Raw genomic sequence first — 57,671 nt, 5'->3', positions numbered from 1 at the left:
TATAATGCGCATGTTCCTTTCCTGCCTCGTCTGATCTCTCAATTTGCACGCTGGGTGACAGGAGGGATTGAGATTCATCCAGGGGCACAGATTGGCAAACGCTTCTTCATCGACCATGGCGCTGGCATCGTGATTGGAGAGACAGCCATTATTGGCAATAATGTGATGCTCTACCACCAGGTCACGCTGGGCGCAACTGGCTGGTGGCGACGACATCCTGGACGACTTCAGAAACGCCATCCCACTATTGAAGATAACGTCACCATTGGAGTGGGAGCAGCGATCTTAGGACCCATTACCGTAGGACAGGGAAGCACCATTGGAGCCATGACGCTCCTGCTCGAATCGGTCCCCCCCAATTCTGTCGTCGCTTCCAAACCGGCTGAACTGCTGGTTAAAGGAGGCAAGGCGCTGCAAGAACATCAAGAACTCTCACAAGGCTGGAATGGGACAGATGCCTGGGAGATGGATTATCAGATCTAGTCCCTTCCTTCAGCCCTGTGAGATCAAAAATATATGTATACGCCCATGTTAAGCATACGTGAGGATCGTGTCGATAAATAGATCCCAAAAACGATCAACCTTTAGCGTATGGCCCACATATGCATTCGCTGGCTGTTGAAGCTTTCCATAGACATCACAGACGGTTCGTCCACTACTCCATTCTCCACTGGTCTCAATACAGACAGACATCAGCTGTGTTGCAATCAACATGGGATCAATCACAGCAGCGACGGCACAAGGATCATGCACTGGTGGTGCTACAAAGCCAAATGCCGTTCGATACGATTCCGCAAAGAAGGTGAGAAGGTCGGCTGCAAAGGTTGCGACCATCCGCTGAGATGAGCGTAAACGCTCAAAAATAGCCTCGGTTGCAAGAGCCTGGTGGGTGACCTCTAATGGAACCATCGTAATGGGACGCCCACAACCAAAGACAATAGCGGCTGCCTCAGGATCAGCCCAGATATTAAACTCTGCGCTGGGCGTGACATTTCCCAGGCCAATGGCTCCCCCCATTAAAGAAACGCCCCGAATTTTGGGAAGAATCGCTGGCTCTCGGCGCATGGCGTAGGCAATATTTGTCAGTGGAGCTGTCGCCACCAGGATAATATCTCCATCTGATTGGAGGAGCAGCTCAATCATCAGATCCACTGCATGCTGAGAAGCCAGCGAGACGGTCGGCTCTGGGAGCACAGGGCCATCCAGGCCGCTCTCTCCATGAATATCTGGGGCAAAGCGCGCTGGCCGCAATAACGGTCGCTCCATCCCCATTGCAACAGGTACCGTCCGAATATTCGCTAGCGAGCAGACCTTAAGCGCATTCTGTGATGTCTTTAGCACAGATTGATTCCCGGCTACAGTGGTAATAGCCAGCAACTCAAGGGTAGGATGGTGGGCTGCCAGAAGGATCGCCAGTGCATCGTCATGCCCAGGATCACAATCGAGGATGATTTTCTGTTTCATATGACTTGTCCTCACATAACCCTCTTGCTTCCTCAGCAAAAAGGCCTTCCTTACTAACAATGAGACAAGCAGTGCTGTATTATAGTAGCATACAGCCAGGAACATTTCAAATACGCAGCCAACCGCCAATTCTCGTAAAACTCACTCATTCATTGATAGAGAAGTCCTCACCCCTCGACGCTTTGCATCTGCCTTGTTATAATGGCCCAGGGAAAGACAATGCTTTTGTCTATTACTATTTGGGAGTAAACTTCATTGCCACCATATCTATCTGGAAATCTGATTATTGGGCAGTCTGGTGGAGCCACTGCCGTTATTAATGCGAGCCTGGTTGGAGCTGTACAGGCAGCGTTAACGGATAAGCATATCACTGGGATCTATGGCATGCGCCACGGCATCGAAGGTCTGCTTAAGGAAGATCTACTTGACTTACGTCAACAGCCCTCTTCGCTCTGGCCACAACTGCTCGAGACTCCTTCAGCGGCTTTAGGCTCCTGTCGCTACAAACTCAAAGATCACGACCTCGAACGGACGATTGATATATTGCGTCGCTATAATGTGCGCTTTATGCTCTACATTGGCGGCAACGATTCAGCCGATACTGCTCACCGTCTGGCACAGGCGGCTCAACAGCAGCACTACGAGCTCTCCATTCTCAGTGTCCCTAAAACCATTGATAATGATCTCCCGCTCACCGATCACTGTCCCGGTTATGGGAGTGCAGCCCGCTTCATTGCTCAAGCTACGATCGATTCAACTCTCAATACAACATCCATCCCCTGGCACTATCCTGTCAAGGTCATCGAAACGATGGGGCGCGACGCCGGTTGGTTAACTGCTGCGGCAGCGTTGGGGAAGCGGAGTGAGCTCGACCCCCCTCATCTCTTACTCCTCCCGGAGCAACCGTTCCAACAGGAGCGCTTTCTGACCGAGATTGAAGCTATCTATCGTCGTATTGGCTATGTTATTATTGTGGCGGCAGAGACGATCCGCGATGAAAAAGGGGTGGCCCTGGGCGCTGTGGGACAGACGGGAGTAGATGCCTTCCAACATCCGCTCTTAAGCGGTGCCGCACAATATCTGGTCGATCTGGTAAAGCGCGAACTGGGGCTGCGAGCTCGCTTTGATAAGCCTGGCGATCTTCAGCGCATGGCCTCCGCCAATATCTCTCTTACGGATCGCGACGAAGCTTACCGCGTTGGTTATAATGGAGTACAGGCTCTGCTCGAAGGAGCCAACGATAAGATGGTCACGTTACTACGCCAGCCTGACGACGTGTATCACTGCACCACAGGTCTGGCCGATCTCACTGCTGTGGCCAATGTGCAACGCTTGCTTCCAGATACGTATCTGAATGCAGAGAAGACAATGGTCACTCAGGCTTTCTATGACTATGCGCTGCCGCTGATTGGGTCTCCCCTACAGCAACCAGCACGCCTGGAGATGACAAGGATCCGATAATGACAAAGCTAACACGAGCAATTGTGGTCGTACTTGATGGTGTAGGGGCCGGCGAGAATCCTGATGCCGCACTCTATGGCGATGAGGGCGCAAGCTCTCTTGAACACTGTGCACAAGCAATTCATGGACTGGCGCTCCCCAATCTTGGCGCAATCGGTCTGGGCAATATCACCCCTATTTCTGGCACGCCCCCCCGCTCGGACGCGATTGGAGCATATGGTCGCATGGCCTCTGCCGCTGCCGGGAAAGATAGCACAACAGGACACTGGGAGATGAGCGGGGTCGTCCTTCAGCGAGCTCTTCCCACTTATCCTCATGGCTTTCCAGCAGAGGTAGTCTCAGCATTTGAACACGCCATCGGGCGGGGCACGATCGGAAATAAAGTTGCTTCAGGGACAGAGATTATTAAAGAGCTCGGCGAAGAGCATGTGCGCACAGGCAGGCCCATTCTCTATACCTCCGCCGATAGCGTCTTCCAGATCGCTGCCCATCAGGAGATCATTCCTCTCCCAGAGTTGTATCATATATGTGAGATCGCTCGTGGCATGCTTACAGGGGAACATGCTGTTGGCCGTGTGATTGCACGTCCCTTTATTGGTGAGCCAGGCAATTTCAAACGTACAGAACATCGACGCGACTTCTCGCTGGCTCCAACCGGAGTAACCCTGCTTGATCTTTTACAAAAGGCTGGCAAAGATGTCATTGCAATCGGGAAGATTGAGGATCTCTTTGCGGGCCGCAGCATTACCCAGCGCGATCATACCGAGACCAATCAAGATGGCATGGCTGCGACCCTCCGCTATCTGGAGCAAGACTTTCATGGACTGCTCTTCGTCAATCTCGTTGAATTTGATATGTTATGGGGACATCGACGCGATAGTGAAGGCTATGCTCAGGCGCTCCGCGACGTTGATGCCTGGTTACCACAGGTGCAACGACTTCTGAGACCTGGAGATGCGCTCTTCTTTACAGCGGATCATGGGGTAGACCCTACCTATCGTGGTACCGACCATACACGCGAAATGGTACCATTATTGGCATATGGACCTCAGGTGCAACCTGGTGTTGATCTCGGCATACGCTCAACCTTTGCTGATTTAGGTCAGACACTGGCCCAGGCATTCGATGTAGGCTCGCTTGCCGCTGGGCACAGTTTTGCGCAGGCAATAGGACTTTTATGACAGAATTACAGCGAAATGATAAGACTAATCAGGCACAAAATCCCCTTCTCCAGGGGCGACGTGTCACGTTGCGCCGCCCAACGTTCAATGATGCCTCACTGGTCTTTCATTGGGAACGTGATGATGAGGTGTGGCGTTATGATCCACACCGTCCCTACTCGCAGACTATGGTCGAATTTATGCCCACGTTTGAACGCAACTATGTCAATGGCAATGGGCGACAATTCTGGTTCATTATCGAGGATGAACAGCATACCCCTATCGGCACGATTACCTACTTCAATGTGGACCTCCGCCTTGGTCAGGTTGAGGTCGGCCTTGGACTAGGTGATAAGACCCGTTGGGGCCAGGGCTATGGTCCAGAAGCTATCGCGACCCTGGTGCACTATCTGTTTAGCTTCACCGAATTCAGCCGGGTCTATGCGGAGACGGCTCTGGCTAATCATCCTTCCCGACGAGCCTTCCATAAAGCTGGCTTTCAAGAAGTAGGACAGATCTATGATCCCCGCAGTTCCGGTGAGCCCTGGGTGCTCCTGGAGATATGGCGTGCCTCCTTGCGGCAGGGCTGATATTCGACGATCAGGATAGGTGCAAATCTTACACTTACTGCTCACAACATCGTTACTATGGTCAAATAAGAAAGGAGATGTGAGGCTTCTTCTCAGCTTGCTCATATGCAACTGACAGGAATACTCACACTATGGATGATGAATACATCACATGTGACCGTCAATCCCTCTATCTTCAGTGCCTATGATGTCCGTGGCGTCTATGGCGATACTCTCACTGAAGAGGTAGCTTATCGCATTGGTCGTGCAGCTGCTCAGTATTTACAGGTGTCTGAGATTGCTGTTGGCCGCGATATGCGCGTTTCTTCTCCCCAAATTTCCCAGGCTTTTATCGAGGGGATCACTGATCAAGGCGTGGATGTGGTCGATCTGGGCCTCACGACAACCGATGGCCTCTATTTTGCCGTTGGCAAGTTCCGCTATTCTGCCGGTACGATGATCACAGCCTCCCACAATCCTGGCAAATATAATGGGATCAAGTTCTGTCGCGCTGAGGCCTTCCCCATTAGCAAAGATACCGGTCTGGCCGATATCCGCGATCTGGCCGTCAGCGGCAATTTTGCAGAGCCCACAAAAAAAGGGACGGTGACGACGCGCGATATTACGGAAGACTATGTGAAACATGCACTCTCGTTTATCGATGTCACAAAACTTAAGCCCCTAAAAGTGGTGGTGGATGCAGGCAATGGGATGGCCGGAAAGGTGATGCCCGAGGTTTTCAAACATCTCCCCTGCGAGCTGGTTCCACTTTACTTTGAGCTCGATGGACGCTTCCCTAATCATCCAGCCAGCCCGATTGAGCCCGAGAATATGGTTGATGTCCAGAAGAAGGTTCGTGAGACCGGAGCCGATGTCGGGGCTGCCTTCGATGGCGATGCCGATCGTATGTTTCCTGTTGATGAGCATGGGGACCTGGTCGATGGCTCTCAAGTCACTGAGATGGTCGCCAATAGCCTGCTCCATAAACATCCTGGCTCTACTATTCTCTATAATCTGATCGTTTCAAAGAGTGTGCCTGCTCTCATTGAAGAGCTTGGTGGGACGGCAGTACGCACACGTGTCGGTCACTCGTTTATTAAGGCCGATATGCGCCGCGTCAATGGCATCTTTGGCGGTGAGCATTCCGGTCACTTCTACTATCGCGACAACTGGTTCGCCGACTCCGGCCTGATCTCTCTACTGATTATGCTGGAATTAATCTCGATCGAGGATAAGCCTCTCTCTGAGATCATTAAACCGTTGGATCGGGGCGTGCGCAGTGGCGAGATCAATAGCACTGTCAGCAATGCACAGAGCAAACTGAAGGAGTTGGAAGAGAAGTTTGGCCCAGCCGCTCAATCCGTCGATAAGCTGGACGGTCTGACGCTCGACTTCGGCAACTGGTGGTTCAATGTTCGTCCATCAAATACTGAGCCCCTCCTACGCCTGAACGTCGAGGCGAACGACAAAGCGACGATGGAAGCCAGACGCGATGAGGTCCTGGCCTTCATTCGCAGCTAGGTTACGTGCACAAATACTCATAAAAAAATCGCCTCTCCTCGTTTTAACAAACCTGGAGGGGCGATTCTCTGTTCTTACTATCTATCTCTCACTATGACATCCTTTGGGGATCAGAACAGGATTCTAATCTCATTTCTTCTCATTATTGCTGCTCTTAATGCTGTTCTCATCTTCGCTCGTGCAAAATCCTCTCTGATCTAGTCTAGTGATCTACAGGGTCCATCACATCTAATGAGAGAATAAACTTTTATGCGGCTCATTCCGTATAGAGAATAGATTCACATTCTAATGTCAGTATGTACGAAGAGAGAGAGTTTTTTTATGATTATACACAGCCAGAAGCTACGCTGGCTCTTCTGGTTGCGTTGGAAGATCTTTCAACGTAGTATTCAAGGAGCAGGGAATAAAGGCGGTAGAATTGCCCTGCTGATTATACAATTAATTATAACCCTTGTATTTAGTATTCTCATTGCAGTTGGTGTCTTTATTACCCTCCGTTTCGCCCCTCAACAATTAAGTATGGAGCTTCTCTCGCTTGGTTTTACAGGGGTAACAGTATCCTGGATCTTGTTTCCTCTGATTGGATTTCAAACAAATGAGGGTCTGAACCTCTCCAAGCTCAATCAATTTCCGCTGACACGGCTCGAGCTCATGGCTGGAATGGTCATCTCAACGTTTCTGGATTTTTCGACACTCTGGCTCTTCTTTGCTCTGGTTGCGGTTGTGGCCGGACTGACAACGTCGATTCCACTCTTCCTGCTGACGTTTGCGGTGGTTGTTATCTTCTATGCTCAGGTCATTGGCCTGAGCCAGTTGATCCTCTCGCTCTTGATGAGCCTCTTGCTGACCCGTCGCTTCCGTGATCTTGGGGTGATTCTGATCGCACTGCTCTCTATGTCTGGCTACCTCTGCCGCTTTGCCTTCACTGGGAGCGCTGGCATCAACTTTATTACGAAGATACAAAACAATTCATTCTCACCTTATCTTCAATGGTTTCCTCCCGGCATGGCTGCCAAAGCCCTCCAGCAGGCTGTCGCGGGCCAGTGGCTCTCTAGTATTGCCTGGCTCCTGGGACTGCTGGCAACGACGATTGGCATCTTCTCTCTCTGGATAATAGCCGTCGAACGTGCTCTCGCAACGCCTGAAAACAATGCCTCGACGAAAAATGTTGGACAATCTACCAGAGCCATGCCTCAAAACATCAAACAGACCAGGAGACGTTCCTTCCTGCCACCACAGACATTAGCCCTGGCCCTTAAGGATCTTAAATATTTCCGCCGAGATCCTCAGTTGACAACGATTGTCGTTCGAGTCTTCTTTTTTGTGATTGTTCTGATGAGCTACAGCATTTTTAATCAAGGGCTGGGTTACTGGCGAATGATCTATCTACTCTTAATCATCTTTTTCTCGCTTCTCTTCTTCTCGAATAATATTCTGGGGGTTGAACGCCAATCGCTGACGACCCTCTTGCTTTTTCCGATTAAACCGCGACAGCTCTTGTGGGCAAAGAATCTGGTCACTCTGGGTCTTGGGATCCTTGAAATGGCTATCTGCATCCCTGTTGTGGCCTGGCTTACAAACAACATGGATCTGATCTGGCCCATTGGTCTGGCAGGGCTGACAGGCTTGATCGTTCTGCTTGGCTGTGGCAATGTACTTTCCCTGCTCTTCCCCAGTCGCATGGCATTGGCACAAAAGGGCTACCGCAATACACCAGCAACTGGATCGCAGAGTGGCTGTGCAAAATCATTACGAGCGTTGGGAGCATTCGGCCTGGAGATACTGATCTTACTCCCTGTCCTGGCCGCCTTTCTTTTGCCTCTGCTCTTTCAGATGCGCTGGCTCTGGTTGTTCACTCTGCCCCTCGCTCTCCTCTATGCCCTGCTTATCTATCTGGCCGGAACCTCCTGGGCAAGCACATTACTGGTGAACAGAATACCAGAGCTACTGGAGATTATTAGCAAAGAATAACTTTTGAGATGAGATAGCTTGCACCTGCATGGGTAAACCAGGTACAGCCACATTATCTGGTGAATGAGCACGAAGAGGTTCTTCATTTTGTGCTCAAATGAAGATGTCTTTACCATTTAATCTGGTTGTACCGATAAACTACTCTCACTACATTTTTATCATTGAATCAAGGGAGGTATAGACCTCATCTATGCCTGCTGAACCTCATCACTCCCTCATACTAACCTCGCACGTTTCCTTACGCAAGCAAAAAAAATCAGGATCGTAAACGGATCCTGGTGAATAAGTTCCTCCAAACAAGTCAGGCGCGCTGAATCATATCGTCACAGCGACCATTTTCGAAAAAATAACAAGATGATCAGCCAGAAAAAACAATGGAACAACAGATTCTTTGGGTAGGCGAGAACAACATTCACCGGAATGTCCTTTTCGGGCCTTATCTATTCGTCGTATAGGAGAAAGAACACATAACAGAGTACTCTGTGCGGAGCTGTTCCGGGCAGGAGAGACCCTGTGGGAATAGCAATGCAGGAGAGAGATGAAAGGATCGATCATATGAAATATTTCTTGCTATTCTGCGCCCCTCCAGAGGAGTTGGCCGCCTGGCTGGCGATGTCGGAAGAGGAGCGCAACCAGGTACGAGCAAAGTCGGGACAGTGGATGGCCGAGCACCAGGCGTATCTGCGTCACGACAATGGACTCCATCCACCGCATACAGTTACCAGCGTGCACGCTGGCGCGGGCGGTCAGTTGCTGGTTACCGATGGCCCATTTCTCGAGGGAACTGAGGTAATTGGCGGTTATGCTGAAATTGAGGTAGCCGATCTGGATGAGGCGTTACAGCTGGCCAAAAAGTGGACCAGCAGCGTACCCATTTACCACGTGGTAGAGATCTGGCCGCTACTGGGAGCCTGAGCGCCGATGGTTGATACCCCACAAGATCCTCAGGCTCCCGAGCAGGAGATTCAGGCTGCGCTCGGCACAGTCTTTCGCGAAGAGGCCGGTATGCTGGTTGGAGCGCTGGTACGTTTACTTGGTAACTTCGAGGTTGCCGAAGAGATCGTCCAGGATGCCCTCCTGGTCGCACTTGAGCGCTGGCCAGTCGAAGGCATTCCTGCTCGTCCCGGTGCCTGGTTGCTAACGGTGGCGCGACGGCGCGCCATCGACCAGCTTCGTCGCGATGCACGTTATCGCAATCAGCTTGCGCTCCTAGAACGCCCGGTAATCTCCGAGCCAGACGATCGGATACGGCTAATGTTCACCTGTTGCCATCCGGCGCTGTCCCGCGAGACCCAGGTAATTCTGACTCTGCGGGCCGTCTGCGGCTTCACGACGGCCCAGATCGCTCATACCTTCCTGGCCTCGGAGTCGGCGGTGGCACGCCGACTGGTACGGGCGCGGCAGAAGATCGTGCAGGCAAGCATTCCCTATCGTGTGCCCCGCGAGGAGGAGCTCGACGAGCGCCTGGGCGAAGTCCTGACCGTCCTCTATCTGATGTTCAATGAGGGCTATCTTGCCAGCACCAGCGGCGTTTCTACGCAACGCGATGTGGCCGAGGACGCGGCCTGGCTGGCGGCCTTTGTCACGCGCCTCTATCCCAGAGAACCGGAGGCACTGGGCCTGCTAGCTCTGATGCGCCTCCATCTGGCCCGAGCAGACGCCCGCTTCGATTCCGGGGGGAATCTGATCCTGCTGGCCAACCAGGACCGGGCGCGCTGGAATCATCAGATGATTGGTGAGGCCGGGCGCCTGATCGAGCAGGCAGCAGCGCTTGGTCGTCCTGGCCCCTACCAGGTACAGGCCGCGCTGGCTGCCTGTCACGCAGAGGCGACATCGTGGCAGGAGACAGACTGGCAGCAGATCCTGGCCCTCTATGATCTCTTGCTCACTATGGCCCCCTCGCCGGTGGTGCGCCTGAACCGGGCGGTCGCCCTACGCTATGTCGCAGGGCCAGTGGCGGCGCTGAACGAGGTCGAGGCTCTGACCCGCGATCTTGAGGGATATCATCGCTTTCACGCCATTCGCGGCGCGTTTCTGCTGGAACTTGGTCGCAGTGAGCATGCCCGAGCAGCCGAACTGCGAGCCATCACTCTGACGAACAATCAGGCAGAGCAGATCCTCCTGCGCCAGCGCCTGGCCACCCACAACTCTTCTGAGGATCAATTGACCTGAGGTAAGCTCCCCGGCAGCGGGCATGAAACTCATATGTAGCAAAGAACATAGGTATTTTATGTATTTGATTATTTGATTAGAGGAACATAGTATGAAAACGCAGACCCTTAAAGTCCCTGGAGCAACCATTTACTATGAGACACGTGGTTCTGGCCCTGTTCTGCTCATGATCGCGGGCGGAGGCACCGATGCGGGCGTCTTCGAGGCCATTGCGCCGATCCTGGCCGAGGACTACACCGTCGTCACCTACGATCCACGTGGCAATTCGCGCAGTCCGCTCGACAATACACCAGAGGACCAGAGTATCGCTATTCATAGCGACGACGCAAGCCGACTCTTGGAGGCCGTTACTCCTGAGCCAGCCATCGTCTTTGGCACCAGTTCGGGCGCAATCGTCGGTCTCGACCTGATCGCCCGCCATCCCGAGCGGGTCGCAAAGCTGATCGCCCACGAACCGCCATTGCTGGAGATATTGCCTGACTCAGCCACCTGGCACGCAGTTAACGAGCACGTCTACGAGATCTACCAGCGCGAGGGAGCTGGCGCGGCGATGAACGCGTGGGCAGTGGGCGTTGGCCTCGAGGGCACCATGCAGCCGCCAGCGGTTCCACTCCCTCCGGAGGTTGCAGCTACCATGGCGCGTATGGCTGGAAATATGGACCTTTTCTTTGGCCACGAACTCCTGCCCTTCACCCATTACAGGCCCAACCTGACACTTCTCTCCGCACACAAAGAGCGGATCGTTCTGGCGGGCGGTCTGGAGACTCGCGATCATCTGGCCGGCAAGTTTGCCTATCGTCCCGCCGCTCTGCTGGCCGAACACCTGGATACACAGGTGGTGGAATTCCCAGGTGACCATGGCGGCTATGGAGCCCACGCCGTCACCTTCGCCGCGAAGCTCCACGAGATCCTGAAATAAGCCCAACGGTCGCATCCGTTCGCTAATGGATGCGACCGTCGTCTAAACACGCCCGTAGCTGTACTTCACTGGCTTCTCGAAAGGACAGATAAATTGTCTATAGTTTTGTAATTATGAATGAATGATTTTACATACAAAATAAGGCTGAATTTATGCGCCTTAATGGCACCTCATTCGTATTTCTTTTATCAGGATTTCTTAGGGCCTCTGCTAGTAGAGGAGAACCATCCTGCTCGTTTGTACAGTGATCATTAGCAAGAATGCGAAAGAGGAATATTATGGCCGATTCAACGCATCTCGACCTCCTCAAAACATGCTGCACTGAGGCAGCAGGCAAAGATCAGTGGAACACCTGGAGAGCACAACAACCTGATATCAATCCTGATCTGGTGCATGCCGATCTCCATGGCATGGATCTGAGTGGGCTTGATCTCCGCAGAGCCAATCTGTGCGAAGCCAATCTTCACTCAGCAGAGTTGCGTACGACACTCCTCTCTGACGCTATCTTTCAGGATGCCAATCTCAGTTATGCCAATCTCAGCCGCACTGATCTGAGTAAGATTGATCTTACCAGAGCTGATCTCACAGGGGCACTCCTGAGTGGAGCACGCCTCTACCGCACCAACCTGACGTATGCGCGGCTCATTCAGGCAGATCTCCGAGGCACAAATCTTAGTGGGGCCGATCTGCGCTATGCAAACCTCAGTCAAGCACAGTTACAACATGCTCGTCTCTATGGGGCTGATCTGAGCGGGGCCAATCTACGAGGGGCCAATCTGCAATTTGGACATCTCCATGGGGCTGATCTCAATGGCACCGATCTCACCGATGCGGATACTCTCCATGCCGATCTTACGCACATCCTTGAAAAATTTATCTCACCTAACGACTTCGCTATTTTATTAACACTCAACCAGTCCAACAATAATATCTCTACGTATTTATCGTAGTTTTTTCAGGTGGCCATGGTTCTGTACGTCGTACGCTCGCATCCTATATCTTCACCTGGCATCCAGACCGGGAACAGCTCGCTAACCCGGCAGAGGGAAGCTCCTTTGTAGACCTTGTTTTTGTGCAAGCTTTTTGACTGCTCAGTCTGTCTGGCACGCAAGGATATTGTCGTGTTTATAGAGCGAAACACAAATGCTTTAGTGGCACATGGCAGAAGAGGTTGGCCTCTGCGGTCCAACCTCTTCTGCCATTAAGAAAGGCTTCACTGATACAGTTCTGGCTTGAGCTGGTTGATTTTGACAAGCATTCCATCAGGGTCCTGTACTTGCAGTTGATAGCCAAAACCTTCATCCCCAACCGGACGGACAATATCAACTCCACCTTCGCGCAACCTTTGTTCTAAGGCTTCCAGTGAGGCTGTATAGGCAAAATTCAGCTCCACTTTCCCCTCGTTCTGCTCCGGATTCGCTGGATGCGCAGTAGACTCACTTCTGTTTCGCCAAAACGTAGCAAGGTCCAATCCCCATCACGGCTCCCCTGGACGATGGTTGCCCCCAACGTATGATAAAATTCAACGGATTTACTCATATCCTCAACATGAATCATTGGCTGCAAAGTGGGCTGAACCCCCTGCTCGCCAACTGGCTCCACTTCAGATCTGGCAGTATTCTCTGCCTCAGCTAGATAGCGCATAAATAGTTCCTAAACGCTAGCGAATCCTGACACAGGGCCCGGAAGTCGCTTTCGTTTTCGGGGTGTGAAGGGAATGACTGCCTTCACTGGATGGACTACCGGCTCGTGGCCTCTCCCATCCTCTACACCGTCAGACCCGAAGGCATTCGGTGCTACTTTTCGCACAATATTGCCTGCCCCATTGAGATCCGCATTGATGAGTCGACCCTCTTTCGTTCGATACAAACCGCGTGTGATGCGTTTCCCACTGAACCGCTGCTCAGTGGCCTTGCCTTTTTGGTAGGGAGGCAACGGATCACGATCCACGAAACTCGCTTGACTGGTGTACGACTCTTCTGTGAGGATCACCGTGATCCCAACACGCTGCGCCTTGTAGGTCAGCATCTCGATGAAACGGGCATGCGGGATCTGCACAAACTGTTGATTCGTTCGCGTTCCCAGATGACTGTTTTGCTTCCACCCCTCATTTTTGCCGATCACCAGCGTGCCAATCCCATCAGCGATCAAAAGGTCGATGAGCAAACGAGAGGCATGATGCAGATCATGGTCAATGCGACGCGTGCGGCGAGTGGTCAATGCTTGCATCTGACGGGTGAAGCCAGGGCGGCCACGAGCTTTTTGTAACTGGGCAAGGCGTTTGTTATACCACTGATTGGTTGACTTGATACCGCGCCCGTTAACAAGGATCGGGACACACCCCGGTTTGTTTGAAGTTAGCGCGGCCAGATTGTTCATCCCGACATCAATGCCTGCCACCCAGGCCGGGTCCACTGCCGATAGGTTGGGCTTGGGTTCATAAATCACTTCCACGACATAAAAGCCTGACTTGGGAACGATGCGTACCTGATCGATACTGGAGGGATCTTGTTGAGTTTTTACCTGAATAGCGAGCCCAGAAGGCTGGATGATGCGCCTGCCAAGGGTTCGTTTCGAGCGACTCACCGCCTGCATCGTATAGATCAGAACGTTTCGGCCTGCTGTTTTATCGAGGTATCCTGGGAGCCGAGGGCGAGCCTTGAACTTCTCAGGATGGTTTTTCCACTCGGCAAGAGATGCAAAAAAGGAGATCCAGTTTTTTTCCAACACACGAAGCACCTGTTGCGCCACTTTGGCTGGAAGCGCCTGGTAGGCTTCGTGCGATTGCATCCGCTTGTCCATCTCGACGGAGGTGAGAAACGTCTGGTGCCAAATATAGTGGTGACGGAGAGCGTAGAGCGCCGCATTGTACAGATTTTTTGAGGCAAAACACGCAGCATCAATCGTCGGAAACCGTGCATCCGTTTTCTGTATCACATGCTGCTCAACCAGGTGCATCTTCTTCCACCTTCCCCTGCAATTGTTCGACAATGTGCTCTGTTTTCCGTTTCGCCCTTCGCTGGCCATAGAGCCTGGCACAGAACGAGTAAATGATGGAAGTCAGATCAGCAAGCAGATCTTCCGTCCCATTTTCCGCCTGATTGACCACTTCGAGGGTGCGCCCCTGGATTCGTAAAAGCGATTCAATATAGCGCACGCCAAAGCGGCTGGCCCGGTCTTTATGCTCGACGATAATCACAGTGATGCCAGGATCTTCGAGCAAAGCCAAAAATTTCGGACGTGCGTCATTGATTCCAGACCCGACCTCTTTGACGACTTTGCTAATCTGATAGCCTCTGGCGACACCATAGGCGACCAACCGTTCTGCCTGGCTGTCCAGGTTGGGTTTGTTCTCAGCGGAAGAAACACGAGCATAGATAGCGACGTTTTTCGGATGATCGAAAAAGGTTTCTTGGCCCTCATCGATCATCACCGTATGTTTTCCGACTCGATAGCCTTTGATCTTGCCATCACGAAACCATCTCATGCAGTCTCGTATCGGACGCCTTGTTGCTTTGCATAGTCACTTAACTTCATCGCTCTAGTATGACAGAGTAATCATGGATTGTCAAGGATTCGCTATATTTCTAAGAAACGTTTATCATACCTTTTCAACCAGATCAGAGAGCGAAAGCTGCTCATCAATGGAACGATGCTTCATGCGCTTGACTAGCTCCGGGCTCAAATACACATTAAATTGCTGTTTTGCTTCCCTCATGGCTTAATCCTTCCTTACTAGATGCTAGCATACTAGCATACTAGCATCTAACCAGTTATAGAATCAAGGATTGACAGGAAGGTTCTCGTGGCTGAGTTCGCGCAGAATCAGTACTTCTTTTGCGGGTACCTCCACTCTCCCTTCGTAGAGGGTAGAGCTCACTACATCATACATTGGTTCAGAGAGGGTCACATGTGCCGCATTGGTGGAATGGTTGAGCACAAATGTGTAGCTACCACTACCAGCACCTGTCCTCTGTACAAGCTCTATCCCCTCGGTTGCTGAGATGATTGGATGGGCGAGCTGAAGGTCGTTGCGCAACGAGGTAAGTAAGGATGAGAGCAGAGCCTCCTCTGGTCGCGTCGCCACATAGAAGGCGCGCCCCTTCCCAAACTGGTGCTCCGTTATTGCCGGGTAGCCTGCATAGAAGTCTTCGCCAAAGCTGGCCAGAGCTCTGGCCCCCTCAAGATGCAGAAGATCACACCAGAGTCGAGCAGAGTATCGTCCAGCAGCCAGCGGTGAACCCTCAGGCACAACGATGGTATTAGCCATATCTGGTTCCAGAGGATCATACTCCTCAACCCAGATCCCCAGAGTTTTGCGCAATGGTCCAGGATACCCACCCAACCAGGCAAGGGTCTTCTCATTCACCACACCACTAAAATAGCTCGTCACAAACAGACCGCCATTCGCAACATAGGCTTCGATAGCCGCACCTTGCTCTGCACTCACCATATTCATAAGAGGAGCTACAACCAGCTTATAGGGTGTCAGATCTGTATCGGGAGAGATGATATCAACGGCAATATTCTCTTTCCAGAGCGCACGATAGTATTGCAGAACCTCATCCATATAACGAATCTGATCACTTGGGCCTGGACGAAACTCGACATTCCACCAGTTTGACCAGCTAAATAGGAGAGCCACGCGAGCCAAATTTCGCGCTTCAAGCAGTCCCTTCCCCGGACCAGTACTTAAAGCTCCAAGTTCCGTTCCCAGCTTCGTAATCTCTTGAAAGACACGTGTGTGTTCATGGCCCGCGTGCGCAACAATAGCTCCATGGAACATTTCAGACGATCCACGAGACTGTCTCCATTGAAAATATTGAATGGCATTCGCACCATGCGCAATCGCCTGATAACTGAGCAGGCGCATGACTCCTGGTCGCTTCAAAGGATTCTGCGCCATCCACTGAACCTGGCTGGGAGTCTGCTCCATTAAAATAAATGGCTGGCCCCCTTTGAGGCTCCGCATAACGTCATGCTGAAAGGCGATGTCAGCTGGATGAGTTGTGCGGGCTGGATAGGAATCGTAAGACATAACATCCAGATGGGGAGCCCAGCGTGAGAGATCAAGTCGTCTGAATACGCCAAGAAAATTTGTTGTGATGGGGATCTCTGGCGTTATCTCTCGCAGAATCTCCTGCTCATTGAGATAGCATTCAAGATACATATCAGACACAAATGTCAAAAAGTCCACCATCTGCCCCTGGACCCCTTGATCTGTGTAGGGTCCAGGCATAGTCACCTGCTCCCAGTCTGTATAGGTATGCCCCCAGAATGCCGTCATCCAGTCACGATTCAGTTGTTCGAGCGAGCCATGCCGGGTTTGCAGCCACTGCCGAAAACGAGCCTGACAGCGCTCACAATAGCAGGGATCTTTCCCTTCCGTGGCTGATCCATAGTATTCATTGCTGATATGCCAGTTCAAAAGCGCTGGATGGTTGCCATAGCGTTCGGCCAATTGCCTCACAAGATTCGCAGCCAGCCGACGAAAGACAGGGCTGGTTGGACAATAATTCTGTCGTGAACCATGGCCACGTCGAATCCCTTGAGCATCCACAGGCAAAACTTCGGGATAACGTGCCGCCAGCCAGGCTGGAATCGCCGCTGTTGGGGTTGCCAGACAGACAAAGATCTCATTCTGTGCCAGCAGATCCAGAATGCGGTCCAGCCAGGCAAAGTTAACTATCTCTTCAGCGGGTTGCAAGCCCACCCAGCTAAAGACTCCAATCGTCACCACATTCACATGAGCCAGCTTCATCATACGGATATCTTCCAGCCAGATCTGCTCATCCTGATAGCCCCATTCGGGGGTCCACTGATCAGGATTATAATCAGCTCCGAAGTAAAATGCAGGTAAACGCGAGGGGAATGCCCTGAGATCCCTCTTTGTCTGATCCGAAATCTGCGTCATAACACACCTTTCCCTACGACATTGTTTCAACATACATACTCTCATGCAGAGCACGAGCTAATTGGCGAGACTCCCCAATGTCAGACCATTGCGCCAGTAACGCTGCAACAGGAGGAAACCAATCACCAACGGAACAATAGAGAGCAGCGCACCCGTCAAGATCAGGCTATAGACAAATTGAACGCCACCCGCCCCACCGCTGGTATAGGTTGTATTCCAGGTCTGGAGGCCAACAGTCACAGGGTAAAGTGCAGGATTACTCACCATCACATACTGTAAAAAGAAGTTCGTCCAGACAGCCACAAACTGAAAGAGGAAGATTGTGACAAGAGCAGGCGACAGAATGCGCATAACAATCGTAAAGAAAATGCGGAACTCACCTGCGCCATCGACCCGCGAGGCATCCAATAACGTATCGGGCACCGAGGCTTCTGCATAGATACGAGCCAGATACACGCCAAATGGATTCACGATACTGGGCAGAATAATGGCCCAGATAGTATCGGTCAGGTGTACTCCACTCATCAATAAGTAGAGGGGTAGCACCAGGGCTGGTGCAGGCACCAGAACAGCACCCAGGATCAGTGAGAAGATCAGATTCCGCCCTGGAAACACAAATTTGGTGAGAGCATATCCCGCCATCGACGAAAAAAGTGTGCCCAGGACTGCGCTAACACTGGCATAGAAGAAAGAGTTCCACAGCCAGGTCGTATACAGCCCGCCATTGTAGGTCAACAGATTCTGCACATTGGTAAAAAAGTTAAAATGCGGCGCAAACCAGAGACCAAACGTGCTAAAAAAGTCTGGCGTACTCTTCGTCGCTGAAACAACCAGCCAGTAGCAGGGCAATAAAAAGTAGATCGCGAAGACAAAGAGAACAGCTGGCACCAGAATACTACTGGGCTTGAATGGGGCAGATCGGCGAGCTGACCTGGTAGCGCGGCCCTTATCAATAGATGTCTGCATCTCACTACACTCCTGAATAACGCCGGGTCAGTTTAAGAAACCCGAACGAGAACACAAACGAAACAGCGGTCAGTACAACACACAGAGCAGCCGTGTAGGTGTAGTTGTTATTACTAAATGCTGTAAAGTAGGCATAGTAGTTTGGAGTATAGCTGCTGGTTACATTATTGGAGATCGAGCTGAGAACCAGAGGCTCAGTAAAAAGCTGCAATGTTCCAATAATGGAGAAGATACAGGTCATTACAAGCGCTGGAGCAATCATAGGAATCTTAATATAACGCGCAATACTAAGGCTGGTCGCTCCATCCAACTGAGCCGCCTGATAAAGCTCAGGAGGAATCGCCTGTAAGGCAGCCGTAATGATCAGCATATTATAGCCAGTCCAGGTCCAGGTGGTAATATTCGCCATCGACCAGAGAATCGTTCCAGCACCAAGCAAATTTGGCTCGGGCACTCCCACCAGATGCGCAAGCTGCACAAATGGGCTCAGTTGAGGCGTATAGAGATAGCCCCAGAGCAAGGCAGCAATAACGCCTGGAATAGCATAAGGGATAAAGAACGAGACTCGAAAGAAGCTCTTAAAGCGCGCAGTCTTCGCGTCGAGCAGTAGTGCCAGCAATAAAGCCAGACAAAGCATTATAGGCACCTGCACGACGCCAAACAGAAGCACACGCCCCAGTCCGCCAAAGAAGTTTCCATCGGTTAGCACTTGCTGATAGTTGCTCAGACCTGCAAAAACCATCTTTGGAGCGCTCAATCCCAGACCACTACGCTGCGTCTGATACAGGCTCTGATACAGTGCATATCCAATCGGCACAATAAAAAACAACACGAACATGGTACCAAACGGTAGAAGAAAGAGATATGGAACCGCTTTTGTGCGACGTAAACGACGCCGTTCGGGCAGAGCTCTCTGCTCAACTTTCTTCACGAAAGAGGATGAGCTTGTTGCCATCATAAAAATCCTCTCTTACGCATCGAACTATGCCAACGAGGAGATAAAACCTCACAGGACCGGGACATCATTGGGGGAGGAAGATGGCAGAGAGAGGTCGTTCTATCGCCTCTCTCTGCCCCAGACATCTAATCATTGAATGGATATTAGAATATCTTGAGGAGTGGGGCTGTGCTACTGGCTAACACTAAAGCCCTGCTTTTTCATACTATCGACTGTAGATTTCTGCACGTCATCCAGAGCCGAGCTCAGCGTGCCTTTGCCATTAATCGCATTGGTGAAACTATCGCCCATGCTGGTAAAGACATCGCTCATCGTTGGTCCCCACTGGAACTTTACATCCACGCTGTTTGATGCAGCTTTGAAGACCTCGTTGATGTTCTGTCCACTATAGAACTTGGCCGTGTCACTAGAAGCGGGCGTATCAAGCGCAGAGGAGAGCGCTGGATAGAGTTGTGCACCGTTGACCATATTCGTCACGCTCTGAGCGTCCGTATTCAACCATTGAGCAAACTCAGCGGCCTCTTTTGGATGCTTCGAATCCTTGAAAACGGCTGTGGTCGAACCACCCCAGTTACCTGCAACATTCTGGCCCGCGCTCCATTGTGGCATAGGAGCAACTTTCCATTTACCCGATGTAGAAGCCGCGTTCGAAAGGATGGTATTGGCACCCCAGGTGGCAGAGATCCAGGTTGCATTGCGGCCAGTCTGCAAGTCATTGTACCAGCCCTGTGCAAAATCAGGATCAGTCGTCACAAGATTCTTATCCAATAATCCCTGCCAGTAGTTGGCAACCTTCTTCGAAGCAGGATCATTGATGCCCACTTTCCAGTTCTGACCATCAATGTTAAACATACGGCCACCAGCCTGCCAGACATAACCAATATATTGGCCAGACTCTTTCGGAGGGAAGTCTGTAATGAAGATATTGGGATCAGCTTTGTGTAGCGTCTGAGCAGCCGCTGCATACTCGTCCCAGGTAGTGGGAACAGGAATGTTATATTTCTCAAACAGGTCGGCACGATAGTACATCACCATCGGACCTGTATCCTGTGGAATGGCGTAAATTGCATTGCCCTGGGTCACTTGACCCCAGGTCCAGGGGACAAACTTGTCTTTGACCGAACTTGCACCATATGGTGAGAGATCGACCAGACCACCAGTTGCCTCAAAGGTGGGCAGAAATTGATATTCGACCTGCCCGAGATCAGGAGCATTGCCAGCTTTTAATGCAGTAAACATCTTAGCATAGGTGCCACTGGAACCAGATGGAACCGTTTCCCAGTTTACATGAATATTTGGATGAGTTTTATTGAAGAGATCAATAGAAGTTTGCAAATTGGGGATCCAGGACCAGTAGGTCAGGTTTACAACACCACTACTACTACTACTAGTGTTTGAACTAGTATCATTCCCACAAGCAGCCAGAAGAACCAATAATGTCGAGAGGACAGTGAGAAGGGCTGTGCGCGATAACTTCGGCAAAGATTTAGAAACGTACTGCATACCGCATGTACTCCTTTGGACGGATAGGATACGTTGATGCCCACTCAATTATGCTGGTCGCTCACCGTTTTGCGAGCGCGCACACATGTTGAACAGTCATCATCTTGAACACACAAGAATTTCACGCAATCAACAATGACGCCTGAAAATAAAGCATAGCTCTCATGATTATCACTAGATAATCACTCATGCCATTCAACCGGACCTGGGAGCAGAAATGCTTAACCTGATAAGGTTTAGCATGAAAATTGATAAACACTTTATCATCAATGAATGCATGTTTACCGATAAACCTACCACAAGGATAATGGATTTACCGGTAAATGTCAAGCGTATGGGAGGCTCTTTTTTGCAGGTGACTGTTAGACGTTCGTACTCATTGATGTTGAAGGAGCTGCGGTAGATTGGCGTACAAGAAGTGATGGCTGAACCAGTACCAGAGGAGTGATCTGGTCTGCCCTGGCAATCTGTTGCAGGAGGAGCTCCGTAGCGGCCCTGGCCAGCTCTTGTTTGGGGATTGCGATGGTCGTTAACGCTGGCTGATAGTGCTCGCCAACGACGATGTCATCAAGGCCAATAACTGAGAGATCTTGCGGAATACGTAGCCCAAGATCCCGCGCAGCTCCCATTGCACCAATCGCCATCCAGTCATTTGTGGCAAAGATGGCTGTTGGACGATGCTGCTGAGAGAGCAGCAATCTTCTGGCTGCCTCATAGCCACTTTCCAGCGTGGAATCGCCTTGCTGAATCCATTCAGCGGGAAGCGATATGCCTGCTTCAGCCAGTGTTGAACGGAAACCCTCGAGACGATGGATCTGTAATGGCTCATGGACAATGATTGCAAGCTTACGATGCCCTATCTCCAGTAAATGATGTGCAGCTAGAGCGCCTGCCTGATAAAAATCAATGCTTGCCTGAGGGATACCTTCAGGTGATTCGTTCTCCTGCCAGTCACACAGGACAGTAGGCAATCCCTGGTTAAAATGCACCTGAATATCGGCCACATCCATACTAATTCCCATGACGATAATGCCATCTACCCACCGCCCCTGGAGGCGCTCGAGGTGTTTCCGGCCAAGCTGAGCATCTCCACGGGTATTACAGAGCAGAACTTGATAGTCCTGCTGAGCAACCAGATGTTCAATCTCTTCGGCAATCTCAGGATAAAACGGATTAGCTATGGTTGGCAATATAAAGCCAATGGTATAGGTTTTGCGTTGCGTCAAACTCTGGGCTAGAACATTAGGACGATAACCAACCTCTTGCGCATAGTCCAAAATCCGCTGCCGCATGGCATCGCTAACGTTTCCTCTCCCTTTCAAGGCGTTGGCCACCGTCGTCTGAGAGACACCAATGGCCCTTGCAATATCATAAATGGTTGTCATTTTTGTATTCCTACATAAACCTGAATAGTTGTCCGCATCTTAGTCTGTTTATCGATAAACGTCAAGCTTTACTCTCTCTGGTGTAAGAGTATTTCATAGTATTTTATTATTATAACGGATATGGCGGTAAATAGCTATCTTATAAAATGGGTTATGGGATAGCTATAACCCATTTTGCGCATTAGTGCATAGAAAACACTGGTCCAATCGGTTTAAAAGGTAACGAACGGGCCTCGGGCAACAAAAAGGCATGGTCTCTCTGGATGCGCAAGCTATCGCATTGACCATCCGTAATAATTAAGAGACCAATACATCAATTAAAGAACATTTGTTCATTGACGAAGAGCGTAAAAAAAAACTACAATAGAATGACTTACCGTATTAAGCTTGAGAGATCTTCTTGTTTATCCATTGTCGGTATATTTCTATCAGTAGGACCCGGTAACTGGTGAAGTCAAACTCAATGTGAGTTTGTTTTTCTTGATTTTTTTTGATCTCTTCACCACTTCGTATGGCACTACTACGTATATCAGCAAACAGACCATGTCCCTCTTAAGGCCCTTCATCCCAGGAGCTTTTTCTGCATGTATCATAGTAAGATAAATCCAAAGGTGAGCATTAGCATTGTCTTTGTAATCGCCATGTTTATGAGCATTATGGATTCCACCATTGTTAACACAGCGCTCCCCTCGATTGCACGTGATTTTAACATCACAGGAGCTTCGGTCGATGCCATCGTTGTCTCCTATCTTGTCAGTCTCGCCGTTATTATCCCTGCCTCTGGCTGGTTAGGCGATCGCTTCGGTTCGCGTCGAATCTTTCTCGGGGCCCTTGCGCTCTTTACGCTCGCCTCAGCTCTCTGTGGTCTGGCCAATAATCTGACAGAATTGGTGCTCTTCCGCACATTACAGGGTATTGCTGGTGGAGCACTGACTCCGGTGGGAAATGCGATGCTGATTCGTACATTTCCACCTGCCGAACGTGTTCAGGTCTCGCGCATCCTTAATATCCCTACGGTCATTGCGCCAGCCTCTGGTCCAGTTCTCGGCGGCCTGCTTGTAACCAGCTTTTCCTGGCACTGGGTCTTCTTTGTGAATGTCCCCATTGGGATCGCAGCCTTGATTTTTGGCATTCTCTTCCTCCATGAGAGCCGAGAGAGCTCGAAGAGCCGCTTCGATATCCCCGGCTTCCTGCTGGCTGGCATTGGCCTGGCTCTGACGATGTATGCATTGAGCGAAGGTCCCAACTATGGCTGGAGCAACCCCATGATTTTGGGGAGTTTGATTGGCGGCCTGCTATTGCTGGCCATCTTCATCTTTGTTGAGTTGCGCATAGCTACCCCCATGCTCAATCTGCGCCTGATGCGCAATGGCCTATTCCGCAATAGCAATCTGATTACGGTATTAACGAGCGCGGGTTTTATGGGTGTGCTCTATGCCACCCCTCTCTTCCTGCAAGAGGCGCGTGGAGTCGATGCCCTCACTTCTGGTCTTACAACCTTTCCGGAAGCGCTAGGGGTCATCACCGGCGTCCAGATTGGCTCGCGCCTCTATCCACGCATTGGACCACGCCGTATGATAGCTGCCGGAATTATTAGCGCCTCGATTATGATGGCCGCCCTCGTGGTAATGGGACCAGATACAAATCTATGGATCATGCGCATACTCATGTTCTTGATCGGGATGAGTATGGGCAATATCTTCTTGCCCAATCAGGCCGTTGCCTTTGCTACTATCACTGCAAGCGAGACGGGGCAGGCCTCAGCGATCTATAATACACAACGCCAGGTTGGTTCTGCCATTGGGGTAGCTATTGCGAGTACTGTCATTAGCACGATTGGAGCAATCCATACGACTACCTCTGGTGCTACCGAGCCCAACTACTTTGCCTATCATGCTGGCTTTATCACCTCTGCCATTCTGGTGCTTGCAGCGATTGGCTTTGCACTGGCTATTCGCGATAAAGATGCGGCGGCGACGATGCGCCAGAAGGGCAAAGACGAACCAACGTCCGAGCCGCTCGAACTGGCAGTTACGGAGGTCAGTGCATAGAGGCCATTGCCTTTTTTGGCCCTGTGTGCTCTCTCATACACTCGTGGATGTGCGATTGTTTCCATTGGAGGGAGCACGGGTTGGGCTCCTCAACGAAAGAGACCCCTACTGTCTGTTTTGCCTCTCTTCTTCAATAGGGAAGGGAGGTTTTTCATTGACTGGTTTTAACTATGGGGCATATAATGAGAGGGGTCAGTAGTCAAAAACATTGCCTGCCTGGAGACAGACGCGATAAGAGCCTCGAATCCAGGACGTAGACAGCCACTCATGGTATTTCTTGTCTTGCCTGCGCGAGTCATTTTCCTTTACAATAGTGGATGGATACGAAGCTGTATCCCGTATGTATCACAAGGAGCATGTATTTTGAAGATTCATGAATATCAGGCCAAGGATATTCTGGCACGCTATGGCGTCCCGGTTCAGCCCGGACGTGTAGCCTCGACACCAGAAGAGGCCGAAGCTATTGCCCAGGAACTTGGTGGTCCGGTCGTTATTAAGGCTCAGGTCTATGTGGGTGGGCGCGGAAAGGCCGGCGGCATTCAGTTTGGTGATACTCCCACGCAAGCACGTGAGGCCGCTGCTCGCGTCCTTGGAATGGATATTAAAGGTCTAACGGTCGAGAAGGTTCTGGTCACGTCAAAGATTGATATTAAAGAAGAATATTATCTGGGTATTGTGCTGGATCGTAAGTCTCAGGCCCCTGTAGTGATGGTCTCGACCGCGGGTGGCATCGATATTGAAGAGGTAGCTGAGAAGACGCCCGAGAAGATTATTCAGCAGCCAATCGATATGCGCTGGGGCCTCCGCCCCTTTGAGGCTCTGGATATCGTGAGCCGCGCTGGCTTCCCTTCACATGTGATCCGTCCCGCTGCTGCCATTCTGGCAGGTCTGGCGAAGGCTTTTATTGAGAGCGATGCGAATCTGGCTGAGATCAATCCTCTTGCGTACACAACTGATGGCAAGGTCATGGCCGCTGATGGCAAGATCGTGATTGATGACAATGGTCTCTTCCGCCAGAAAGAGTATGCCACCTGGTCTGAGCCCGAAGAGGCCAATCCGCTAGAGTTTGAGGCCAAACAAGAAGGCCTGACCTATGTGAAGTTGGATGGCGATGTGGGGATTATTGGCAATGGCGCTGGTCTGGTGATGACAACACTGGATATGGTCGCTCGCTCAGGCGGCAAGCCAGCAAACTTCCTGGATATCGGTGGTGGAGCAAAGGCTGAGGTGATGCGCAAATCACTCACTTTTGTCGCTCGCGATCCACAGGTAAAAGGGATTCTAGTCAATATCTTTGGCGGTATTACGCGCGGTGAAGAGGTAGCAAAAGGGGTCATTCTGGCTCAGGCAGAGCTTCCCAAGGGTCTACCAATTGTAGTCCGCCTCTCCGGTACTGGTGCAGAGGAGGGTCGCGCAATTCTGAAGGACGCAGGACTGGACTGGGGTAAGGATATGCGCGATGCCTCGGAGAAGATTGTCGCTGCTATTGCCGCTCGTACGGAGAAGTAAAGGGACTGAAGGATGAGCATTTTATTAGATAACTCGACACGGGTGATCGTGCAGGGCATTACTGGGCGCGAAGGTCAGTACCATACGCGCAATATGCAGGCCGCTGGCACACATATTGTGGGTGGCGTCACTCCTGGTAAGGGTGGACAGACGGCTGAAGGGGTCCCTGTCTTCGATACGGTCTTTCAGGCCAAGGCCGCTACGGATGCCAATGCGACCTGTATTTTTGTGCCACCTCCAGGCGCAGCCGATGCCATCATGGAAGCTGCCAGCGCGGGCATCGAGCTGATTGTGTGTATCACTGAGGGCATTCCCGTGGTCGATATGACGCGTGCTATGCTCGTTGTGAAGGAGAAGGGCGCTCGCCTGATCGGTCCAAACTGCCCCGGGCTCTGCACGCCAGGACATGGCAAGATTGGGATTATCCCATATCAGATGTTTACGCCTGGTTCCGTAGGCTTTATCTCTCGCTCCGGCACGCTGACCTATGAGGTCGTCTCGCTGCTGACCGAGGCAGGCATCGGCCAGTCCACCTGTATTGGGATTGGTGGTGATCCAATCATCGGCTCAACGTTTATCGATTACTTACAGCTCTTTGAGAAAGATCCACAGACTCGAGCCGTCGTCATGTGCGGTGAGATTGGTGGAAGCGACGAAGAAGATGCTGCCGAGTATATCAAGACGATGAGTAAGCCCGTTGTGGCCTTTGTCTCTGGTCGAACGGCTCCCGCTGGCAAACGCATGGGCCATGCAGGTGCGATCATCTCTGGCAATACGGGGACGGCTCAAGGGAAGGTGGCAGCTCTTCAGGCTGCGAATGTTCCCGTCGCCGATACGATCTTTGAGATCCCCGAACTCGTCAAAAAAGTCTTACAGTAGTAGTCAAAGGAGGAGACGGCATACCCGTCCTCTCCCTGTATTCGTTCTCACAGTTATCAATCTAGAGCGGCAGCGACCGCTCTTTTGCAAGGAAAAACCATGACCACGGCCCTTATTTATGATCCCATCTTTCGCAAGCATCTGGTTCCGGCGGGCCATCCAGAGCGACCTCAACGGGCTGAGATGGCCTGGGAGGTCTTGAAGGCTCTGAACTGGCTGGAACGTGATGGCCTGGTGCAGCTCCCCCCACGCGCCGCCACCGTTGCTGAATTAGCAACCGTCCATGAGGAAGAATATATTCAGGAGGTGGCTGATCTTAGCCGCGCTGCGGCTGAGAATATGCAGACAAATGCCCCTGCGATTCTGGCTCTGGGAACTGATACCTATGTCTCACCTCAATCCTATGAAGCTGCGACAATGGCTGCGGGGGCACCACTGGTTGCAGTGGATGCGGTCCTTAAGGGTGAGGTTGACAATGCCTTCTGTCTGGTCCGACCTCCTGGCCATCATGCCGTTCCTGAGGCCGCTATGGGCTTCTGTATCTTTAATAATGTGGCGGTTGCCGCTCGCTATGCGCTGGATCACTATGGTCTGGAACGTGTGCTGATTGTGGATTATGATGTCCACCATGGCAATGGGACGCAAGAGATGTTCTATTCCGATCCACGTGTACTCTATTTCTCCATCCATCAGGCTCCTTTCTATCCAGGGACCGGTCTGGCTGAAGAGCGCGGTGAAGGGGCTGGGCTGGGGACAACGATCAATATTCCGCTCCCGGCTGGCGCAGGATTGGAGACGTATGAGCCCATCTTCCGTCAGGTACTGGCTCCCGCAGCCGATCGCTTTGATCCACAATTAATTCTGGTCTCCGCTGGCTTTGATGCCCACTGGAAAGAGACCGAGGCCCAGACTGGCCTGGCAAATCCCGGGATGCTGCTCTCTACGGTAGATTTCTCGAAGCTCAATCAGATCCTGCTCGATATCGCTCGCAGTATGTGCGATGGCAAGATCATCTTTGTGCAGGAGGGTGGCTACGATCTTGAAGCTACGGCTGCATGTACGGCAACAACGATCAATCAATTATTGGGTGATGATGCAGTGGTCGATAGCTATGGCTCCGCTCAAAAGCCTGAGTACCGCGTCAATAGCGATCTTCTGATTACTGAGCTCCGCCGGATTCATAAGTTGGCTGGCTATCGGATGCGCAACGCGCCCAAACCCGATCGCGCCAGGATCCTGCGCGAGATGAAAGGGCCTGATGCCGAGGGTGATGATCAGACCCATTAGTTCTTTTTCTCCTCGCTATGGCAACTCACAGTAGTGAACGAACCAGAAGGTTTTATCTTCCCCATTTCAGGGCTGAGCAAAACCTCCTGGCTCGTTCGTTTTTACTGCCTCAAATTCTGCCATTCTCCAGATACTATAGTATATAATAAGAAGACCATCGATAACTCAATCTGAGGTAGGAAGATTGTCTGAACAGTCTTGTGTCATTGCCGATGAAGAGAAAAAACATACCATCTATGCCTTCCTGGCAATATAATGAGGGTCTATGGCATATAACAATGAACAGATTCGGATTCTGACAAAAACCGACGAATATGCAATTGAACGTCTTTTAAGAACCTCTGAATATATCTATCAGAGGTTTACAGCTACTGAACTTCCTCTTTTGCTCACACGCTATCCAGCTGTAGGAGCCTTTAGTGGAAGCTCGCTCTATAGCTTTCTCCTCTCACAGACGCTCAATGCACCCTCAGCCTGGCTTGGAGGCTTTGGCATTAGCTGGACCGAGAGCCGATCCTATATAGGGCTACTCACCTCTTTGCTGGAAGCACTTGAGGAACAACTACGGAGACGTGGGGTGCGCTATCTCCATTATTCGGGCAATGATATTGAGCACGATTGGTTACGTACCGTGCTGATCAAACAAAATTTTCTGCCATTTCGCAATCTGTATGCCTACGATAAATATGATATGGCGATCCCTACTGCTGGCAACCTGGCAGTAACGCTCCGACCGGTCAATCTGCGGAGTACGTCTGAACAACCTCTGGGCGACATGCCTGCTCTACTCAGGCTGGAAGAGCTCTGCTTTGAAGACCTCTGGCGCTATGATGCCACGGCCTTTCAGGACATTGCCGCGACCCATCCCTACTTTGTGGTGGTTGAATGGGAAGGAAAGGTCGTAGGCTATCAGTTTAATGCTCTAGACGATGAGTTCGGCTATCTCATCCGCATCGCCGTCGATCCAGCCTTCGAACGGAAAGGTATCGGAGCTCGTCTGATGGCGGAAGCGATCCGTTTCTTTGAGCGATCTCGCGTCTCTCGCATTATGCTCAATACGCAAGAGGATAACTATCATGCTCACCGGCTCTATGAATGGTTTGGCTTTATCCGTCTGCAACCGATGGGCTTTGTGATGCGAAAATATCTCTAGCCTTGCCTTATACCGGGCGGCCAGGATTTACTCCTAGCAGATAGCGCACAGTCAAAGAAGTGGTCTTGTTTTTGACGGCGAGCGGAAATGCCTTGCCAGTCTGAATATAGCGATACACCTGCATGTACGTTGATTCGTTGATCAAAATATTGTTTTCAGTAGCGTGGCTCTGTAAACGGGATGCGATATTGACAACATCACCCAGCGCGGTATAGTTCTGGAGCCGCTCCTGGGCTCCAACGTTACCGACCGTGGCCAGACCAGTGTTGACGCCGATGCCAAAGGAGACACGGCTCTCTTCAGGCAACGATTGCTGATAATTTTGCACGGCTAATCGCATCTTCCAGGCTGCTCTGACCGCATGAAGCGCATGCAACCGTTGCTGCAATGGCGCATTAAAGATCGCCATGAGTGCATCTCCCTGGAACGCCGTCAGTGTCCCCTCCTCTTCCCAGATGGCCTCGCACATCAGTTTCAGATAGCGATTGACCAGATGCATCACCTCTTCAGGCGGCAACATCTCGCTTAAGCGGGTATAGCCACGAATATCAGCAAAGACCACCGAGATCTCTTTGGTCTCGCCACCGAGATTCAGTGCCAGCGGATTCTGGATCAGCTGTTGCACCACATTGGGATGAACATAGCGCTCAAAAATACGTCGGATCTCCTTTGCCCGCGCCTCCGATCGCTTTAACTCGGTATGATCATCAATGACGAGAGCAATTCCAATGTGTTCGCCTTGCAGATCACGCAATGAACTGACATAACAGCTAAGATTGATCAAGCCGTCTCGTCCCACAATCTGACAATCAATCGATTGGGTCACAATCGTTCCATGTTCGTGTTGCAGATGGGCTCGACTCAATAGATCGCTTAACCCTCCATCCGCAATCTCCTTAAAGGCTTCAGTATAATGGATACCCTGTACCTTGATCGGATCCAAACGCAGAATAATACTGGCCGCTGCATTAAATGTAGTGATCAGTCCCTTCGAATCGGTTGTCACTACTCCATTTGCAATGGAACCGAAAATATTATCCATATACTGCTTATCTTCGCTCACCTTCTTGATGGCTTTATTCAGTTCAGCAAAAAGGCGCGCATTATCGATGGCAATCGCGGCCTGGTTACAGAAGGCGAGCAGTAGTTCGAGATGTTTGGGTTGGAAGAGACGTGTATTAAATCGGCTATCGACATAGACTGCCCCAATACAGGCACCGCGCACAATTAGTGGAGCACACATAATGGAATGAATACCATAGGCAATGATACTCTGAATCTCTTTGAGCGCATCATCAGCCTGTGCATCATCCGTCAAGAGAGGAGAACGGGTCTGAATCACTCTTGTCACAATATTTTTGCTGATGCGAGCACGAGCAAACTCGCCCTCAGAGGCTGATTTCTCGTTCGCATCCCTTGCAAAAGTGAGCTCTGGCAGGCCGGTCTGAGGATTGACCAGCATCAAAAAGCCACGCTCAGCTTTCACAAAACTGATGACCTGCTCCATCACCAGACGCAGCACTTCATCAAACTCCAGAGTTGAGTTCAGCGTGCGAGCAATGCCATACAGCGTCTCTAATTCATTCCGCTCTTGCGTCAGGCCCGTTATCGTCAGGGCCATCCGCTCATTCTCTGGTAGACTTGCAGTTACGAACTGATCATTGCTATGAGTAAGGAGATGTTGTGGAGATGAGCCAGGAGTAGAATCAGTCGGAAGAAGTGTACGGAGCCGCTGAAGATTCTGATTTGCTCGTCGCAGTTCCACCTCCACTACCCGACTAAAGTGAAGTGACTCCGCTAGCAATTTGATGCGTGGATCTCCACTCTCATTAACATAGCGGCCTTCAACGGCCACCTCCAGCTTCTGCGCCTGCTCATTAAGCTTATGCAATACCCGTCCGACGGTCTCATTCAGAACGCGGAGATCATCGCCTAATTTCACCCAATCATTTGCGACCACACCAATAACTCCATCTCTTGCACAGTACCTTTGGGGATTGCCAAACACGAAGACAAGCAAACAACGTTCATAGGTATGAACATGCCCACTCATTATAGCATATGAGCTAATCCCACGTGCCTATCTCTATAGCCATAAAATGTTCATACAGCCAACCACACTCTCTCATTACTTTTAAAGTGTGGTTGGGGAGTAGGGCATGAGGACGGAAGCAGTCACAGAACATGATCTCTTATGAATGGGCACGTTGAGCAGCCATTGTCTGCACGATGGCCCAGGTTGTGCCGTTATCGCTGGATTCCAGGTTGCGCCAACGAAAGCTCGTATCCGTTATCTGTGAAAAAATCCAGCGAGTACGGCTGTCTGAAGTAAAACTACCTTCGAGGATGATCTCATCCTCTACCTGCTGTGCGATGAAGGGCCGGACGACGTGGCGTACTGGTCCAATCCATGTTGAACGCCATGCCTTGAGATCTGGATCAAAGAAGCGCAGGGTAGCACCGTATTCGTAAGGATCTATCTGACTGCGTAGCGAACGGCGAGGGGTAATCCACACATCCATAACGGCTCGCCCTTCCAGCACCCAACCAAAGTGCCACTCACCCTTGAATTCCGTCTTTGTACCATCTGGCGCGATATTGGTCACATCAACATCCCAGGCACCAACAAACTGGCCAAAGAGCATAAGGTCTTTGGCCAGGTCTGGATGGGGGCCACTCGCGCGGAGAGCATCTATCATTGAATCGGTGTTCATGGTTAGCTCCTTCTATCTGTAGCATAAGCTTCTAGAAACGCCAGATCATAGGCTTCATGAAACAAAAACTTCTGACAGATTCTATGATAGCAGGGCAATGATCCTAGAAGCAAGCGTATTTTAAGTAATACAACCAGCAGGCTGCCGAGAAACGGCTGATCCACCATTTTTTATTCAAAATAAACCTGGGGAGAGCAACCGTATGTGGTGAAGATCTGATGGTCCGATCTCATTGGCTCTAGCTTCTTTATACTCTTCACAAGATGTGTTAGCGAATACTAACAATAAGCTTCTATGAAGAAGATCTCATTCGATCATTTGAGCAGCATCAATGAATTCGCCAATACTATGCTCTGAAGTCGCGTAGATCTCATCAGGAGTGGTGCGAGTGACTCGTATGGCGTTTCTTATTGGAGTGGCATCGGAGTAACTATCTTGACGATTTTTCCCTTGAATTAATTAAAAAAACTGCCAGAGCGCCAAAAATTGCTATCAAAAATGTAAGGGCGAAGGTTCTGTACGTTGTTGATGTTATATTGATCATAGACAAAACAAGAAGAAAAGCAGTGATTACTACACTGACAGTAACAATCAATATAAAATTGCGCTTGGATATTGGTTTCATAGAACAACACCTTTCTCCTTGTAGTGACGCTAACTTCCTTAAAAATTCAGCATAACACCTGAAATGTCACTTAAGATATTTTCTTATCCTGTTTTACGCTTGCGGACAAACCAGGCAATTCCAAACATGAAAACGCTTGCCCCATCTAAAAAATAGGAAAAACGAGGGATGGGGCCAGTTGCGTCTAAAGGACCATACCCACCATACAGAAATCCTGCTATCCCTAAAATGATAGCGATACAGACGCAGATCACAAAAGGCAAATTTTTCATTGTTGCTCCTTCAACTTACAAGGTATAAAGAGTAAAAATAGGGATTGTCCATCCCTCTCTTGATCATTGTGTCTCTTTTGCAAGATAGACTGCGTACCCAACGATCAAAACATTAACAATAGCTATAAAAATGAGAATTATATCAATTATTAAACTACTCGCAAGAAATAAGTTAAAAACAACAACACGAACAAAAATTGTTACTGTCATGATACTAATGCCCATCGCTATTAGAAATTGTGAGCGTTGATACCATTTTTTTTCTCTTCTTTTTTTATTTTTAACAGCTCTTTGATCAGCACGGAATAAAAATACCGAACAACAAATGAGTAAGAGTGCTACACCTACCAGCACAACATATAGTATTGCGTTAAATATCACAAATTATTCCCTTCCAAGTATTAATTATGCAAAGCCATATAATAAATGTATAATCTAAATAAGTTCAAATTGAGCTGATGAACATTTCTTCCCAATTATTCCCCCTATTGCACCTGCACCCGCTCCAATAGCAACAGTGAGACCTGAAGCTAGAATGATCACTAAAAGAACTACAATGAAAAAGGTGATATTATCCTTCGCATTACCATCAAAGACAAGTATTGTTGATGAAATCCTGGTAGGTATGTGTAAAACATTGAATAACGCTGCAATAAAAAAGGAAACCAAAGAAGCAAAAAATGCTGTCCAGAGACCGGCCATACTCCCACTATGGATCGTTTTTTCATTTCTCGCAATCAACATTCCTACTACAAATGATGCAAGACTAACGATACTCAGATCCATAGAATTGGTCTGCGAAAAAAACACATCAGAAAGAGTTAATACAACTCCTACAAGGCTTCCTACAAGGGCCCCTACAAAAAATGCTTTCGATCGAGGAGCTCGACGATAGGATTTCCTCATAAAACCTCCATGCAATGATGTATTTCAATGGCACATTTATCATTTCTTGTTCATTGACAAAAACCTGTTTTACAAAAGCCAATATAAAATACTCAACGAGTAGTAGTAAACCAATCCCTTTAACAAAGCCTGAATCATGAAAAATAATTGACATCAGATAAAATAAGCTAAACAATACAAGGCCAATCAAGCATACAAACAAAGTGTACAATCTAGTGCCATTGTATTCACCTTTCAGCTCAATTAAAGTAATTCCTGTGATCTGAACTTTATTTTCTTCTCCAAAAAAGATTGTATACATTCATAAAGATGATACTTACTCCAATAGAAAATGAAAATTACCTTTTTATTTTTGCCCATCGATATATCGGCACATGAATAATTCCGATGATCAGGATAGCAATAAACCAGTACCAGGTGCTAAGACCATAATAATCTATACAATAGCCTACTATAATTAAAAAGATTACTGATAAATATACGTAACTTAATTCTATGTACAGGTTAATTGGTAGGTTTGAATTGAGTATTCGAAAAAAACGAGGAATTATCACCATAGAAGGTGCAAAAAATAATACAACGCTAATGAAAATGGGCCAGAATAATTGCTCCATGTTATCACTCCCTGATACGTAGCAAGATAATAATATCTTAAAAAAAAAATCTGCTCTTAAAATCTCCTTAAAAGTAATGAAGCTTGTTTTTTTACCCAAATAAAGATGACTGATGGTATTAAAGCATATAAAAGAGTGTATTCAAAAAAATGAAGTGATGGCCTTAATAAAAGAACGTATATAAATAAAATACAGCCAATTATAAAGCTACAGATTCCAAAGCAATTTGGTAAAGTTCTCACTTTATCTTTTCCCTTTTTATTGAAGAAAATTAAAAGATTAGCATTTGTTTAGACATTTTGATGTCCTCATTTTCCATGATGCCCTCCTCAAGATACGTATCAAAATAGCACAAAAGATTTCAATATTCAACACTAGTGCGTTTTCAGTATCACTGTTGGTAGTGACCTATTTTTAATTAAAAGAGTGATTTATCTTTAAAGACAAATGCAATAAAACCAATCAAGCAAAGAACGCCTAAAACTAAGATGCCCCAACTAGCTATACTATTTGCGATAACTATATCTAAAGCTTTATTTCCGCTAAAGACGAGATTGTGAATACCCTCGAACAGGCAGAAGATCGCCACAACTAATACAAAATATTTAATAAGAATTCGCTGTAGCATATTTGAGAACTCCTTTTACTTCAAATTTTTATATTTTGGTGCTTACAGAGGATTACTCAAAAATAGTGAATACTCCTCATTTCTACCAAAAAGGCATCTTTTTAACAATTTTGCCTGGTCTAAGCATAAGCATCTGCTACTAACCAAACGATAGGTGCACCGGTGACGATTCACCCAAGAATTGGTACAAATTTACTGCTCACTTTAATGGCTAATTTAGTAAGTGCAGCAACAATAGCAGCAACGCTCCCTAAACCCGCAGCTTCAAAGTTGATTGCTTTTAGAGCATCTAGTCCAGTATAAGCTGCAACCTTTGCAATACATACATCGATTGGCGCATCTCCATTGGGATCCACCTCATTTGCCAGGATTATCATCTATATACCCATACGGATTCCCTTTCAGCGTCTCCTACCAGGCTCCCTCCCAACTGGCGTTCGCTGGGTCCATCTCCCCACGATGGGATCGTCGGAGCAATTTGCGGAATCTGGTCAGGCCGGTATTGCTATTATCGTAGCCACTAGCATCCTTCCAGGGCTTGTTGAGCTCGCTCTGTTCCTGCTGGATGGTCACATTGCCGTTATTGTGTCATAGCCATACGTATCGTCTTCTGCCACGCTGTTACTGCCATTCTTTGTGCACGCCTCCAGCAGAAAGTTAAGACTATTGCCGCTAGAGCTATCACTGGTTGTCAAGGTGCCACTATGCGTGATCGGGTCCAGGTACTGCACGCTCTGAAGCAGAGAGGTTGGATTAGGCCAGATCTAATATGTATATTGATATATATACTGATACTTGGTATACGCAGTACTGAAGGTATTGGATGAAGATGAGGTGAAAGATTATTATCCGCATACACATATGGCTTCCCTTTCAGCGTCTCCTGTAAGCTCCCCCTCACTAGCGTTCGCCAGGTCCATCTCCCACAACGGGTAGGATCGTAATAGCGAATGCCAAATTTGGTCAGGCCGCTGCTGCTATCGTAGTAGCTTCCAGGGGTTGTTGAGCCCGCTCTGTCCTTGCTGGCTGACGATGTTGCCGTAGGGATAGTATGGGTCGGCGTTGACTTCCTGGCCAGCCCTGATGATCATACAGGCACTCTATTCTCAGCCTATAACATTTCCTACAACGACCCTCTCATTATTACGAGGAACTCATTGCCTAAAGGAAACGTCTCAAAACGTTCTCATAGACTCATTTAGTCTCAACATCAAGATCATATCATTTTTTTAATTTTCTCCTTTGTGCAATTCTATTCATATAAAAAATCAACGATGCAATGAGAGTGAAAATTATAATCGCTAAAATGATACCAACTACTATTCCAATGGCTCTATCACTACCAATTATGATGTTCATTGCTAAGATCCTCCTATTAATTAACCGCTAATAATATTTTATATTAGACGATCAACATGCATTTGTAAGATAATCAAGTGCGATACTTCCTAATCCACTAAGACCCACTCCCACCAGACCACTAAGTACATTAACTCCTGAACCAGTAAGAGCGATACTCCCAGGTATCAGAAAACCTTCTTGCCGTCTGGCGTTCATTCGTTGTTGAGCAGGCCGCAGCTACAGCACACATATTCGGTCGAGCCTGCCGAGGTCTTCGCGGTGGTGAGACCTAACCCACCATCGCTATTGACCTGAACCCGCTCGCTCTGGGTGGTTCCGCTATAGGTGTAGGTGGTGGAACCATTCTTCGTGGTCTGGTTCAGGGCGTTGTAGCTCAGGGTGATTCCTGCAGTTGTAAACATTAAATGCAAGGAAAGTTATTATCTAATGAGTATCAGGATGAATGTATGCACCAATCGCAAGAAATACCATTCCAATAATACCCAACACGATCGTTAGAACAATACCAGTATTTCGACTCATTGAAACTACGTTATTGAAAGGAAGAAAAAGAACTATCAAGCTTCCTATAAGAAAGAATACCCCAACAATCATTAATGCAATCTGCGTTTTTGTTGTCTTTTTCATACTATTGACCTTTTTTTGAGAGTTCAATAAATTTGACACTCCACCTACCAAAATGCTGATAATTACGATAGCGCTTATATCAAAAGCTATCATCAAAGAAGTCAGGCGAAACACAAACCATCCTAAAAGAGCGAATAGCAATATAGAGAATGCTATAATAGCAATTAAGAAGCTTCTCTCCCTAAACATGAAACTCTCCTATAGATGAACTTTCTTTCCATATGGGTAATAATTACTCACTATACGCTTAAAATTTCACATGCACAATAAATTTCTTCCTATTCGGCTTTTGTGCCAAAGTGAGAAGTCATCATCGTTCAAGCAGCCAGAGCTAGTAGCCTTCAAAAAAGTATTCTCAAAATCGTTGATATCTACTTGTTGCTAGTTGTTAGCAATAGTACCTTGCTATAGTAGCAGAGAGGATACTAATGACAGTTCACTTCATGACCAGTGCTATCAATCATGCACAGGCCAATTATTTTTGGCTCAATGTAAACAATAAAAAACTATAAAAAACAGTTAAAATGAAGCCTAAAATGCCACCTAAAAGCATAGAAACAAAAACAAAGAAGTTTGCTTTTAGTATCAATGCACTCAAAAAACAAGATAGGCTAATTAAAAAGCAACCAATTGCTGCTATAGTATATTTCGACTTGTCTCTTTTATTCACTTCTCTTCCTCACTAGTTAAGGCTATGAAAACAGCTTTGAGTAAAGCAGCAGTTGGTACAGCATACAAAGCTCATTCAACTGCTTGTATTTTACAAGTATTTTTCAGTTAAATTAGTTAATGCAACCTGCCGTCTTTAAGGCGACTATAGTTGCAAAAGTAACAAAAGCTAATTGCACAGCAAGAATGGCCCAACCAATAACAGGCACGAATTTTTCTGCAACGCTTATTCCCACTGCAGCCAGTCCATCTACTAAAGCCTGAGCAGATTTAAAGATTGCTGCCAGTGCCGTACCTATATTTGTGCTACCACTTGATATACCTATTGCTCCCAGAAAAGCAAGACCCCCAATTCCGAAACAGGCAAGACTAGAAGGCGCTTCTCCAGTTAGATCCACCTCATTCACAGGAGTATTCCCCGCATACACATACGGATTCCCCTTCAGCGTCTCCTGCAAACTCCCTCCAACGGGCGTCCGCTGAGTCCAACGTCCCACTGTGGGATCGTAATATCTGATACCGAATTTGGTCAGGCCCGTACTACTATCATAGTAGCCGCCCGCATATTTCCAGGGGTTGTTGAGGCCGCTCTGTTCTTGCTGGCTAACGATGTTGTCGTACGGATCATATGGGTCGGCGTTGACCTCCTGGCCAGCGCTATTGGTCATGCCAACGACGGAGCCCAGGCCATCGAACAAGTAGTACTATTTCTTGCCGTCGGGCGTTCGCTCGTTGTTGAGCAGGCCGCAGCTACAGCGGACATATTCGGTTGTTCCTGCGGCGGTATTGGCTCTCGTGAGGCCCAGGCCGCCATAGACAAAGCTGTTGCTATTGACCGAGACATGCTCACTCTGGTCAATCAAAGTACCTGTCCACGTTTTAAATTGTTCATTTTCTTATTAATCAAACTTAATAAATTTTATAATATTCAAACCTATAGATACTATTAAAAAAATTATTAATGCCAATATATTTAAATCTTTAATATGCAAATACTTACTAGCTATTATCATTAGCAATGCAATAATGCCAAACACAATTATCACAACATTAATACCTCTTTTTGACATAAAAACCTCCCATTATATACTTTTAATAAGCATATATCATCTATGCTTACTTATCAAAAAATCAGCAATAGCAAATATAGTATTCTTCATATACTTCTCTTTCTTATATGATGCAAAAAAGCAAGCATAGTCTGATATTCCGCACTTTAATTTTTTCAGATTCAAGCCACAGGCCAGCTCATATTTGCAGAGATGAAGGGCATCTCTGCATTCTGAAACAGCTTGAGAAGACAACTTAAAATTTCATTGCGGAATATGAGTATAATACTTATACTTACTTCTCACATAAAGCTGATCTCAAAAGTTTCTTAAAAATGTGGAACCGATTTGTTCCAAATATTCTCAATCGCACCTTGCGCGAATCCACCAGGAACAGAACCGCTACCAGTTAGTGACAATGAGGTCGCACTAGCGCTACCAGCACCACTAGCTCCACCAGCACCTGCTAGAGCGACAAGAGGTGTGATTCATCCACCAGCCACACATCCTCCTAAAAAATCGCCAATGGCATCTTTTGCTGATATAAGACCATGAGAACTTGCAGCTTCCCCAGCTACTAGATTTCCTATTCCACCACCAACTCAACCAATAAGTGCAATAGCGAGAAGTGCAGGGATTTTCCCACTCGGATCAACCTCATTAATAAGAATAATCCCTACAAGCAGAACCAAGAACAACAAAATAAGACCTTCCAATCACATTCTCTTGTTCCTATTTGACGTATATAAAACAACTATAGTTGTTATAAAATATATTAATCCTACAGAGGCAATAACTTTAAGTGTAGAATTATTAACAAAAATGAGCAAGTAAACGAATGTCGCTATGATGATGACTATCATAGCTATGCCAATTACTCTAAAAAAGGCGTTTCTTAATCCCATTAGTATATCTCACTTCTCTTATCCGTCTATGCTCTCACCTAAATTTTTATAGGAGAAAGCATAGACAGCTATAAATTTTAATTCTAAAATACTTTTGAAGCAAATCCAAACAAAGCTACTACGGCTGGAGACAAAGTAGCGGTTACAATTGTAGCATCTGACGTTGCAGCACTACTAAAAAGCTGCACCAAAAGCTATACCACCCACACCTCCAGTTAAAGTTGTAGCCAAAGCGCCTAAACCTACAAGAGCAATGGCACTGCCCGCACCCAGTAGTGCATTTCTGCCAACATCTTTTAATGAATGAATATCTCCTGCAAATGCGCCTGTTATTATTCCGGTAAGAGCACCAAACAAGGCAACAATCCCTGGACCTAAAAGCACAGGAATCTTTCCACCAGGATCAACCTCATTGACAGGATTATCATCAGCATACCCATACGGATTCCCCTTCAACGTCTCCTGTAAGCTTCCTCCAACGGGCGTTCGCTGGGTCTATCTCCCGACGGTGGGATCGTAATATCTGATACCGAACTTGGTCAGGCCGGTACTACTATCATAATAGCCACCTGCATACTTTCAGGGGTTGTTTAAGGTAGCTCTACTCCAGTTGATGAAGGATATTATCATAGGAGCATATCGGAAAAGATAGTTCTATTGATGGGAAAACAATTTCTATAATCATTCGTACCAATAATACACATGAAATTTTATCGCATTCTTGTGTGTAAAATCAGAACTTTATTTTCTTCTCCAAAAAAAATTGTATGCATTCATAGAAATGATACTTACTCCAATAGAAAATAAAAAACCTATGAGAACTTCCTTAACACTATAAATGTTATTTTTTAATAAAAATCCATTCATTAGAATGTAAAATGCGAAAGCGACCAAGAATATCAACAGGTAAAGAGATTTTTTTTTCACTTTGTTCCTCTTTCTAAGAGACCAGATCTCTTGAGCTCTCATACTAAAAAATCTCTTTGAGTATGAGATAAACTTCTAGAAACTATGAGATAGTGCTTCTCAAACTGAAGCATTTTACTGTTTTTTTGATCAAAAGAGTGCTTTGTCAAACGAAAAGAGCAGTACTCTATTTAATAAATACGATTACAGGTTTTAAGAGGTAAGAGAAACTTAAGAGTCGCGATTGCTCCTAAGATAATCTTTCTTGCAGACTGTAGCCTTCAGATTTTTTATTAAAAATGAATAATCTGAAGGCTACTTATCTTATCTCAAATGTACTAAAATGTTAATCCAAAGAAAGAAACACTATGACACGCATCTCTTTGCTCTCCTATTGCTTCTACAAGACTGTAAGAAGCGGCAACTATCGAAGCGGCAAACAGTATGCTAATTCCAATTCCTACGAGTGCAATGCCAATTGGAGGAGCTGTAGCGCTTATACCTGCAACTGCTGTTACAACTGATCCAGCAGCAATGCCGAGAGCCCCTTGAAAACCGTAAGCTGCCATGAGTAAAACTGCTGTTGAAAGAACACATTGTCCCGGCGATGCAGAAACTTTCCCACTCGGATCCACCTCATTCACAGGATTATTCCCCGCATACACATACGGATTCGCCTTCAGCGTCTCCTGCAAACTCCCTCCGACCGGCGTCCTCTGAGTCCAACGTCCCACTGTCGGATCGTAGTAGCGAATGCCGAACTTGGTCAGACCAGTGCTGCTATCGTAGTAGCCGCCTGCATACTTCCAGGGATTGTTGAGGCCGCTCTGTTCCTGCTGGCTGACGATGTTGCCGTAGGGATCATATGTATAGGCGTTGACCTCCTGGCCAGCGCTGTTGGTCATGCCGACGACGGAGCCCAGACCATCGAAGAGGTAGTAATACTTCTTGCCGTCTGGCGTTCGTTCGTTGTTGAGCAGGCCGCAGCTACAGCACACATATTCGGTCGAGCCTGCCGAGGTCTTCGCGGTGGTGAGACCTAACCCACCATCGCTATTGACCTGAACCCGCTCGCTCTGGGTGGTTCCGCTATAGGTGTAGATGGTGGAACCATTCTTCGTGGTCTGGTTCAGGACGTTGTAGCTCAGGGTTGAGCCGGTCAGATTGCCGATGCCGTCGTAGCTGTAGGTGGTGCTTCCGCTGCCGTTGGTTCTGGTGATCAGCTCGCTGGCGGCGTTGTAGCTAGAACTCTCGTTGAGGCCAGTGCTCTGGACCTGCTTGCCGGTGATGTTGCCGTTATTGTCATAGCCATATTTGTCGTCTTCTACCACGCTGTTACTGGCGTTCTTTGTGGACGCCTCCAGTAGAAAGTTAAGATCATTGCCACTAGAGCTATCACAGGTTGTCAAGGTGCCACTGTGCGTGATCGGGTCCAGGTACTGCACGCTCTGAAGCAGAAAGGTCGGATTAGGCCAGATCTAATATGCATATTGATATATACTGATAATTGGTATACGCGGTACTGAAGGTGTTGGATGGAGATGAGGTGAAAATCCCGCTCTGGCTTGCGGTCTCCTGACCGGCTGTGTTGAAGGCCATCAGCATACTGGTGCCATTGGGATAGCGGATGCTGGTCTTGTGGTTGGCATAGTCGTAGCCATACGTGGTCTGCGCCCCATCAGGCTCCTGAACGGTCGTGACGCGATTGATCGTGTCATAGCTATAGAGAATTGGTCAAGAAATGAGGCAGGGCCATCTCGTCATCGAGATGGCCCTGAGTGAGAGGAGGAACTGGTTGTGCTAATCATAGAATTCGGGAAATTTTTTGAGCGTGGGCCATTGACATTCATCGTGCCCAAAGACCGTCAACGCGACGCCCTCACGCTTGACCAGCTCAAACATTTTGCGTGCGCTCTCCATTGCGGCGGCTGGATCAAGGTCCAACCCATTTTCGTAGGTTCGTGTTGCGGGGTTGAGATCGCTCTCGATTGCGGCAGCATCGATAGCCAGCAGAACAGGACCGGTCTGTGGCAAACGCACCAATACCGCCTGGTGGCCTGGCATGTGTCCACCGGTCTCGATCAATTCAACGCCGGGAACCAGTGCGGTATCCCCATCGATGAGCCGGTAACGCAGCTCGGGATGATCCCAATGCGGGCGAGTGAGCGCGAGCCGCTCATGCCCATTAACGCGCGCAAATTCATAGTGAGCGCGTTGAACGACTAATTCGGACCAACAGAAATCGTCGTGTCCACCGGAATGATCGGAATCGAAATGGGTACAGACGAGATACTGGATGTCGCGTGGACTGAGTCCGAGCACCGCAAGCTGATCCACTGCGGAGGTCAGTTTGAGAATGCTCCTCCCTTTGGGGCGCTCACGTGAGAGAAATGTCTCGTCTGTGGGGTAACCAGTATCGATCAGAATGTTTTTACCGTCGCTAGTCTGGATCAGGTAGCCAGGAATAGGCGTCCCATCTTCGATGAGAGCGAGTTGCAACAGATAGAGTCGGATGGGGGTCGGTTGAGTGATGTTCATGTATTTAGTGATACTCCTTGCAACGTGTTCTCGGTCATAGAGTTCAGCCAATAGTATGGCAGAGTGTGAAAAGTACTGTCAAGCTGATAGGTATAGTTAATCATTTTCTAAGGGTAATTTCTGCTTTGAGCTCAATGTTCTATACATAAAATAGTACCCCCTCCTCCATAAGTTATGGAGGAGGGGGCATGGTATGTATGCGCTGTAAGAGATACTCAGCTTTCCCTCTATGAAGATGCGAAAGCTCTTTTTCATTTTTTGTTGCAGACTTCTTACCGTTTATAACACGCCCTCAGTCTGAAGATATTCATGGAAGGAGCGGGGCCGGAAACCAAAGTCACGCTCGACACTTTGCAGATCGGTGGTGTTATCAAACGAAAACAGGGTCATCGCAGCTCTGGTCAAAGGTGGTCTCGGAAGGACAGCCTCCATGACTGCTGCACCTATTCCAACCAGCGGAGTGGGAGCATAAACCTTCAACCGATGCTTATGCGTGGCCTGCAATAGCTCGTCAAAGACCTGCGAAAAAGAATAGTATTCAGGTCCGCCAATAGTATAGATCTTGCCGCTGGTCCCCTGTGGATCTTGTAGCGTTTTGAGGATTACAGAGACCACATCATCCACATGAATAGGCTGGAAGAGCACCTTGCCCCCTCCAATCAAAGGAACCACTGGAGCAGTCTTAATCAGATCGACAAGCCCTTTAATAAAAGGTGCCCCTTTCCCAAAGAGAACGGATGGGCGGATAATGGTCCATTGCAACCGACTCTCAATCAGCAGATGCTCCGAAAGATAGCGGCCCTGCATATAGCTGCCAGGCTTGTCTGGCTTTGTTCCTAAACCACTAATCTCAATGATACGATCAACAGTGGCCTCTTCAGCCGCCTTCACAAGATTGGCAGTTCCACCAACATTCGTCTTATTATACAGCTCGCTTGAGGCAACTTTACGATCGGCGGTAATAAAGGCTGCATGAACGACGGTATCAATGCCTTTTAAGGCAGCCGGGAGCGTCTCTGGCTGTGTCGTGTCCCCATGGACCAGCTCAATCTTCTCAACAGGCAAGAATTGGGCAGCACGATGAATATCACGTACCAGACAGCGAGGGCGCTCCCCTTGCTCTACCAGACGAGCCACGAGATGACGCCCAATATACCCCGTGGCACCAGTAATCAGAATCATATAGTAGTTCCCCTTCTTTTCAGGTTGCTATGCGTATGATGCTTGTACGGCACTAAACGGGTCGCTTAATCTTTTCACGCAAGCACCGCACGATACTCGCCGGGCCGATGGCTCTATTGACCAATCGGATCGCTCTCTTCAGTGGCAGTATACATGGGGAGAGAAACAAGGAACCAGTGGACACGAACATCTCTTTCCTGGTGAGCATGCTCATGAAAATATTAATGAAAAAGATCGATGGGGACAAAGATACGGACGCTTACCCCCTCACCTGGCGCAGTCTTAACGGTCAGGCTCCCCCCTGCAATCCCCAGTAAAGCACTATGGGTCAACAGTCCACCGCCGGTTCCACTGGTGGAGCTGGTCGTTGAACCGATGCCAACACCATCATCTGCAACGATAACCTCCACATATGGATTACAGGAGGCATCCAGGGTCAGCTTAAGGCGACGATGCAGATCATTGCCTCGACCGTGACGGGCAGCATTACGCAGTGCTTCCTGCACCGCAGCAAAGATTAACTCGGCAATAGCCGGGGGAACAAGATCGTCAATGGCTCGTGCCGTCTCGTCTTTGACACGCCATTCAACCTCATCAAATGCATGCTGAAAATCCTGCTCGATCATGGCATGAATGGCCAGCATGAGACCATCTCTCTCCAGACGATGCGGCGCACTGGTAGACATGGTTCTCATCATCGCAGCCAACTGTCGATGAACGGCGCTGATCGAGCCAATCGCTTCACTCACGACCTGGTCTGAACGTTGCTGTGAGAGAGCATCCGGCGAAGAACCTGAACGAGCGCTCTCCAGACGTAGGAGCGCGAGGTGAAGTTGAGGCAAAATCTCATCGTGTAAAACTCGGCGCTGCTGCGCTCCTAATAGTTTTACATCCACAATTCGTCGCCGTAAGAGCCCTGCAATGGTCAACATGGCCTCATGATCGCGCAATGTATCGAGAATACGCTGGCCGCACGCCTGCGCCAGGTCCATATCTTCGCCAGTAAAAATACTCCCATCTTGACGCGGTCCCAGATACAGTTTAGCCACCAGGCCAAGCTCATCATAGATTGGTAAGACCCAGCAGATAACGGTGGTCCCCTGAACGCTCATGCGCACGCGATAGGCTTGAATCGCTTTCAATGATGTGGCATGTTGCATCTGAAACGGTGTATAGCTTGCACTGGCAGAGGAACGGCGCACAGGCGTAACAGGGACGGCCTCTTGCGCAAGCTCATCTATGTTGATGGGGGCCAGCAGCTCCCAGCGATAGTTGAAGCTCCTTTTCACTGTCCCGGATAATACGACCAGACGCGCACACTGGGCCTCTAACACCTCCTGACAGAGATGAATAAAGAGTGCCTCCATGCTCTGCTCCGTCCTGGCGAGATCAACATTGAGCCAGTGGCGCACATTTGTGCTGCGCAAAAAAGGGCCAAGAAGGGCAATATAGCGATCATGGGCGGTATAACTGCTCCAGGTAAACAGAGCATAGGTGCCAGTCGCAACGCAGGTGATCAAGAGCATTCCACCCAGTGAGCTACGAGTGAAGACGCGTAGAAGGGCAATAAAGATGGCAATGGTAGTTGCTACAATGACCGTTCCTCGCCATTGCTCAAAAAAACCACTACGACCCAATGGACGCTCAATCAGGATGCCATACCGAACAATTGAATACCCAACCAGCAAGACAATTAAAGCCACAGAACCAACAGCAAAAAGATCCAGCAGCAGGAGATTGAGTGGGATGGTCGTCAGATTCAGTGGAACTGGCCCACTATGCTGAACCTCTAGCCAGTGAAACATTGACCAGACCCCCAGTATCCCCAGACCTGCGGTAAGCCCGAGCATCAGAAGAGCCGCCAACAACAGACCAGGGCGAGCAAGATGCCAGGAGAGTATCGGCTCATCAAGCTGCTCGATACTCACTGGATCATCCCAGAAGGCATCCGCCAGCCTGCGATGCATCTGCCGACCTCGTTGCCTCTGCGTTGCAAAGGTCCAGAGCATACGCAGCAACCGCCAGACCCGGCCAGGGGTAAACCAGGGACCAATCGCACAAAACGCCACATAGCAGAGAAATAAAATAGGTAAGAGAATCAGTGGCGATATCCATGGCTGGTGCAGATCCGTATGGACATCATTATAGGCCAGCAGGAGAAGCGTTCCTTTAAAGGTCGCGGTTGATTCATTGAGCATCAATAACAGAAGAACAGCCAGGCCCAATGAGGCACTTCCAAGTAAGAGCAATGGCCGGCTTCGCTTCCACTTTTCGTTGAGCTGAACGGCATAGTGCAGACCAATCAAAAACCAGATATAAGGAACACCCAGCGCGGGCAACCAGATCAAATGCCAGAGATCATCCGGAGAGACAACCCCTGACGTGCCTGAGAGCGGACCAGAGATCAACAGTGAATGAGCAAAGAAAAAGAGCGCAGAGAGGCTCAGCCCGATCACTCCTACCTGAGCAATCAGACTGCGTCGATCGCCATTGAGCCAGACGGTACAGGCGAGCCAGAGAAACGCAATGAGATTAAAGATCGAAAGCGCAAGCACGAACGTGGGTAAAAACCGTAATGGGCCCTGTGTCAGATCGAGATTGCGATAGATAAATGCTAGTATAAGATTGTTCGTCATGGCTTTCTCTTGTCAATATTCCCTTATATGGCTCTTGTATGGATCTCTGGCTGCTCTATTTCTCCGCGTAAAGTGGCACCCATTCGCCCCGTCGCCCTTGAACCAGTGCGACGCCGTTCTCATCCCAGATTACCATACGATTTAACATATAGATAAGGGTGGCTCTTGCACGTGCCACTTTATCATCAACTGAGTTCTCGCTCAGTCCCCAGGCTGCATAGATACGTCCGTTCGTACGGCTAACGGCCCGCTTATCATGAAGGGTGAGCCGCGCTGCAATCTGCTCATTGGTCATGCCCTGCGCCATCAGTTCAGCCACGCGCAGTTCATTGGGCTCAAGCAGAGCGCGAGGCGACTGTTCATCCAGATCGCGAACCTCCTGCACACGATCTTCAATCTCTGGATCAACCAGACTACGACCGTTGACGGCATCACGCAACAACGGCACAAGCATACTTGGCAACAGATAATTGCTCTTGCGCACATATGCATAGTGCGTCAAGATCCCCGCTGCCCGAAACTCTCGGTAGTATTCATCATCGTCCTGAATCGAATAAAACACGACTGGCGTACGCGGACGCTCACGACGAATGGCCACTGCGGCTCCAACCCCACTCAAGGCCCTCCTCCCCTCCTGCGGATCTTGCAGTTGAACATCCATCAAAATGACATCCATATCCAATTCAAGTGCTCGGGCGACAGCCTCTTTTCCAGTCGCCGCTTCTCCTATCACCTGAACAGATCCTGTAGCCTCCAGCCCCTCGTAGAGCGCCTTGCGCAATGGCCCATGATCATCAACCAGTAAAACTTTCACCCTGCCCATTGTTTTTTTACAGACCCCCATCCTTTTTCCTGCTAGACTACAAGGAACATGATCTTTACCATCCTGACTATACCTCTTCTCACGAAAAGATACTAGCCTTTACGGCACAAAAAGATGCACACAGGGCATATACAAGCAAGCTCAGGAAATGCCAGCCCACTTCGATTGTAAGAGCTCTCTTGTCTGCCAGTGTGCATGCTTGCTCTTAGAAAAGAGCCATTAGAAATTAATACCCAATGCTATTCTCAATAGTACTGGCAATTACACTATAGCCCTGGCTCCTGGGATGAATATCACTAAAAAACGAACAGATCCAGGTATAGTTACAGGTGTTACTATTGGGAATAGCAGCTCCGCCAAAGGCAGTAAAAGCATCGGCAACATGTGCATACCCAGCAGCGTCCTGCGCCAGATGCTGATTCACTGTCTGCAAATAGGGAACTGAATTGGGGCAGAGATTCTGGTACGGATCGTAATAGTTGACCAGAATCAGATCACCTGTGAGTTGACCATTGACGGTCAGAGCAGCCTTCAAACGGGGCAGAATTGTCTGCGTGAGATTCGCATCCAATGTTGCCAGATCAGTAGCGAACTGCGCAGTATTGGTGCTACAGGTGCTCTTATTGATGTCAGGGAGAATGTCATTAGCCCCAATCTGCAACGTGACCGGACTTACCTGGCCCGGGTGCGCCTGAAGATACTCAATAGCAGCATTCAATTGAGGCTCAAGATAGGGATATTTATGAATGATCGTATACGGGCAGTTCCCGTTAATCATCGTTGTACTAGTCTCCGCAGGGCAGGCCAGATTGTCATACGTACTGGTCCCCTTGCTCTGTAAATGATGATAGAGATCAGTCGAATATCCACTCCTCCAATCAAGATCAGGCTGGTATCCATAAGCAACTGAATCACCGAGCGCAATATAGTAGCTTTTTGGACCAACCACCGGGAGATCTGCCGCATGCGCTATGGAGATGGAGCCAGCTTCAAAGGCTGCAAAAATAATCAGAAACAAAACAACACATAAGAGAGGTCGCCGAATGTACTGCATAACCTGCATTGCTCTCCTCCTACGGCGAAAATACAACGGAGGATTTTCACCGTCTGATAATTATTGGCCATCCTCTTTGCCATTTTAAGAGAGGAAAGGGCGTAGCATTCCACAACAACTATAAATTATATTTGTATTTAAAGCAATATCTATGAAAGGATTAGTAAGCAAGCAGGCATGCTTTACAGGATGGGTGTTCTTTTGCGGTATTTTACTGGGGAGAGAGGAGGGCCTTTTTTGCCGTCCAGACTGGATGTGATATAGTGGATGGAGCACTGGTACACTGAAGAGGGGGATATCTTGTCTATACCTTCCTCTCTCTTACCATGTAGTTTCACTTGTGTTTGAAATACAAAGGAATATGTTGCTATGACTGGTCAGAGCAATCAACCTGCACAGATTCAGCTAGGGCTTCTGCTTCATAATCACCAGCCTGTGGGGAATTTTCCCTGGGTCTTTCAGCAAGTTTATGAAGAAGCATATCTACCGATGATCGAAGCTCTGGAAAAACATCCTGGCGTCCGCCTGACGCTCCACTATACTGGCTCGCTTCTTGATTGGCTGGAGGGAGAGCATCCAGAATTTATTCGCCGGGTTGTTGCTCTGGTGCAACGCAATCAGGTCGAGATTGCAGGTGGTGGCTACTATGAGCCGATCCTCCCTTCCATCCCTGATCGCGATAAGGTTGGTCAGATTCGCCGCCTCTCAGAGCGAATTAAACAAGATTTTGGGACAAAGCCAACGGGAATGTGGCTGGCCGAGCGTGTCTGGGAGCCCGGCCTCCCCAATATTCTCCACGAGGCCGAGATACAATGGACGATCCTGGATGATATCCATTTTAAAAATGTGGGGCTTGATGATGATGATCTGTACGGATACTATGCAACTGAAGATCAAGGCAACGTGCTCAAGGTCTATGCCACCAGCAAATCGTTGCGCTATACTATCCCCTGGCGCCCGGTCGCCGAAACAATTGAAAATCTGCGCTCATTAGCCACTCCTGATGGACGGCGAATTGTCGTGATGGGGGATGATGGTGAGAAATTTGGCTCCTGGCCCGATACTGGCACGTATTGTTGGGGTTCAGATGGACGCGATGGTTGGGTCGAAGAGTTCTTCACGGCCCTGGAAGCCAATAGCGCCTGGCTGCATACGACACCTCTGGGCGAATATGCCAAAAAACAGCCCGCGTTGGGGCGCGTCTATATCCCAACCTCTTCTTACCTTGAAATGACCGAGTGGGCGCTCCCCGCTCAAAAATCCTACGAGTTCACAAAGCTCCTCCATCAATTAGAGAGCGAGAAAAAAGAGAACGTCATCCAATTTATGCGCGGCGGCTTCTGGCGCTATTTCCTGGTTCGCTATCCAGAGATTAATAATCAGCATAAAAAGATGTTGCGCGTCTTTGAGCGCGTCCAGCAAGCTGGTGCGACAGAAGAGGTAGGGCAGCTTCACTTATGGAAAGCACAGGCCAATGATACCTACTGGCATGGACTCTTTGGCGGCATCTACATGGGCCATGTTCGCTCCGCCATTTATCATCATCTCATTAAAGCCGAAAATGCTGCCGATCGTGCCATTCATGGTCCAAATCCCTGGCAACACTATGAGTTTACGGATTTTGACCGCGATACCCTCGACAAACTGATCATTGAAGGTGATCAACAGAATCTCTATTTCGATCCCTTGCATGGTGGGACCCTTTTTGAGTGGGATCTTCGCCGCAGCTGCCACGCGCTCACCAGTGTGATGACGCGCCGCGAGGAGAGCTACCATCAGACCCTCCGTGATTATGAGGCGGAGAGACGTCAACATCAGAATCAGGGTCAGGATCAGTCCGCCGGCGAACCAGGATCTCCTCATACCACTATACGTACGAAAGAGGCCGATCTCGATCAGTATCTGGTCAATGATCGCTACCGCCGCACAAGCCTGCTCGATCACTTCCTCCCTTCAGGGTTGCCGCTGAAAAACTTTGCTCAGGTGCGCTACGAAGAGTCTGGTAATTTTGTGAATGAGCCCTATCAGACGCACGTTGAACAGGATGCCAATGGAATTACGGTTACCTTCAAACGTGAAGGCCACGTGAAACGAGCTGGAGCGCTCAGCCCCATGCCAGTCACATTGAGTAAAACTATCTTTGTCCCATTTGGAGCAGAGCAGCTACACATTCGCTATCAGATCCATAATCAAGGTCAGGCACGTCTGGATACCACATTTGCCTCTGAGTGGAATCTCAATCTGTTGGGCGGGGGCCAGAATCCGCAGGCTTATTACCGTTTTATTCAGGGCTCCCCGACTGCACAGGAAAGTCAGAACCTGCCATTCGATAGCTCTGATGAAGTTCCAACCGTCTACGGCTTCCGCATTGGCAATACCTGGCTCCAGCAAGATCTCTCCTTCACCATAAGCCAGCCAGCCACCCATTGGCGCTTCTCCATTGAGACAGTCACTGGTTCTGAAGCAGGCTTTGAACGCACTCATCAGGGGAGTTGTTTTGCATTACTCTGGCCACTTGCTCTGGAAGCTGGTCAATCCTGGCAAGTGGAGCTTCGGATTGAGGGACGCGATACCGCTGCATTGACTGGAACACAGCACTAGCACTCTGGGCTTAGAAGAGTCTTCTAAGCCCAGCCTTTTCCTGACCATAGCTGGCGATTGAATCGATTTGTCTATCACAACCGTTACAAAAATCGTATCTGTCTCGTCTCAAAACAGAAGAGATATCCAGAAAAGCGTACAAGATCGGCCTGTGAATTTTCTTAACTCATCCGTTCTTAATAGTGAAGAGTGTAAATACAATCTCCAGTTCTGGCAGTCTGGCAAAGAATAATCGAACAGCGAGAGGAAAAATGTGTGAAGCCAGTCTTACTTCTTCAACATTCATGGGATGATCCTGCGGGCTACCTTGGAGAACTACTCACCGATTATGCTCTTCCCTATGAAGTAGTGAACGTTGAAAAGGACCCATTACCACAACCCGAAGCCTATCAAGCAATCATCAGCCTGGGTGGCCCACAGCACGTCCATGACCTGGACAGCTTTCCCTATCTGAAAAAAGAGCTGGCTTTTCTGTGTCGGGCTGTAGAGCACGAGATTCCCTACCTGGGCATCTGCCTGGGAGCACAATTATTAGCCGTAGCATTAGGTGGTGAAGTTTACCCTCATACAACAACTGAAATTGGCTTCTCTGAAGTTGAGCTAACACCAGCAGGAGCAGATGATCCGCTGTTTGCAGGCTTTTCAGGCCGACAGAAGGTCTTTCAATGGCACGAAGATACCTTTAGCCTTCCTGAAGGTGCGATTCAATTAGCTCGTAACGCCGTGACAGAGCAACAAGCTTTTCGCTATGGTCTCAACGCTTATGCTCTTCAATACCATATTGAGATTAATGCTGAGATACTTGATCTCTGGCTCTATCACCCGGCGAACAAAGCCAGCATGCTAGACACCTTAGGAGAGGCAGATTATCAGAAAATGGAACAAGAAATAACATTTCATGTGTCAGATTATCGTGCCCATACGCGTCTGTTGGGAGAGAATTTTTTAAGGATAAGCCATTTCATCACGTAGAACCGTTGAGAAATTCGCTGAAATAGCAAAACCCTTTTCTTTTTGTCCTACTATCTGATATACTTGCACTCAATAGTTTATGCTATCCATTGCAAGAGGCTTACTCGGCTTACTTTGCTTGCTTGTGAAAGACAACAGCCGCCCAATAGTGTTGTTATCCTTGACCATTTCTGGTCAGTTTTCTTGAATATATGGCAAACATATGGAATTTATAGCGATGAATCGTACAAATTCACTAGTACATTCAATTGAAAGGCAGCATTCAACGCAGATGCCGCAGCACAAAAATAAAAGATCTACTCAAATACCTATGCATACTAGCGTTCAGAAGCGCTTGCCCTTTACTATCTCTCAATATAGCGTCGCTAATGAACGCCATCCTTTGCGCAATGAAGATAGTATTCTCATTGATGAAACCAGCGGTCTTGTTGCTGTCTTCGATGGAGTTGGTGGGAGCGCGGCTGCGGAGATTGCTTCTCAAACAGCTGCACGTTCGACGATCAATGGCTGGCGAAAGCTTTTACGCCAGTTTATGCCCCGCAAACGAAAATTGTTGGGATTGATAGAGGACTGCCAGCGACATGACCTGCGAGCCATCCTCGAGCACCTTATGACTGAAGCTCATGAACAGGTACGCACCAATGGCGCAGAACGTGCTGGAACGGATGATCTCGCAACCACAGTAGCGATGGCTGCCTTCTGCCGCAATCCAGAGATGAACTCCTATTCTCTCTTTTATGGCCACGTAGGAGATAGCCGCGTCTACTTACTTCCCGCTCGTGATCAAAATAATCTTGAACGCTTAACCAGTGATGATGGGCTCCTCAGCCGCTTAGTTGAAATTCAGACTCTGAATGAGTTCCACGCTTTTCGCATTGATCAGGCCACCCGCGCAGAAGATCTCTCCGATATTGAATATAGCTACTTTCGCATGCGTGGTGGCATTACACAGGCCCTGGGTGCCTCCCTACCACCCGTTGTCCATACAGGACGTACCACTGTCTTTCCTGGCGATCGTATCCTTCTTTGCACCGATGGTATTCACGACAACCTCACCGATGAAGAGATTAAAGAGACTCTGCGCAATAGTCCCCGCTCTTCTGCAGCTCGCCTGCTGGTCGAACAATCACAACGTCGTTCACGAGAAGATCGCAGCAAGACTATTCGTCCCAAGCCCGATGATATGAGCGCCATTGTTATCACCTGTCGCTTTTAAACACATATTGATGGTGATCAAGATGACACAACTTTAGTCAATTTCAGACAGCGAAGGCCCAAAAAGTACTAAGCTTACGATCAATTCTCCATTCTTATTGATAAATCATGGTACTCTCTCCTAGAGACGAACAATCGTTATGCAAGAATAACTGAAACGACGGATCTAGGAGGGGTTGTACTCGTGACGCTTAAAAAGACATGGATGCTTATATGCTTATTGGCTCTCTTGCTTCTATCTGCCTGTGGAACACAGCCTCAGACAACTATCTCACCCACCCCTACGCCCTCCAGGGGTTACTCATTAGCACTAAAACAGCGCCCTCCTCAGCCTCAGGCGATTCTGCTCCCAACTCCTGTTACTCCACAACCTACAGCTATCCCTCCCACGCCGCCCCCGCCAGCTCCCCCCATTGTCGTGGGTAATCTGACAATTCCATCAACGGCTACAGGACCTGCTCCCTATGGTCAGCCACCTGCTCTCACGGATGAAGAGATTCAACTCACACAAAAGCTTTTTGCACAGATTAATGCGGATCGCGCTCTACGAGGTCTTTATGCCTATACCTGGAATGAGACGCTTTCAGGTGGCGCTCGCCTCCACAGTTGGAATATGACGCACTGTGGCTTTAGCCATACCTGTCCCGATGGACTGCCACAATGCCAGCGTATCGCCAATGAAGACTTCCCTGGCGTGACTGATGCCACATGTGGCGAAAATATCGCCATGGCTGGCCCTTATCCAACCGCGTGGGCAGGAGCGCTCTCTATTCAAGAGGGAATGGTCAATGAACCACCATCAGGCTTTCACCGGATGCATCTTTTAGGAACTACTTTGCATAAAGTGGGTGTTGGTGTATACGTCGATGCAAACAAAAATATCTGGTTTACAGAAGACTTTGTGAGTTAAGAGAATGTGATGGCCTCGGAAATCACAACGCGCATGGAACAAGGTAGTGTTCCATGCGCGTGTGCGTTTATAGCCTGGCTTCTTAGCCACATGTATGCCAGCTTACTTCTCCTGTAAAAGAGCCTCAAACTGTTTGCGATCCAGTTGCTCATGTTCCAGAAGTTCATTGGTCAAAAGCGTAAGCTGATCATTATGCTCCATCAATATCTGACGAGCCATCTGTTTGCCATCATGGAGGATACGCTGTACCTCGCCATCAATCAGTCCACTCTGGGATCCCCTGGAAACAGCCACACCTGGAGTTGGAGCTGTTGCAGACCATTGAGTGGTTTCAGGACCGTTAAGATAGAGCCTTCCCGATTGATCGGCAACCAGGGTTCGCGCCTGCGAAGCGAGCTCTGTACGGCGCATATTTAAGCCATACCCTTCTTCTGGACGATAGTCGGCAAAGACAACACCCAATCGCTCGCTCATGCCCCAACGTGTGACCATGCGGCGGGCAAGGTCCGTCACGACTTGAAGATCATTCTCTGCACCGGTGGTAACACGCTCGGCACCAAAGGTAATTTCTTCGGCTACGCGGCCACCCAGTCCTACTGCAATCCGTGCCATAAGGGTCTCACGACTATAATTGTAGCGATCGCTTTCGGGCGTAAACTGGGTAACGCCCAGGCTCTGGCCACGTGGTAGAATCGTAACACGATTCACCGTATCCGCCTCAGCCAGATGATGGGCAACAAGCGCATGCCCGCCCTCATGAACCGCAATAATACGCCGCTCACGCTCGTCCATCACAATCGGGCGTAAAGCTCCCAGCTGGACACGCGCTAAGGCCTCTTCAAAACAATCATGAGTAATGGCCTCTAACTCATGACGAACCGCCGAAAGGGCTGCTTCGTTCGCCAGATTAGCAAGATCAGCACCGGTCATACCCGTAGTGAGATGAGCAAGCCGCTCAAGGCTGACATCCTCTGCTAAAGGCTTCTTCTTTGTATGTACTTTTAAGATTGCTGCACGACCGATACGATCTGGTAGAGAGACCGTAATCCGACGGTCAAAACGTCCTGGCCGCAAGAGCGCATTATCAAGAATATCCACACGATTGGTCGCTGCCATAACAACAACTGCCCGCAGAGGATCAAAGCCATCGAGCTCTACAAGCAACTGATTAAGCGTCTGATCTCGCTCTTCATTGCCGCTCGCTCGCATTGAACGTTTGCGGCCAACGGCATCAATCTCGTCCAGAAAGATGACACAGGGAGCTGCACGACGAGCCTGCTGGAAGAGATCACGAATCCGGCTAGCACCCACTCCAACAAACATCTCGACAAATTCAGAGGCACTCAGGCTGAAAAAGGGGACATTGGCTTCTCCAGCCACGGCTTTGGCCAATAACGTCTTTCCTGTACCAGGAGGCCCAACAAGAAGAGCCCCATGAGGAATATGAGCACCAAGGCGATTAAAGCGCTCTGGCTCACGCAAAAACTGCACGATCTCGACAAGTTCCGAACGAACTTCATTGATCCCTGCAACGTCTTCAAAGGTGATATCCGGCACGATACTGGGTGCAAAAGTTGCCTTCTTACCATGGGCTCCGCTCAAAGCTTTTGGCGATAGTGGTTGGTCTGCGTGCTGCTTCGATGCCTTTTTAGCAGGCTCAAAATGTCTCGCTTTGCTTTTACCAAGAGTATGCATATGCGCATCAAACTGTTTATGGTTGCCCTTCATCCGCATTGAGAAGAAAAGGATAAAGAGAAGGATGACCAGAAGCAGAGGCAGGAAACGGAGAAGCATGGGAAGGAATGGGGAAGAGCTGCTACTCAGTGTATGTACTTCAACCTGATGGGCATCCAATAATGGCATCACACCAGACATATCGGCCTTCGCAACTTGCAAAGTGATCGCATGCTGCGTATCGACGGAGCCCTCGGCTGTATCTGCAAAAGAGGATGACTGATCGATCCCTATCACATGTCGCCAGTCTGTATATGCATGAGCAAGATCGGTTTTCTGCTGGGTTGATAAAGATCCGTGTGATTGTTTGAGCCAACCATTGATCTGGTCGTCTTGAATAGCGACAGTCTGCACATTATTATTCGAAAGTTCATGTACAAAGGTGCTATAGTCCACAACGACTGCACCTGTTGGAGCTGAATTAGTGGTGGAAAGATGAAATGAGCTTAGTATCCCCAGTCCCAATACGATAAGTACTGCAACCAGAAACCAGGTCAACGCCGTCCCTCTATTCTCACTTAGCCATTGCTTCATTATACGTCCAGAATGCTTGATCTTTTTCCATCTTCGTGGGGAGACGCTCGCCTTTAATCGCTTTCTCGCCTTCTCATCCATACCAATTACCTCACCAGTATAAAGCCTACCCAGAGCAGGTGCTGTGCTTGTTATTCTGTGCCTGCGCTCTTGAAAGGGGGATGTTACCAATTGCCATTGCGGTCAGTGATATGGGAGAAAAGGAATGCACACCACACTCACCGGACACGCTTCAGCTACGACTATCTATCCATGTCTCAAGAAATGAAACAGAGATAAACCTTATCGATACTGACTATAGTGTACCGTGTTTCAAATGGCTGTGGTGTATAGTAAGTACTTTCTTCTCATCGCTATGTAATTCATTATGTATCATGATGACTCATATTGAGGACACAATGCTATTTATGCTGCGGCCATCATGAATGATGGGTTTATTACCTCTCGCGCAATAATTTACGACACATAAGCGATTTATCGCATAATCATGTAGGGCCCATCATTTATGATGGCCGTGGTGACCCATTCCGATATGGTCCACTCTCATCGACGCAGTGACCCATTCCGATATGGTCCACTCTCATCGACGCGGTGACCCATTCCGATATGGTCCACTCTCATCGACGTGGTGACCCATTCCGATATGGTCCGCGGCCATCATGAATGATGGGCCCCTACCTCCTCGTGCGATAAATCGCTCTTGTAGGATTTTTTTGTTAATGGTGAGCATGAAGACACAATACGATATGGTCCGCGGCCATCATGAATAATGGGCCCTACCTCCTCGTGCGATAAATTGCTCTTTTGTGGTTTTTTGTTAATGGTGGGCACGGTGGTACAATCCGATATGGTCCACTCTCATCGACGCGGTGGGCATGCTCCATGGCAACGATCTTGACTTACCCCCTTCTTGATGCACACGTGAATTATGATGGCCGTCATGACGACACACCCCGATATGGTCCGCGGCCATCATAAATGATGGCTGTGGTGACCCATTCTACTCTGGTCCACTCTTCTGGTTCAGCGCAGGCTGCGCCGTAGCTCAATTGAGCGCAGGATAACATCTCGATTCAACACGCCCAATAACTGTCCATCTTCCACGACAGGGAGCTGATTGACATCACGGCCAGTCATCAAAGGAAGCACTTCGCGGAGCTGTTGCTTTGGCGCAACAATATGGAGACGTTCGCTGGGAATCATTACCAATCCGATCGGGGTATTCGACCATTTCTCGCGCGGAATATGCCGAATCTCATTCAAGGTAATGATACCTGCCAACCATGAAGCTTGCATGACAAAAGCAGAGCGCAAAGCCTGGGGCAAAAAATAGTCATCAATAACTTTCTGCAA

48 protein-coding genes and 1 pseudogene (2 of these 49 only partly in view) are annotated in these 57,671 nt (G+C 48.8%); 20 read left to right on the top strand and 29 right to left on the bottom strand.

Going from position 1 to position 57,671, the window contains the following annotated elements:
* A protein-coding gene (epsC, locus tag EL628_RS10130; protein ID WP_126581920.1) for a serine O-acetyltransferase EpsC crosses the window boundary here: on the top strand, positions 1-483 show its 3' portion. It extends 273 nt beyond the left edge of the window; 483 of the gene's 756 nt are visible here — the last part of the coding sequence; its start codon lies off the left edge, out of view; it ends in the stop codon at positions 481-483.
* Positions 484-531: 48 nt separating this feature from the next.
* On the opposite strand, the gene EL628_RS10125 is transcribed toward epsC, so the two are convergent.
* Positions 532-1,464, bottom strand: a complete 933-nt coding sequence (locus tag EL628_RS10125; protein WP_126579830.1) for a nucleoside hydrolase — start codon at positions 1,462-1,464, stop codon at positions 532-534.
* Positions 1,465-1,719: 255 nt separating this feature from the next.
* Between EL628_RS10125 and EL628_RS10120 the strand changes: the two genes are divergently transcribed.
* From EL628_RS10120 to EL628_RS10080, 9 genes are all read left to right on the top strand, one after another.
* On the top strand, positions 1,720-2,925 hold the full coding sequence (locus EL628_RS10120; protein ID WP_126579829.1) for a diphosphate--fructose-6-phosphate 1-phosphotransferase: 1,206 nt from the start codon (positions 1,720-1,722) through the stop codon (positions 2,923-2,925).
* Positions 2,925-4,106: a phosphopentomutase gene (locus tag EL628_RS10115; protein ID WP_126579828.1), complete on the top strand. Its 1,182-nt coding sequence runs from the start codon at positions 2,925-2,927 to the stop codon at positions 4,104-4,106. The genes EL628_RS10120 and EL628_RS10115 overlap by 1 nt, the downstream gene beginning before the upstream one ends.
* Positions 4,103-4,675 (top strand): GNAT family N-acetyltransferase, encoded by a 573-nt coding sequence (locus EL628_RS10110; protein WP_126579827.1) that lies wholly within the window; start codon positions 4,103-4,105, stop codon positions 4,673-4,675. The genes EL628_RS10115 and EL628_RS10110 overlap by 4 nt, the downstream gene beginning before the upstream one ends.
* 135 nt (positions 4,676-4,810) lie before the next feature.
* Positions 4,811-6,175, top strand: coding sequence for a phosphohexomutase domain-containing protein (locus EL628_RS10105; RefSeq protein ID WP_245994051.1), 1,365 nt, complete (start codon positions 4,811-4,813; stop codon positions 6,173-6,175).
* 321 nt (positions 6,176-6,496) lie between these two features.
* The gene (locus EL628_RS10100; RefSeq protein WP_126579826.1) at positions 6,497-8,146 is read left to right on the top strand and encodes a hypothetical protein; all 1,650 of its coding nucleotides are present in this window, start codon (positions 6,497-6,499) and stop codon (positions 8,144-8,146) included.
* 555 nt (positions 8,147-8,701) lie between these two features.
* Entirely contained in the window at positions 8,702-9,061 is a 360-nt protein-coding gene (locus EL628_RS10095) for a YciI family protein (RefSeq protein WP_126579825.1), read from the top strand.
* A 6-nt stretch (positions 9,062-9,067) separates the two neighbouring features.
* Complete coding sequence (locus EL628_RS10090) at positions 9,068-10,318, top strand: RNA polymerase sigma factor (protein WP_126579824.1); 1,251 nt, start codon at positions 9,068-9,070, stop codon at positions 10,316-10,318.
* 91 nt (positions 10,319-10,409) lie between these two features.
* Positions 10,410-11,237, top strand: a complete 828-nt coding sequence (locus tag EL628_RS10085) for an alpha/beta fold hydrolase (RefSeq protein ID WP_126579823.1) — start codon at positions 10,410-10,412, stop codon at positions 11,235-11,237.
* 278 nt (positions 11,238-11,515) lie between these two features.
* Complete coding sequence (locus EL628_RS10080) at positions 11,516-12,187, top strand: pentapeptide repeat-containing protein (protein ID WP_126579822.1); 672 nt, start codon at positions 11,516-11,518, stop codon at positions 12,185-12,187.
* Positions 12,188-12,450: 263 nt separating this feature from the next.
* On the opposite strand, the gene EL628_RS10075 is transcribed toward EL628_RS10080, so the two are convergent.
* The 9 genes and pseudogenes from EL628_RS10075 to EL628_RS10035 all read right to left on the bottom strand — a co-directional run bounded on the left by EL628_RS10075 (position 12,451) and on the right by EL628_RS10035 (position 21,963).
* Positions 12,451-12,630: a VOC family protein gene (locus EL628_RS10075; protein WP_126579821.1), complete on the bottom strand. Its 180-nt coding sequence runs from the start codon at positions 12,628-12,630 to the stop codon at positions 12,451-12,453.
* The gene (locus tag EL628_RS10070) at positions 12,621-12,881 is read right to left on the bottom strand and encodes a VOC family protein (RefSeq protein ID WP_126579820.1); all 261 of its coding nucleotides are present in this window, start codon (positions 12,879-12,881) and stop codon (positions 12,621-12,623) included. Before EL628_RS10070 ends, EL628_RS10075 begins: the two co-directional genes overlap by 10 nt.
* A gap of 9 nt (positions 12,882-12,890) precedes the next feature.
* The gene (locus EL628_RS10065; RefSeq protein WP_245994049.1) at positions 12,891-14,195 is read right to left on the bottom strand and encodes an RNA-guided endonuclease InsQ/TnpB family protein; all 1,305 of its coding nucleotides are present in this window, start codon (positions 14,193-14,195) and stop codon (positions 12,891-12,893) included.
* Positions 14,182-14,774 (bottom strand): annotated as a pseudogene (locus EL628_RS10060) (IS607 family transposase). The gene EL628_RS10065 and the pseudogene EL628_RS10060 overlap by 14 nt, the downstream one beginning before the upstream one ends.
* Positions 14,775-15,018: 244 nt before the next feature.
* Positions 15,019-17,151, bottom strand: coding sequence for a beta-galactosidase (locus EL628_RS10055; RefSeq protein WP_161975397.1), 2,133 nt, complete (start codon positions 17,149-17,151; stop codon positions 15,019-15,021).
* A 57-nt stretch (positions 17,152-17,208) separates the two neighbouring features.
* Positions 17,209-18,117: a carbohydrate ABC transporter permease gene (locus tag EL628_RS10050; protein ID WP_126579818.1), complete on the bottom strand. Its 909-nt coding sequence runs from the start codon at positions 18,115-18,117 to the stop codon at positions 17,209-17,211.
* A gap of 4 nt (positions 18,118-18,121) precedes the next feature.
* Positions 18,122-19,072 (bottom strand): carbohydrate ABC transporter permease, encoded by a 951-nt coding sequence (locus EL628_RS10045; protein WP_174719970.1) that lies wholly within the window; start codon positions 19,070-19,072, stop codon positions 18,122-18,124.
* A gap of 174 nt (positions 19,073-19,246) precedes the next feature.
* Positions 19,247-20,578, bottom strand: coding sequence for an ABC transporter substrate-binding protein (locus tag EL628_RS10040; protein WP_126579816.1), 1,332 nt, complete (start codon positions 20,576-20,578; stop codon positions 19,247-19,249).
* A 362-nt stretch (positions 20,579-20,940) separates the two neighbouring features.
* Positions 20,941-21,963 carry a LacI family DNA-binding transcriptional regulator gene (locus EL628_RS10035; protein ID WP_126579815.1) on the bottom strand — a complete coding sequence of 341 codons (1,023 nt, stop codon included), beginning with the start codon at positions 21,961-21,963 and terminating at the stop codon, positions 20,941-20,943.
* A gap of 584 nt (positions 21,964-22,547) precedes the next feature.
* Here EL628_RS10035 and EL628_RS10030 point away from each other — a divergent pair.
* The 5 genes from EL628_RS10030 (at position 22,548) to EL628_RS10010 (ending at position 28,842) form a co-directional block, all read left to right on the top strand.
* Entirely contained in the window at positions 22,548-24,014 is a 1,467-nt protein-coding gene (locus tag EL628_RS10030; protein WP_126579814.1) for an MDR family MFS transporter, read from the top strand.
* A 363-nt stretch (positions 24,015-24,377) separates the two neighbouring features.
* Positions 24,378-25,523 (top strand): ADP-forming succinate--CoA ligase subunit beta, encoded by a 1,146-nt coding sequence (sucC, locus tag EL628_RS10025; RefSeq protein ID WP_126579813.1) that lies wholly within the window; start codon positions 24,378-24,380, stop codon positions 25,521-25,523.
* Between the two features lie 12 nt (positions 25,524-25,535).
* Entirely contained in the window at positions 25,536-26,402 is an 867-nt protein-coding gene (gene sucD, locus EL628_RS10020; protein ID WP_126579812.1) for a succinate--CoA ligase subunit alpha, read from the top strand.
* 99 nt (positions 26,403-26,501) lie between these two features.
* A complete protein-coding gene (locus tag EL628_RS10015; protein ID WP_126579811.1) occupies positions 26,502-27,689 on the top strand; it encodes a histone deacetylase family protein in 1,188 nt (395 codons plus the stop codon).
* A 265-nt stretch (positions 27,690-27,954) separates the two neighbouring features.
* On the top strand, positions 27,955-28,842 hold the full coding sequence (locus EL628_RS10010) for a GNAT family N-acetyltransferase (RefSeq protein ID WP_126579810.1): 888 nt from the start codon (positions 27,955-27,957) through the stop codon (positions 28,840-28,842).
* 7 nt (positions 28,843-28,849) lie between these two features.
* On the opposite strand, the gene EL628_RS10005 is transcribed toward EL628_RS10010, so the two are convergent.
* The 6 genes from EL628_RS10005 to EL628_RS09980 all read right to left on the bottom strand — a co-directional run bounded on the left by EL628_RS10005 (position 28,850) and on the right by EL628_RS09980 (position 34,601).
* Positions 28,850-30,802: an adenylate/guanylate cyclase domain-containing protein gene (locus tag EL628_RS10005; protein WP_161975396.1), complete on the bottom strand. Its 1,953-nt coding sequence runs from the start codon at positions 30,800-30,802 to the stop codon at positions 28,850-28,852.
* 232 nt (positions 30,803-31,034) lie between these two features.
* The gene (locus EL628_RS10000; RefSeq protein WP_126579808.1) at positions 31,035-31,556 is read right to left on the bottom strand and encodes a hypothetical protein; all 522 of its coding nucleotides are present in this window, start codon (positions 31,554-31,556) and stop codon (positions 31,035-31,037) included.
* 708 nt (positions 31,557-32,264) lie between these two features.
* Positions 32,265-32,453, bottom strand: coding sequence for a hypothetical protein (locus EL628_RS09995; RefSeq protein WP_126579807.1), 189 nt, complete (start codon positions 32,451-32,453; stop codon positions 32,265-32,267).
* A gap of 63 nt (positions 32,454-32,516) precedes the next feature.
* The gene (locus EL628_RS09990; RefSeq protein WP_126579806.1) at positions 32,517-32,834 is read right to left on the bottom strand and encodes a hypothetical protein; all 318 of its coding nucleotides are present in this window, start codon (positions 32,832-32,834) and stop codon (positions 32,517-32,519) included.
* A gap of 54 nt (positions 32,835-32,888) precedes the next feature.
* Entirely contained in the window at positions 32,889-33,359 is a 471-nt protein-coding gene (locus EL628_RS09985; protein ID WP_126579805.1) for a hypothetical protein, read from the bottom strand.
* A gap of 1,032 nt (positions 33,360-34,391) precedes the next feature.
* Positions 34,392-34,601, bottom strand: coding sequence for a hypothetical protein (locus EL628_RS09980; protein WP_126579804.1), 210 nt, complete (start codon positions 34,599-34,601; stop codon positions 34,392-34,394).
* 345 nt (positions 34,602-34,946) lie between these two features.
* Between EL628_RS09980 and EL628_RS09975 the strand changes: the two genes are divergently transcribed.
* Positions 34,947-35,195 carry a hypothetical protein gene (locus EL628_RS09975; RefSeq protein ID WP_126579803.1) on the top strand — a complete coding sequence of 83 codons (249 nt, stop codon included), beginning with the start codon at positions 34,947-34,949 and terminating at the stop codon, positions 35,193-35,195.
* A gap of 959 nt (positions 35,196-36,154) precedes the next feature.
* Here EL628_RS09975 and EL628_RS09970 read toward each other — a convergent pair.
* The 11 genes from EL628_RS09970 to EL628_RS09920 all read right to left on the bottom strand — a co-directional run bounded on the left by EL628_RS09970 (position 36,155) and on the right by EL628_RS09920 (position 48,352).
* Positions 36,155-36,364, bottom strand: coding sequence for a hypothetical protein (locus EL628_RS09970; RefSeq protein WP_126579802.1), 210 nt, complete (start codon positions 36,362-36,364; stop codon positions 36,155-36,157).
* A 22-nt stretch (positions 36,365-36,386) separates the two neighbouring features.
* Positions 36,387-36,779: a hypothetical protein gene (locus tag EL628_RS09965; RefSeq protein ID WP_126579801.1), complete on the bottom strand. Its 393-nt coding sequence runs from the start codon at positions 36,777-36,779 to the stop codon at positions 36,387-36,389.
* Between the two features lie 593 nt (positions 36,780-37,372).
* Positions 37,373-37,957: an RHS repeat-associated core domain-containing protein gene (locus EL628_RS09960; RefSeq protein ID WP_126579800.1), complete on the bottom strand. Its 585-nt coding sequence runs from the start codon at positions 37,955-37,957 to the stop codon at positions 37,373-37,375.
* A 6-nt stretch (positions 37,958-37,963) separates the two neighbouring features.
* Positions 37,964-38,122, bottom strand: a complete 159-nt coding sequence (locus tag EL628_RS29785) for a hypothetical protein (protein WP_161975395.1) — start codon at positions 38,120-38,122, stop codon at positions 37,964-37,966.
* A gap of 1,265 nt (positions 38,123-39,387) precedes the next feature.
* The gene (locus EL628_RS09955) at positions 39,388-39,669 is read right to left on the bottom strand and encodes an RHS repeat-associated core domain-containing protein (protein ID WP_126579799.1); all 282 of its coding nucleotides are present in this window, start codon (positions 39,667-39,669) and stop codon (positions 39,388-39,390) included.
* A 788-nt stretch (positions 39,670-40,457) separates the two neighbouring features.
* A complete protein-coding gene (locus EL628_RS09950) occupies positions 40,458-41,450 on the bottom strand; it encodes an RHS repeat-associated core domain-containing protein (protein WP_126579798.1) in 993 nt (330 codons plus the stop codon).
* A gap of 469 nt (positions 41,451-41,919) precedes the next feature.
* Positions 41,920-42,657: an N-acyl homoserine lactonase family protein gene (locus EL628_RS09940; RefSeq protein ID WP_218028893.1), complete on the bottom strand. Its 738-nt coding sequence runs from the start codon at positions 42,655-42,657 to the stop codon at positions 41,920-41,922.
* A 279-nt stretch (positions 42,658-42,936) separates the two neighbouring features.
* Positions 42,937-43,839: an SDR family oxidoreductase gene (locus tag EL628_RS09935; protein WP_126579797.1), complete on the bottom strand. Its 903-nt coding sequence runs from the start codon at positions 43,837-43,839 to the stop codon at positions 42,937-42,939.
* A gap of 221 nt (positions 43,840-44,060) precedes the next feature.
* Complete coding sequence (locus EL628_RS09930) at positions 44,061-46,475, bottom strand: sensor histidine kinase (protein ID WP_126579796.1); 2,415 nt, start codon at positions 46,473-46,475, stop codon at positions 44,061-44,063.
* Between the two features lie 55 nt (positions 46,476-46,530).
* Positions 46,531-47,298: a response regulator gene (locus EL628_RS09925; protein WP_126581916.1), complete on the bottom strand. Its 768-nt coding sequence runs from the start codon at positions 47,296-47,298 to the stop codon at positions 46,531-46,533.
* Between the two features lie 226 nt (positions 47,299-47,524).
* The gene (locus EL628_RS09920) at positions 47,525-48,352 is read right to left on the bottom strand and encodes an SGNH/GDSL hydrolase family protein (protein ID WP_161975394.1); all 828 of its coding nucleotides are present in this window, start codon (positions 48,350-48,352) and stop codon (positions 47,525-47,527) included.
* A 369-nt stretch (positions 48,353-48,721) separates the two neighbouring features.
* Here EL628_RS09920 and EL628_RS09915 point away from each other — a divergent pair, with 369 nt between their 5' ends.
* The 4 genes from EL628_RS09915 (at position 48,722) to EL628_RS09900 (ending at position 54,050) form a co-directional block, all read left to right on the top strand.
* Positions 48,722-50,953, top strand: coding sequence for an alpha-amylase/4-alpha-glucanotransferase domain-containing protein (locus tag EL628_RS09915; RefSeq protein WP_126579794.1), 2,232 nt, complete (start codon positions 48,722-48,724; stop codon positions 50,951-50,953).
* Between the two features lie 255 nt (positions 50,954-51,208).
* On the top strand, positions 51,209-51,925 hold the full coding sequence (locus tag EL628_RS09910) for a type 1 glutamine amidotransferase (protein WP_161975393.1): 717 nt from the start codon (positions 51,209-51,211) through the stop codon (positions 51,923-51,925).
* A gap of 310 nt (positions 51,926-52,235) precedes the next feature.
* Positions 52,236-53,141: a PP2C family protein-serine/threonine phosphatase gene (locus EL628_RS09905; RefSeq protein ID WP_161975392.1), complete on the top strand. Its 906-nt coding sequence runs from the start codon at positions 52,236-52,238 to the stop codon at positions 53,139-53,141.
* Positions 53,142-53,324: 183 nt separating this feature from the next.
* A complete protein-coding gene (locus tag EL628_RS09900) occupies positions 53,325-54,050 on the top strand; it encodes a CAP domain-containing protein (RefSeq protein WP_126579791.1) in 726 nt (241 codons plus the stop codon).
* Positions 54,051-54,152: 102 nt separating this feature from the next.
* Here the strand turns inward: EL628_RS09900 and ftsH are convergent, their stop codons facing one another.
* Positions 54,153-56,399 carry an ATP-dependent zinc metalloprotease FtsH gene (gene ftsH, locus EL628_RS09895; RefSeq protein ID WP_126579790.1) on the bottom strand — a complete coding sequence of 749 codons (2,247 nt, stop codon included), beginning with the start codon at positions 56,397-56,399 and terminating at the stop codon, positions 54,153-54,155.
* Between the two features lie 942 nt (positions 56,400-57,341).
* Positions 57,342-57,671, bottom strand: the 3' end of a protein-coding gene (locus EL628_RS09890) for a site-2 protease family protein (protein ID WP_126579789.1). It continues 786 nt past the right edge of the window; 330 of the gene's 1,116 nt are visible here — the last part of the coding sequence; the start codon falls outside the window, past its right edge; its stop codon occupies positions 57,342-57,344.

This window comes from Tengunoibacter tsumagoiensis (assembly GCF_003967535.1).
In the GTDB taxonomy this organism is placed as follows: Bacteria; Chloroflexota; Ktedonobacteria; order Ktedonobacterales; family Ktedonobacteraceae; genus Tengunoibacter; species Tengunoibacter tsumagoiensis.
This window is presented reverse-complemented; position numbering and strand designations above follow the sequence as displayed.

Coding starts and splice junctions, on each gene's coding strand:
- EL628_RS10055 (WP_161975397.1), bottom strand. CDS start 17,151: ATGACGCAGATTTCGGATCAGACAAAGAGGGATCTCAGGGCATTCCCC.
- EL628_RS10045 (WP_174719970.1), bottom strand. CDS start 19,072: ATGGCAACAAGCTCATCCTCTTTCGTGAAGAAAGTTGAGCAGAGAGCT.
- EL628_RS09995 (WP_126579807.1), bottom strand. CDS start 32,453: ATGAAAAATTTGCCTTTTGTGATCTGCGTCTGTATCGCTATCATTTTA.
- sucD (WP_126579812.1), top strand. CDS start 25,536: ATGAGCATTTTATTAGATAACTCGACACGGGTGATCGTGCAGGGCATT.
- EL628_RS09925 (WP_126581916.1), bottom strand. CDS start 47,298: ATGGGCAGGGTGAAAGTTTTACTGGTTGATGATCATGGGCCATTGCGC.
- EL628_RS10040 (WP_126579816.1), bottom strand. CDS start 20,578: ATGCAGTACGTTTCTAAATCTTTGCCGAAGTTATCGCGCACAGCCCTT.
- EL628_RS09920 (WP_161975394.1), bottom strand. CDS start 48,352: ATGCAGTACATTCGGCGACCTCTCTTATGTGTTGTTTTGTTTCTGATT.
- EL628_RS10080 (WP_126579822.1), top strand. CDS start 11,516: ATGGCCGATTCAACGCATCTCGACCTCCTCAAAACATGCTGCACTGAG.
- EL628_RS09930 (WP_126579796.1), bottom strand. CDS start 46,475: ATGACGAACAATCTTATACTAGCATTTATCTATCGCAATCTCGATCTG.
- EL628_RS09980 (WP_126579804.1), bottom strand. CDS start 34,601: ATGCTACAGCGAATTCTTATTAAATATTTTGTATTAGTTGTGGCGATC.
- EL628_RS10105 (WP_245994051.1), top strand. CDS start 4,811: ATGATGAATACATCACATGTGACCGTCAATCCCTCTATCTTCAGTGCC.
- EL628_RS10065 (WP_245994049.1), bottom strand. CDS start 14,195: ATGCACCTGGTTGAGCAGCATGTGATACAGAAAACGGATGCACGGTTT.
- EL628_RS10035 (WP_126579815.1), bottom strand. CDS start 21,963: ATGACAACCATTTATGATATTGCAAGGGCCATTGGTGTCTCTCAGACG.
- EL628_RS10090 (WP_126579824.1), top strand. CDS start 9,068: ATGGTTGATACCCCACAAGATCCTCAGGCTCCCGAGCAGGAGATTCAG.
- EL628_RS10115 (WP_126579828.1), top strand. CDS start 2,925: ATGACAAAGCTAACACGAGCAATTGTGGTCGTACTTGATGGTGTAGGG.
- EL628_RS10095 (WP_126579825.1), top strand. CDS start 8,702: ATGAAATATTTCTTGCTATTCTGCGCCCCTCCAGAGGAGTTGGCCGCC.
- EL628_RS10010 (WP_126579810.1), top strand. CDS start 27,955: ATGGCATATAACAATGAACAGATTCGGATTCTGACAAAAACCGACGAA.
- EL628_RS10070 (WP_126579820.1), bottom strand. CDS start 12,881: ATGCGCTATCTAGCTGAGGCAGAGAATACTGCCAGATCTGAAGTGGAG.
- EL628_RS09985 (WP_126579805.1), bottom strand. CDS start 33,359: ATGAGGAAATCCTATCGTCGAGCTCCTCGATCGAAAGCATTTTTTGTA.
- EL628_RS09970 (WP_126579802.1), bottom strand. CDS start 36,364: ATGTTTACAACTGCAGGAATCACCCTGAGCTACAACGCCCTGAACCAG.
- EL628_RS09905 (WP_161975392.1), top strand. CDS start 52,236: ATGCATACTAGCGTTCAGAAGCGCTTGCCCTTTACTATCTCTCAATAT.
- EL628_RS10030 (WP_126579814.1), top strand. CDS start 22,548: ATGTATCATAGTAAGATAAATCCAAAGGTGAGCATTAGCATTGTCTTT.
- EL628_RS10085 (WP_126579823.1), top strand. CDS start 10,410: ATGAAAACGCAGACCCTTAAAGTCCCTGGAGCAACCATTTACTATGAG.
- EL628_RS10110 (WP_126579827.1), top strand. CDS start 4,103: ATGACAGAATTACAGCGAAATGATAAGACTAATCAGGCACAAAATCCC.
- EL628_RS09965 (WP_126579801.1), bottom strand. CDS start 36,779: ATGTTTAGGGAGAGAAGCTTCTTAATTGCTATTATAGCATTCTCTATA.
- EL628_RS10050 (WP_126579818.1), bottom strand. CDS start 18,117: ATGCAGACATCTATTGATAAGGGCCGCGCTACCAGGTCAGCTCGCCGA.
- EL628_RS09940 (WP_218028893.1), bottom strand. CDS start 42,657: ATGAACATCACTCAACCGACCCCCATCCGACTCTATCTGTTGCAACTC.
- EL628_RS10015 (WP_126579811.1), top strand. CDS start 26,502: ATGACCACGGCCCTTATTTATGATCCCATCTTTCGCAAGCATCTGGTT.
- EL628_RS10100 (WP_126579826.1), top strand. CDS start 6,497: ATGATTATACACAGCCAGAAGCTACGCTGGCTCTTCTGGTTGCGTTGG.
- EL628_RS09915 (WP_126579794.1), top strand. CDS start 48,722: ATGACTGGTCAGAGCAATCAACCTGCACAGATTCAGCTAGGGCTTCTG.
- EL628_RS10000 (WP_126579808.1), bottom strand. CDS start 31,556: ATGAACACCGATTCAATGATAGATGCTCTCCGCGCGAGTGGCCCCCAT.
- EL628_RS09935 (WP_126579797.1), bottom strand. CDS start 43,839: ATGATTCTGATTACTGGTGCCACGGGGTATATTGGGCGTCATCTCGTG.
- ftsH (WP_126579790.1), bottom strand. CDS start 56,399: ATGGATGAGAAGGCGAGAAAGCGATTAAAGGCGAGCGTCTCCCCACGA.
- EL628_RS10125 (WP_126579830.1), bottom strand. CDS start 1,464: ATGAAACAGAAAATCATCCTCGATTGTGATCCTGGGCATGACGATGCA.